We start from the raw sequence: 57,671 nt of genomic DNA, 5'->3' as shown, positions 1-57,671 counted from the left end.
GACCTCGGCGATGCGGAACCCGTCCTCGGTCTCGCGCAGCGTCGTCAGGCGCTTCTCGCCGGTCTCGGACAGCGGCGGCTGGTACATCAGCAGGCAGGTGGAAGCCGCCGAGCCCCGGCCCACGCGCCCCCGCAGCTGGTGCAGCTGCGCGAGCCCGAACCATTCCGCGCGCTCGATCACCATGATCGAGGCGTTGGGCACGTTCACCCCGACCTCGATCACCGTCGTCGCCACCAGGACCGAGGTCTCGCCCGCGACGAACTTCGCCATCGCCGCGTCCTTCTCGGCGGGCGGCATCTGTCCGTGCACGAGCCCCACCACGCCCTCGCCGAGCGCCGCGCGCAGGTGCTGGAACCGCTCGGCGGCCGCGGTCAGGTCGACCGTCTCGCTCTCCTCGACGAGCGGGCAGACCCAATAGGCTTGCCGGCCCTCGGCAACCGCGCGGCGCAAATGCTCGACCACCTCGTCCATGCGCTCGGTCGAGGTCAGCGCCGTCTTCACCGGCTTGCGCCCCGGCGGTTTCTCGTCGAGCACCGAGACGTCCATGTCGCCGTATTGCGCCAGCGCGAGGCTGCGCGGGATCGGCGTCGCGGTCATCACCAGAACGTCGACCGCCGCACCCTTCTGCCCGAGCCGCAGCCGCTCGCGCACGCCGAAGCGGTGCTGCTCGTCCACCACGGCGAGGCGCAGGTCGCGAAAGGCGACGTCATCCTGAAAGACCGCGTGCGTGCCGACCAGCACCTGGATGTCCCCGCGCTCGAGCGCCGAAAGCTTGGCGCGCCGCTCCGTCCCCTTGTCGCGCCCCGTCAGCAGCTCCAGCACGACCCCCGCGCTCTCGGCCAGCGGGCGCAGGCTTTCGAGATGCTGCCGCGCGAGAATCTCGGTCGGCGCCATCATCACGCCCTGCCCGCCCGCCTCGACCGCAACGAGCAAGGCGGCGAAGGCGACCAGCGTCTTGCCAGAGCCCACGTCACCCTGAAGCAGCCGGTTCATCCGCTCGGGCGCGGCCATGTCGGAGGCGATCTCGTCCATCGCGCGGCCCTGCGCGCCGGTCGGTCGATAGGGCAGCTCCACCAGCACCCGCTTGCGCAGGTGCCCGTCCCCGACGCTCGGCGTGCCGCGCCGACGCCGCCGCGCCATCCGCGCGAGCGCCAGCGTCAGCTGATGCGCAAAGAGCTCGTCATAGGCGAGCCGGCGCCGCGCGGGCGCATCCGGCGTCAGCTCCGCCGCGCCGCCGGGGGCATGGGCGGCGGCGACGGCCGCGTGCCATGACGGCCAGCCCTCCTTCGCCATCAGTCCCGGATCGATCCATTCCGGCAGGTCCGGCGCACGCGCGATCGCGTCGGCGGCGGCCCGCACCATCTGCTTGCGCGTCACGCCCGAGGTCAGCGGATAGACCGGCTCGAACTCGGGCAGCGTGCCGGCCTCCGCGGGCGGCAGGACGTGATCGGGATGCACCATCTGCGCGACCCCGTCGAAAAGTTCGACCCGGCCCGAGAGCACCCGTCGCTCTCCCGGCGGCAGGATCCGCGTGAGGTAATCGCCGCGCGCATGGAAGAACACGATCTGGAACGAGGTCTGCGAATCCTCGGCCTCGATCCGGTAGGCGCCGCCCTTGGTGCGCGGAGGCCGGTGCTGCCCGATCTCGGCCTCGACCGTCAGCACGCCCGGCAGGTCCGCGCCCCGGATCGACGGACGTATCCGCCGGTCGATCCCCGAATGCGGCAGCGTGAAGAGCAGATCGCGCGGCGCCGCGATCCCCATCGTCTCCATCGCCTGCGCGGTCTTGGGCCCGATCCCGTCGAGCCCGGTCGGCGCCGCGAAGAGCGGAAACAGGATTTTCGGCCGGCCCGTCATCCCTCGCCGACGAGGGCGAGCCAGGCATCCTCGTCCATGATCTCGAGCCCAAGCTCGCGCGCCTTCTTTTCCTTGGACCCCGCGCCCGGCCCGGCGACGACGATGTCGGTCTTGGCCGAGACCGAACCCGACACCTTGGCGCCGAGCGCCTCGGCCCGCGCCTTGGCCTCGGCCCGCGTCATCCGCTCGAGGCTGCCGGTAAAGACAACGGTCTTGCCTGCGACGGGCGATCCGTCGGTCTGCGGCCTTGCGGCCTCCTCGACCTCGAGATGCGCGAGCAGCCGCTCGATCGACGCGCGCTCGGCGTCCTGGTTCACCGTCGCGACCAGCGATTGCGCCAGGACCTGCCCGATCCCGTCGATTCCGTTCAGTTCGTCCCAGGCCGCACCCTCCATCGGGGCGGCCTCGCGCATCGCGGCATCGAAGGCCGCCCAGGTGCCGTAATGGCGCGCCAGAAGGTTGGCGTTGACCTCGCCCACATGCCGGATGCCGAGCGCGAAGATCAGCCGGCCGAGCGGGATGCGCCGCCGCTCGTCGATGGCGGCAAAGAGGTTCTGCGCCGATTTCTCGCCCCAGCCCTCGCGGTTCTTGAGCTGGCGGCCACCCTGCCCGTACCGCTCTCGCAGCTCGAAGATGTCGACGGGCTCCCTGATCCAGCCGTCGCGGTAGAACTGCTCCACCTGCTTCGATCCCAGCCCCTCGATGTCGAAGGCCGCGCGGGAGACGAAGTGCTTGAGCTTCTCGACCGCCTGCGCGGGGCAGCTCATGCCCCCCGAGCAGCGTCGCACCGAATCGCCCTCCTCGCGAATCGCGTCCGAGCCGCATTCCGGGCAAACCTCGGGAAACGCGTAAGGCTCCGATCCCTCGGGCCGCTTCGAGAGATCCACGTCGGCGATCTTCGGGATCACGTCCCCCGCGCGGTAGACCTGCACCCAATCGCCTTCGCGGATGTCTCGGCCGCCGCGGATCGGCTCGCCCCTGGAATCGCGCCCCGCGATGTAATCCTCGTTGTGCAGCGTCGCGTTCGAGACGACGACGCCGCCGACCGTCACCGGGGTCAGCCGCGCCACCGGCGAGAGCGCGCCGGTGCGCCCGACCTGGATCTCGATCGCCTCGAGCCGGGTCCAGGCGAGTTCGGCCGGAAACTTGTGCGCGATCGCCCAGCGCGGCGTCGTGGAGCGGAAGCCGAGCCGCCGCTGCAGCGCGAGATCGTCCACCTTATAAACGATGCCATCAATATCATAATCTAGCGTGGAACGCTGCTCCTCTAACTCTTTATAATACGAAATTAAATCGTCCGGGCCACAGCACTTTCGGAACAGCTCATTCGTAACAAACCCCAAGCTCTTAAGCCAAATCAGCAACTCACTTTGGGTTTCAACTGTCAGACCGTGAACTTCACCTAATGCGTACGCGAAAAATTTGAGCGGCCGCTTAGCGGTTATGGCCGGATTAATTTGACGCAGTGACCCGGCAGCTGCATTTCTTGGATTGGCGAAAGAGGCTTGGCGCTCTTCAACGCCACGTTCGTTCAAAGCCGCGAAATCCGTTTTTCGCATATAAACTTCCCCTCGCACCTCCAAAACGCTCAGCTTTGATGGAATGCTTTGAGGAATCTCAGCGATAGTCTTCGCATTTTCAGTGATATCTTCACCCACACGCCGATCTCCCCTAGTGGCGGCGTGCTTTAACTTACCATACTCGTATCGAACCGAAACGGACAGTCCGTCGATCTTGGGGTCAGCCACATACTCGATATTTTTGTTGGCTTGAATATTTAAATATTTTTTGATTCTTTTATCAAAATCAAAAACCTCACTCTCGCTGAAAAGATTTTCTAGAGAGAGTAAAGGAACAGTGTGGCTAATTTTCCGGAAGCCTAACGCAGGTTCAGCTCCAACACGCTCGCTGGGACTGTCCTCACGCTTGAGGCCCGGAAACCGCGCCTCGATCTCGGCGTTGCGCCGCTTCAAGCGGTCGTAGTCTGCATCGGTCAGCTTCGGATCGTCGCGGCCGTGGTAGGCGTCGTTGGCCTCCAAGAGGATCCGGGCCAGCCGCTCGAGCTCCTCGCGCGCGCCCGCCTCGTCCAGCGCCTCCACCGCGATCTCGCCCTGCGCCATCTGTCCGCTCCGTCACGTCGCCCTGCCTTGCCGGGCAAGTGATAGGCGCGCGGCGCGCGAGGGTCCAGTGGGGGTCAGGCGCCGAGGGCGATGGCGCCGGACGCGTCGGCGCTGCGGATGTCGGGATCGCGCAGCACGTAGCCCCTGCCCCAGACCGTCTCGATGTAACTGGGATCGCCCGTCGCCTCGGCGAGCTTCTTGCGCAGCTTGCAGATGAAGACGTCGATGATCTTGAGCTCGGGCTCGTCCATGCCGCCATAGAGATGGTTGAGGAACATCTCCTTGGTGAGCGTCGTGCCCTTGCGCAGGCTCAGCAGCTCCAGCATCTGGTATTCCTTGCCCGTGAGGTGCACGGTCTGCCCGTTCACGTCCACGGTCTTGGCGTCGAGATTGACGTTGATCTTGCCGGTCCGGATGACCGATTGCGCATGCCCCTTCGAGCGGCGGATGATCGCATGGATGCGCGCCACCAGCTCGTCGGCGTGGAAGGGCTTCGTCAGATAGTCGTCGGCGCCGAAGCCGAAGCTCTTGAGCTTGCTCTCGGTGTCGTCGGCGCCCGACAGGATCAGGATCGGCGTCGAGATGCGCGCCGTGCGCAGCTTGCGCAGGACCTCGTGACCGGTGATGTCGGGCAGCGTGATGTCGAGCAGGATCAGGTCGTAGTCGTAGAGCTTCGCAAGATCGACGCCCTCCTCCCCCATGTCGGTCGCGTAGACGTTGAGGTTGGACCGCGTCAGCATCATCTCGATGCTCTTCGACGTGGTCGGGTCATCTTCGATCAGAAGGACACGCATCGCCCGTCTCCGTACTACAACTGTGATGACTCATAACTGAAGCCTAATGTTTAACTTAGAATTACTGGTGCTCGCTTGGTTCAGGTTAACGTCAGCACTCACTCAAAGTAAACTTATAATGAACACACTCACGTCATAGTTGTCTGTACTTCCGCACCGCCGTCGCCTTCAGCGCGCCCTCGCCGTGATGCGCCATCGCGCGGATCCAGCCGCGCAGCTCCTCTTCGCTGAGCCGGTAGCGCTCGCGCGCCTGCTCCTCGGTCAGAAGGCCGTAGAGCACCGCCCGCACCACCGCGGCCTTGCGCGAGGCGACCCAGCGCAGCGTCTCCTTCGGCGGCAGGTCGGCGCGGGTCATGACCGACCCGTCGGGAAGCGTGACTGCGCGCGGACCATCAACTTTCTTGAGATACATGCTGCGACATCCGTGACTGACGGCAGCACCTTGCACCGGCGCACTTAATGCGGCATGAAACGCGCCCTTGAGAAAACTTTGCATTTTCCTATATTCCGGCCGCAATCCAAGGAGAGTGTCATGCCCCTCGACCAAGGTCAGCTGAATTCGCTGGGCCTGCCCAAGCCCCCGTCGCAGACCCGCGTGGTGGTCGCCATGTCGGGTGGCGTCGACAGCTCCGTCGTCGCGGCGAAGCTGGCCGAAGAGGGCTACGACGTCGTAGGCGTGACCCTTCAGCTCTACGACCACGGCGCGGCGCTCGCCAAGAAGGGCGCCTGCTGCGCGGGCCTCGACATCCACGACGCCCGCCGCGTGGCCGAACGCATGGGCTTTCCCCATTACGTGCTCGACTACGAGAACATCTTCCAGGACGCGGTCATCGACGAGTTCGCCGACAGCTACCTCGCGGGCGCAACGCCCGTGCCCTGCATCCGCTGCAACGAACGGGTGAAATTCAAGGACCTGCTCGAGACGGCCAAGGACCTCGACGCCGATTGCATGGCGACGGGGCACTACATCCAGCGCAAGCCGGGCGCGACCAAGGCCGAGCTGCACCGCGCCGCCGACGCCGTGCGCGACCAGTCCTACTTCCTCTTCTCCACCACGCAGGAGCAGCTCGACTACCTGCGCTTCCCGCTCGGCCATCTCGTCTCCAAGGACGAGACGCGCGCGCTTGCCGCCCGCTACGGCCTGCCGGTCGCGGACAAGCCCGACAGCCAGGACATCTGCTTCGTGCCGAACGGCGACTACGCCTCGGTGATCGAGAAGCTGCGCCCCGGCGCCGCCGATCCGGGCGAGATCGTGCATGTCGACGGCCGCGTCCTCGGCAGCCACGAGGGCGTCATCCACTACACGATCGGCCAGCGCCGCGGCCTCGGCATCGGCGGCCTCTCGGAGCCGCTCTACGTGGTGAAGCTCGACGTCGAGAACGCCCGCGTCGTGGTCGGCCCGAAGGAGATGCTCGCGACGCGGAAGATCCCGGTCCGCGAGATCAACTGGCTGGGCGACGCGCCCCTCACCTCGCGCGAGGAATGGCACGTGGCCGTGAAGGTCCGCTCGACCCGCCCGCCCCGCGAAGCGATCATCCGCCCGATCTCCGAGACCGAGGCCGAGGTGGAGCTCGTCACCCCCGAGGAAGGCGTCTCCCCGGGCCAGGCCTGCGTCTTCTACGACGAGGAGAGCACCCGCGTCTTCGGCGGCGGCTGGATCTGGCGCGGCTACTGAACACCCGTCTCCGTCGCGGGGGCCCTCTCGCATGACCTGATCGTGGGGCGCCCTGCGCATCGCAGACACCATCGGCGATACCTTGCCTAAGACCTGACCCGTGCGGCGAAATTCTCTTCGCCGGCGGGCAGCCCGCCGCTTGCCGGAGCGCCCCGGACACCCCATGTGAGCGCCGGGCGTCACTCGAACCGCGCGGTCGCGGCTCCGCCCGAGGAGGTCTCGCGGGGCGCCTTCCGCTCCGGCTGTCCTGTCATGCAATCCCTTGTCGCTGCGGCCATATCGCCGCCCATGCGGTCCGTTCCGTTCACCCGGTGGCGGCGCATCGCCTTTGCCATATCGCTCTTCCTTCTCGCGGCGACCGTCGCCCTGGTCGCGGTCCGGGGCTTTTCCCTCGGTCTCGATTTCACCGGCGGGCTGGCGCTCGAGGCGCGGAGCGCGGTGCCCTTCGACACCGCCTCGCTCCGCGCCGCCCTCGCCGCGTCCGGCCACGCCGATGCGGTGATCCAGCTGACCGATGCCGGACGGTCGGTCCTCGTCCGCATCCAGGACGCGGATGGCGCGAGCGCCGAGGCCGTGCGCGCCGCGCTCGGCCCCGCCGCCCGCATCGTGAGCGAGGACAGCGTCGGGCCCAAGGTCTCGGGCGAGCTCCTCCGCTCCGGGCTCCTCTCCTGCCTGCTCGCGGTCAGCGCCATCGCCATCTATGTCTGGTGGCGGTTCGAGGTCCGCTTCGGGCTCAGCGCCTGCCTGACGACGTTCCACGACGTGGCCATGATGCTCGGCTTCTTCGCCCTGACCGGCCTGACCTTCGATCTGACCAGCGTAGCGGCGCTGCTGCTCGTGGCTGGGTACTCGATCAACGACACGGTGATCGTCTTCGACCGCATCCGCGAGGAGCGCGGCCACTACGGCGCGATGCCCCTTCCCGAGGTGATCGACCTCGCCATCACCGACACGCTCCGGCGCACGCTGATGACCTCCGGCACGACGCTCGCGACCACGATCTCGCTGATGCTCTTCGGAGGGCCGGTGCTCTTCGGCTTCGCGGCCGCGACGACCTTCGGCATCGCGCTCGGCACGCTGTCGAGTATCTTCATCGCCGCGCCGCTGCTTCTCGTGCTGCCTGGCCCGGTCGACACCGCCGCCAAGGCGGCGCCGGACGAGGCGTTCCGGCCGTGACCGACATGCCCTATCCGGTTTCGGCCGAGCCCGGGGAGCCGCGCTTTTCAGACCTGCTCCGCTCTCTTGGCGAGGGCACTACGACCGAGCGCATGTCGGTCGGCGCGCTCATCGCGGGCCTCGGCCGGCGCGGTCACGGCGCGCTGCTGATCGTCCTCGGCGCCCCGAACGTCCTGCCGCTCCCGGTGCCGGGCCTGTCGCTCCTCGCCGGGCTGCCGCTCCTCTTCCTGACGCTGCAGATCGCCGCCGGACGCCCGACGCCATGGGTGCCGGACTGGCTCGCGCGGCGCACCATCGGCGCGGCGGAGTTCCGCCGCGCGGCCCTCGCCATCGCCACTCGCCTCGCTCGTCTCGAACGCATCGTCAGACCGCGCTGGCCGGCCCTCACGACCGGCTGGCCGCGCCGCGCGCTCGGCCTCTTCAGCCTGCTCCTCGCGGTGACGCTGTTCCTGCCGCTGCCCCTCGGCAACGCGCTGCCGGGCCTCTCCCTCGCCCTCATCGGCCTTGCGCTGATCGAACGCGATGCGGTCGTCGCCGCCTGCGGCATCGCGATCGGCCTTGTCGGGCTGGCGGTGATGTCGGCGGCGAGCGCTGCGATCGTCAGCGCAACCGTCCTTCTCGTGGCGGAACTGCTGTCGTGACGGCCCTCTCCGGGTGCGGCCCTGCGCGGATGCATGCGCAGGCCCGCAGGGGCGCTCTGGACGATGCGCCGGTTATCGTGCCCTTTGCGCCCGCGGCCGCTTGCATGTAGCGGTACCGCCATCACACGGCCTGAAGCACAAGGTGCCGCTACATGAGTTCAGATTTCGCGACCTGTCGTCTTGACCGGGACGGCCCCCGCCGCCGGTCGCGCGTCGCCCCCAGATACCGCAAGGACGGGTACGAGGAGGCCTTCGACGACCGGACGCTCTGGTTCGACGCGATCTGGCAGGACGGCACCGTCACGCTCGTCTGCCCGCGCCTCAACAACCTCGCCGCAATGGTCAGCAAGGGGGCCTTCGCGCTCGACGGCATCGCCACGCCGACGAAGATCCGCACCTTCTACCGCCACAGCCTCGTCCTCCTCAGAAGCCCGCACCCGCCGGCCCGCGTGTCCTTCGCGTCCGAGGCATTCCGCCTGGAAACGCCGGTCCACGAAGCCATGCCGGGGCGCTTTCGCAACCGCAACGTGATCGTCACGATGTCGAAGGACAACGAGCTCGCCTGGATCGAAGATTTCGCCCGCTTCCACGCCGAGACCCAGGGCGCCGAGGGGATCGTCTTCATCGACAACGGCTCGGCGCTCTACGGGACCCGAGACATCGAGCGCGTCCTCGACCGGACCGGCCTCGATCCGCTCGTGCTTTGCACCGGGCTGCCATTCGGACCGCGCGGCCGCAGCCCCTATGGCAACACCGAGCTCTTCCTGCAGACCTGCGCGCTCAACGCCGTGCGCCTGCGGTATCTCCGGGACGCCCGCGCGGTCCTCTGCTGCGACATCGACGAGCTTGTGCTCGGCCGCACGCCGGTGTCGATCTTCGACGCCACATGGCACAGTACGTTCGGACTAGTCCGCTTCGGCGGAGAATGGCGCTACGCCCCGCACGCGCCCCGCAACGGCATCGTCCGCCACGACGACCACCGCTTCCTCGCTCCCGGCAAGAGCGCGTGCCCCCCGAAATGGTGCGTGCGGCCGAGCGGCCCATTGGGCGATCTGCAATGGCGGCCGCACATCCTCGAAGGCTTCGCCTTCAATTGGGCGTTCCGCTCCCGGAAGTTCGCGTTCCATCACTGCCGCCAGATCACCACGGGCTGGAAGCGGGAGACCGCGGCGCCCGAGATCGCACGCCTCGTTCCGACGAGACCCGCCCGGCAGATCGCGGACCAGACGGCGCGGAAAGCAGTTGCTCGCCCGGTCCCGCGTCGGGTCCATCAGTCCGGCCCGAGGCAGAAGGTCCGAGATTTCGGCGAAAGATCGTCGCGGCGCTTCTTCGGGCTGCGTCCGGCGCTCAAGACGGCCAGCCTCGCGCTCGCCCTCTTCATCGGTCTCGCCACGGAAGAGGCCATCGACAACGATCCGGTCAGCCAGGAAATCGCCTATCTGATGCAGGGCTTCCAGAACTGACGGAGATGCGCGGCGATTGCTCTGGGGACCGCTCCGGAGCGGCCGCGCCCCGAAGAGCGCCCTGCCGCCGCATTCTTCTGCGGCGGCGAAAGCGGTGCGCCCCGGCCCTCAGCCGTTCGCGGCGAGCGCGGTCCGGTGCGAGGTCAGCTCCTCGGCGACGAGGAACGCCAGCTCGAGCGATTGCGAGGCGTTGAGCCGCGGATCGCAGGCGGTGTGGTAGCGGTCCGAGAGGTTCTCGTCCGACACCGCCTGCACGCCGCCGGTGCATTCGGTCACGTCGAGGCCGGTCATCTCGAAATGCACGCCCCCCGGCACCGTGCCCTCGGCCCGGTGCACCGCGAAGAAGTCGCGCACCTCGCGCAGCACCGCGTCGAACGGCCGGGTCTTGTAACCCGAGGCCGACTTGATCGTGTTGCCGTGCATCGGATCGCACACCCAGGTGACGTTCGCGCCCTCGGAGCGCACCGCCTCGATCAGCCGCGGCAGGTGCTCGGCGGTCTTGCCCGCGCCGAACCGCGCGATCAGCGTCAGCTTGCCCGCCTCGTTCGAGGGGTTGAGCCGCGCCATCAGCACCTTGAGATCGTCCGCCGTCAGCGACGGGCCGCATTTCAGCCCCACCGGGTTCAGCACGCCCCGCGCGAATTCCACATGCGCGCCGTCCGGCTGCCGCGTGCGGTCGCCGATCCAGATCATGTGACCCGAGCCCGCGAGCCACTTGCCCGAGGTCGAATCGAGCCGGCAGAGCGCCTCCTCGTATTCCAGCAGCAGCGCTTCATGCGACGTGTAGAAATCCACCGTCCGCAGGTTGTGGTTGGTGTCGCTCTCGAGCCCCGCCGCCTTCATGAAGTCGAGCGTGTCCGAGATCCGGTTCGCCATGTCGCGATAGGCCGCGGCCTTCTCGCTCTCGGTGAAGCCGAGCGTCCAGGCATGCACCTGATGCACGTCGGCATAGCCACCCGTCGAGAAGGCGCGCAGAAGGTTCAGCGTGGCGGCCGCCTGCGTGTAGGCCTGAAGCATGCGCTTGGGATCGGGGATCCGCGCCTCGGGCGTGAAGGCGAGCTCGTTGATGATGTCGCCGCGGTAGGACGGCAGTTCCTGCCCGTCCTTGGCCTCGGTCGGCGCAGAGCGCGGCTTGGCGAACTGGCCCGCCATCCGGCCGACCTTCACCACCGGCACCTTCGCGCCGTAGGTCAGGATCATCGCCATCTGCAGCATGACCTTGAACGTGTCGCGGATCGCGTCGGCCGAGAACTGGTCGAAGGCTTCGGCGCAGTCGCCGCCCTGCAGCAGGAACGCCTCGCCCCGCCCCGCGGCCGCGAGGTCGCGCTTGAGGCTCCGGGCCTCGCCGGCAAAGACGAGCGGCGGATACTTCGACAGCTGGGCCTCCACGGCCTTCAGCGCGCTGTCATCGGTATAATCCGGCATCTGCACCCGCGGTTTCTCGCGCCATGCCGATTTCTGCCACTCCGTCATCGTCTCTCTCCCGGTCGAGCTCTGCCCCTCGCTTGGGCCGTTGCGTCAGCGTCCCCGGTCTATAACGAAGCTGTGCTGCACTGGCCAGAACCGAAATATCCCTCCCCGCTTGACGCGGCCCGCGATGTCTGGACTCTGACCCGTCAACCGGAACGCGTTCGGTTTGTGTGTCAATGAGGTGTTGCATGGGCCATGAAGAGCCTGCCGTCGAGATCGCCGGAGCGGTCAAGACGCGCCGCTTCGTGTTCGTGCTGCTGCCGAACTTCACCCTCATCAGCTTCGCTTCCTCGGTCGAATGCCTGCGGATCGCCAACCGCATGGCGGGCCGCCAGCTCTATACGTGGAGCCTCGTCGGCGAAGGCGGCGGCACGGTCACGGCCTCGGCGGGCGTGGTCTTCCAGCTCGACGGCGACCTGCCCGATCTCACCCGCGACGACACCGTGATCGTCTGCGGCGGCCTGCGCGTGCGCGACGCCATCACCAAGAAGCTGATGGGCTGGCTCCGGCGCGAGAGCCGCCACGCGCTGACCCTCGGCGCGGTCTGCACCGGCACGCAGGTTCTGGCCGAGGCGGGGCTTCTCGACGACCGCCGCGCCGCGATCCACTGGGAGCATCACGACAGCTTCGCAGAGGAATTCGACGAGGTGATCCTGTCGAAATCGGTCTTCGCGATCGACGGCAACCGCATCAGCGCCGCCGGCGGCACCGCCTCGATCGACCTCATGCTCAAGCTCCTGGCCGAGCATCACGGGGCGGACCTCGCTAATGCCGTCGCGGACCAGCTCATCTATTCCTCGATCCGCACCGACCAGGACCAGCAGCGCCTCTCGGTGCCGACCCGGATCGGCGTGCGACACCCCAAGCTCGCCGAGGTGATCCACAAGATGGAGGCCCATATCGAGGAGCCGATCAGCCCCGCGACGCTCGCGACTCAAGTCGGAATGTCCACCCGCCAGCTCGAGCGGCTGTTCCGGCGTTATCTCAACCGCAGCCCCAAGCGCTACTACATGGAACTCAGGCTCCAGAAGGCGCGCAACCTGTTGATGCAGACCGACATGAGCGTGATCAACGTGGCGCTCGCCTGCGGCTTCGCGAGCCCGTCGCACTTCTCCAAGTGCTACCGCGCGCATTACGAGACGACCCCCTACCGCGAGCGGGGCAGTCACGGCCCGCGCGGCCAGGCCTGAGCGGCGCCTTACCTTGCGTCGAGGGCCCGGTCTGCGCCGCAGGCGGCCCTCACTTCCTCTTTACTTCGGCAATATCCCGCTTCTAGGCTCCGCGCAGGACAATGGTCCACACAGGGAGACTTAAGTATGAAAAAGCTCATGATGGCCACCGCGACCGCGGCACTGGCCGCAGGCGGCGCGATGGCGCAGAGCGATGAAGAGGTGAAGATCGGGATCATCCTCGGCTTCACCGGTCCGATCGAAAGCATCACGCCCGCCATGGGGGCATCGGCGGAACTGGCGCTCAGCGAGATCAACGAGAGCGGCAACTTCCTCGACGGTCAGACGCTGACCCCGGTCCAGGCCGACAGCACCTGCGTCGACAGCGCCGCGGCCACCGCCGCCGCAGAGCGCCTCGTCACCACCGACGGCATCGTCGCGATCGTGGGCGCGGATTGCTCGGGCGTCACCGGTGCGATCCTGTCGAACGTCGCCGTCCCGAACGGCGTGCCGATGATCTCGCCCTCCGCCACCTCGCCCGGTCTGTCGAACGCCGAGGACGACGGCCTCTTCTTCCGCACCGCGCCGTCCGACGCCCGCCAGGGCGAAGTGCTCGCGGGCATCCTCGAGAGCGAGGGCATCAGCTCGGTCGCGGTGACCTACACCAACAACGATTACGGCAAGGGCCTCGCGGACAGCTTCGTCGCCTCCTTCGAGGAAGCCGGCGGCGAGGTGACGCTGACCTCCCCGCACGAGGACAACAAGGCCGACTACTCCGCCGAGATCGGCGCTCTCGCCTCGGCGGGCGGCGATGCGCTCGTCGTGCTCGGCTACGCCGATTCCGGCGGCAAGGGCATGATCCAGGCCGCCGCCGACACCGGCGCGTTCTCGACCTTCATGCTCGGCGACGGCATGTACGGCCAGGAGATGCTGGACGACCTCTCCGACGTGCTCGAAGGCTCCTTCGGCGCCGTGCCGTGGTCCCAGGGCGAAGGCGCCGAGGCGTTCTCGACCCTCGTGAACGACACCGCCGATTTCGACCCCGACAGCTCCTACACCCGCGAGAGCTACGACGCGGCCGCGCTCCTTGCGCTCGCGATGCAGGCGGGCGGCGAGGCGACCTCCGAGGCCGCCGCGGCGAACATCATGACCGTCGCCAACGAGCCGGGCGAGAAGATCCTTCCGGGCGAGCTCGGCAAGGGTCTCCAGATCCTCGCCGACGGCGGCGAGATCGATTATGTCGGCGCGACCGGCGTCGAGCTGATCGGCCCCGGCGAGGCGGCGGGCAGCTACCGCTACTACACGATCACCGACGGAACCTTCGAGACCGTAGAGTTCCGTTGAGTTAAGTCTTGAAAGTTTCGGAACGGCCGTGCAAAAGCGCGGCCGTTTCGTACAAAACGGCGGCAATTTCGTACGTTTCGTGCAGAACAAGAAGAACGGACCGCAGTGGCCAAAGAAGCCGCGCGGCATGATCCAGGGATGACAACGTGATCCGCGTCGACAACCTCCACCGCCATTTCGGCGGCTTCCGGGCCGTGGACGGCGCCAGTCTCGAGATCGCCACCGGCTCCATCACCGGGCTCGTGGGACCGAACGGCGCAGGAAAGTCCACGCTCTTCAACTGCATAGCGGGCGCTCTTCCGCCCACATCCGGGACCGTCACGATGGACGGCGAGGACATCACCGGCCTCGCGCCGCACGAGCTCTTCCACAAGGGCCTGCTGCGCACCTTCCAGATCGCCCACGAATTCTCCTCCATGACCTGCCGCGAGAACCTCATGATGGTCCCCGGCGCCCAGTCCGGCGAGACCCTCTGGAACGCCTGGTTCCGCCGCTCCGCGATCCGCGACCAGGAGGCGGAACTCCTGAAGAAGGCCAACGAAGTCCTTGACTTCCTGACGATTTCTCATCTCAAAGACGAACGCGCGGGCAACCTCTCGGGCGGCCAGAAGAAGCTCCTCGAGCTCGGCCGCACGATGATGGTCGACGCCAAGATCGTCTTCCTCGACGAGGTCGGCGCCGGCGTGAACCGCACCCTTCTCAACACGATCGGCGACGCCATCCGCCGCCTCAACGAAGAGCGCGGCTACACCTTCTGCGTCATCGAGCACGACATGGATTTCATCGGCAAACTCTGCGATCCGGTCATCGTGATGGCCGAAGGCAAGGTGCTCTCGACCGGCACGATCGACGAGATCAAGGCCGACGAGCGCGTGATCGAGGCCTATCTCGGCACCGGTCTCAAGAACAAGGAGACCGCGTGATGGTCCGCACGTCGCGCCTCTCCGAGTATTTTTGCCAAGAAGAAGCAAGGGGTTGGGCATGAGCGATCCGCTGCACGACGACCGCGGCAACCGCGACCGCTCGATCACCAACCCCGCCGGCCAAGGCTCGCCCCTGCCGGGCTACCACGGCACGGCAAAGCCCGCCCCCGGCGGCCCCTTCCTCATCGGCGATGCCATGACCGGCGGCTACGGACGCGGCGCTGACATCCTCCATTCCTGCACCATCGCGGTCGAGCGCGGCGAGATCGCGGTCATCGTCGGCCCGAACGGCGCCGGCAAGTCCACGGCCATGAAGGCGGTCTTCGGCATGCTCGACCTGCGCGAGGGCGCGGTGCGGCTCGACGGCGAGGACATCTCGCGCCTCTCGCCGCAGGACCGGGTGAAGAAGGGCATGGGCTTCGTTCCGCAGACCTCGAACATCTTCACCTCGATGAGCGTGGAGGAGAACCTCGAGATGGGCGCCTTCATCCGCGAAGACGACATTTCCGGAACGATGGCGCAGGTTTACGACCTCTTCCCGATCCTGAAGGAAAAGCGCCGGCAGCCTGCGGGCGAGCTCTCGGGCGGTCAGCGCCAGCAGGTCGCGGTGGGCCGCGCGCTGATGACCAAGCCCAAGGTGCTGATGCTCGACGAGCCCACCGCGGGTGTGTCGCCCATCGTGATGGACGAGCTTTTCGACCGGATCATCGAGGTCGCCCGCACCGGCATCCCTATCCTTATGGTCGAGCAGAATGCCCGCCAGGCGCTCGAGATCGCCGACAAGGGATACGTCCTCGTCCAGGGCCGCAACGCGCATACCGGCACCGGCAAGGAGCTCCTCGCCGATCCCGAAGTGCGCCAGAGCTTCCTCGGGGGATGAGGGCCGCCATGACACGCCAAGAAAAAGAGGGCCGCGCAGAAGCGGCGGACGCCACATGGACCTGCTGAACGCCCTGGTGGCGCTGACGAATTTTGTGCTGATCCCGGCAATCGCCTATGGCAGCCAGCTGGCGCTCGGCGCGCTCGGGGTGACGCTGGTCTACGGCATCCTGCGGTTTTCCAACTTCGCCCACGGCGACACGATGGCCTTCGGCACGATGGTGGCGATCCTCGTGACGTGGGGCCTGCAAAGCATGGGCGTCTCGCTCGGGCCGCTGCCGACCGCCCTGCTCGCGATCCCCTTCGGCATCCTCGGCTGCGCGGCGCTACTGCTCGCCACGGACCGCGTCGTCTACCGGTTCTACCGCGCCCAGAAGGCGGTGCCGGTGATCCTCGTGATCGTCTCGATGGGCGTGATGTTCGTCTATAACGGCATCACCCGCTTCATCATCGGGCCCGACACCCAGAGCTTCGCCGACGGCGAGCGCTTCCTGATGAATGCGCGCCAGTTCCGCGAGTGGACGGGCCTTGCCGAGCCGCTCGTCATCCGCTGGACCCAAGGGATCACGCTGGTGACGGCGGTGATCGTCGTGATCGCGCTCTTCTGGTTCCTCAACCGCACCCGGACAGGCAAGTCGATGCGGGCCTATTCGGACAATGAGGACCTCGCGCTCCTCTCGGGCATCGACCCCGAGAAGGTCGTGCGCGTGACCTGGCTCATCGTGGCGGCGCTCGCGACCATCGCCGGCGTGCTCTACGGGCTCGACAAGAGCTTCATGCCCTTCACCTATTTCCAGCTCCTGCTACCGATCTTCGCCGCCGCCATCGTCGGCGGCCTCGGCTCGCCGGTCGGCGCCATCGCGGGCGGCTTCGTCATCGCATTCTCCGAGGTCGGGATCACCTATGCCTGGAAGAAGGTGCTGACCTACCTGCTGCCGGAGAGCCTCGCGCCCGACGGCCTCGTCCAGCTGCTCGCCACCGACTACAAGTTCGCGGTGAGCTTCATGATCCTCGTCGTGGTGCTGCTCTTCCGGCCCACGGGTCTCTTCAGGGGGAAATCGGTATGAGCAATTACCTGCGCCCCGTCGCGATGCTCGCGCTCGTCGCGGTTCTGATCGTCGGCACCGGCTTCGTGCAGAGCTGGAACTCTGCGCTCCTGATCCTCAACATGGGCCTCGTCTCGGCGGTGATGTCGCTCGGGGTCAACCTGCAATGGGGATTTGCCGGCCTATTCAACGTCGGCGTGATGGGCTTCGTCGCGCTCGGCGGGCTGTCGGTCGTGCTGGTGTCGATGCCCCCTGTTCCCGAAGCCTGGTCGGCGGGGGGCGCGCGCATCGTCGCGGGGCTCATCCTCGGCGTCGGAGCCATCGCTGCGGCGATCGTGGCGTGGAAGACGCTCTCGAAGAAGGTGCGCGGCTGGGCGGTCGCGGGCATCCTCGTCGTCGGATTCATCCTCTACCGCATGGTGCTGTCGCCGGCGGTGGACGCGGTGGAGAGCGTGAACGCCGCCTCCACCGGATATCTGGGCGGGCTGGGGCTTCCGGTCCTGCTGGCCTGGCCCGTCGGCGGACTGCTCGCCGCCGGCGCGGCCTGGATCATCGGCAAGACGGCGCTCGGGCTGCGCTCGGACTACCTTGCCATCGCGACGCTCGGCATCGCCGAGATCATCATCGCCATCCTCAAGAACGAGGACTGGCTGGCGCGCGGCGTGAAGAACGTGATCGGCCTGCCCCGCCCCGTTCCGAACGAGGTGGACCTGCAGCGCGATCCCGGCTTCGTCGAAAGCGCCGCGGGCTGGGGCCTCGATCCGACCACGGCTTCGACGCTCTACGTCAAGGCGGGCTACGCGCTCCTCTTCGCGGCGGTGCTCGTGGTCCTATTGATCCTCGCCCAGCTGGCGCTCAAGTCGCCGTGGGGCCGGATGATGCGCGCGATCCGCGACAACGAGACGGCGGCGCGGGCCATGGGCAAGGACGTCACGCGGCGCCACCTGCAGGTCTTCATCCTCGGCTCCGCCCTCTGCGGCATCGCCGGCGCGATGATGACGACGCTCGACGGCCAACTGACGCCGCAATCCTACCAGCCGCTGCGCTATACGTTCCTCATCTGGGTGATGGTGATCGTCGGCGGGTCCGGCAACAATTACGGCGCGGTGCTCGGCGGTTTCCTGATCTGGTTCCTCTGGGTGCAGGTCGAACCGATCGGACAGGCGCTGATGGGCTTCATCACCGCAGGCATGGGCGAGGGCTGGCTCAAGGCGCATCTCCTCGACAGCGTCCAGCACATGCGCCTCCTGACGATGGGCGTGGTGCTGCTGCTCGTGTTGCGGTTCTCGCCGCGGGGCCTCCTGCCCGAGCGTTAGGAGGCTTCAGACCTTTCGGCAGGTGACGCGGGCGCGCGAGTGCGGGTAGGCTGCAGGCCAGACCGCATTCCCGCGCCCGCACCCGAAAGACAGGTCATGTCCACAGCCGCCGCAACGTTTCAACCCTCGCCGCCGACCACGGCACTGGTCGTCGACGATCACCCCCTCTTCTGCGATGCGCTCTCTCTGACGCTCGCCTCCATCGCGGAGTTCTCGCGGATCGAGACCGCGGGCTCGCTCGAAACCGCGCTCGACCTTCTCGAGGCCGCGCCCGTCGATTTCATCGTGCTCGACCTGCACCTGCCGGACGTGAACGGGCTCGGTGGTCTGGTCCGTCTCCGCACGGCCGCGCCGAAGGCGATCATCCTCGTGGCGTCCTCCATGGCGGACAACCGGATGATCTGCCATGCGCTCAAGGCAGGCGCCAACGGGTTCGTTCCGAAGCACTCCCAACGCGGGGTCTTCCGACGCGCCTTCGAGACGGTGACCGCCGGTCACAAGTTCGTTCCCGAGAGCTATATCGACCCGGAGGGCGAAAGCGCCGCGACAGACACCCTCGCCCGGCTCGGCACGCTCACGAACCAGCAGGCCCGGATCCTGTCTCTGATCTGCGAGGGCAAGCTCAACAAGCAGATCGCCTACGAGCTCTCGATCGCGGAAACGACCGTGAAGGCCCACGTCACGGCGATCATGCGCAAGCTCGGGGTGCAGAGCCGGACGCAGGCGGTGCTGATCGCGCAGGACGCCAGCTTTGCGCGGGTCTTGCCAAGCGAGGAATGACGCGCCTAATCTTGCCTCCTGTCACTGGGAGGGGAGGCAAACACGTGGACGGAGCGCATCCAAGCGTCCTTCCGGAGCCTGTCGCCGCGACGAAGGTCCTTCGAACCGCTCAGGCCCCCGCGCATGACGCATCGCCCGTCACGGCGATCCGGACCGAGCTCGGCGACGGACCGTTCGCGCTCGTATGCCTCTTCGTCTCGCCTTCCGCCGATTTCGAGGACGTGGCGCGGGATGCAGCGGTGATGTTCGGCCCCGCGGAGGTGCTGGCCTGCACCACGGCAGGAGAGATCGGGCGCGCCGGCTACGAGGACGATCAGATCGTCGCTGTCGCCTTCCCGTCCGCGCATTTCGAAGTCAGCAGCTACGCCATCGCTCCGCTCGACGGCGTCTCGGATGAGCACGTCACGGACGCGCTGATACAGCACCGGATCGCGCTCGGTCACCGGCCCGCGGCGCAAGGCATGGATACCGAGTTCGCCTTCCTGCTCGTCGACGGGCTCTCGATGCGCGAGGAGCACCTTACCGCGATGCTGTCTCGGGGGTTGGGCGCGATGCCGCTCTTCGGCGGCTCGGCCGGCGATGGCACGCGCTTCCGCGAGACAAGGCTCGCTCGCAATGGCGAGGTCCTGACCAACGCAGCCCTCATGGCCCTCGTTCGCTCGCGCTGCACGGTGCGCGTCTTCTCCCTCGACCATCTGGCGCCGACGGAAACGCGCATGGTCGTCACCGCGGCCGATCCCGAACGCCGTCTCGTGCGCGAGATCAACGCCGAACCCGCGGCAAAGGAATTCGCGCGCCTTCTCGGCAAGGACCCCAATCAGCTCGACCCCTTCACCTTCGCCGCGCATCCCGTGGTCGTCCGGCTCGGCGACACTCACCACGTCCGGGCGATCCAGCGCGTGACCGAGGACGGCGAGCTCGTCTTCTTCTCGGCCATCAACGAGGGAATGGTCCTCACCCTCGCGGATCACGAGGACATGGCCGCGCATCTCGACCGCAACCTCGCGCTGCTGTCCCCTGACGGCGCTGCGCAGATCCTCGGCTGCGACTGCATCCTGCGACGGATCGAGGCACGTCAGGGCCAGCAGACCCGCGCGATCTCGGAGATCCTCGGTCGGCACCGTGTCATCGGGTTCTCGACCTATGGCGAGCAGTTCGGCGGGTTGCACGTGAACCAGACCCTGACCGGGGTCGCGATCTACCCGCCGGGCAGATGATCCCATGTCTCTGATCGACCCTGCGGATACACCGGAGCGTCAGAACGAGAAGCTCGCCAAGATCGCGGAATCGCTGATGCGGCGGGTTGAACACCAGACCGCCGAGAGCGGCGCCGCCTATGCCCAGTTCGAACGTGCCGCCCTGCTCGAACAGCGCGTCCGGGAGAGGACCTCCGATCTCGAGCATACGCTCGATCTTTTGCACGAATCGAATGCGCGGCTCGCCCAGGCCACCGAGGATGCGGAGGCCGCGCGCCGCAACCTCGCCGACGCGATCGGCACGCTGAGCGAGGGATTTGCCCTCTTCGATCCGTCGGACGTCATGGTGATGTGCAACGCGCGCTTTTGCCAGGATTTCCGCGATACCGCGACGGACCTCTCGCCCGGCCTGCCCTTCGAGGGTTACGTTCGCCAGATCAGCCGCTCTCGGGCCCTGGCGCTCGCGGGCCATCAATCGCCCGAGGCCTGGGTCGTGGAACGGATGCGCCGCCACCACGACCGGCACGTGATGTTCAACGTCGAGCTGACCGGACAGAGGTGGCTGCAGGTCAGTGAGCATCGGACCGGCAACAACGGCACCGTCGTGGTCCAGACGGACGTGACCGATATCGTCCAGATGGAGCGACTGGAACGCGAGCGCCTGAAGGACAGCCAGGCCCGCATGATCCGCGCGACGCTCGACCATCTCAACCAGGGCGTCGCGATCTTCGACAGCGCGGGTCGGCTCGTCGGCTGGAACGCGAAGGTCAGCACGCTTCTCGCCATCTCGGCGCGGCTCTTCCGGATCGGCTCACGCTTCGAGACGCTGCTCTCTCGCCTGTCGGCGGATTTCACCTTCACCGGATCGTCCTCGCGCGCGTCGCTCGCGCAATGGGCCACCTGTTGTGGTGCTGGCGGGCCGATCCGCTTCGAGGTGCGCCGCAGCAGCGGGCAGACGCTGGACGTCTTTGGCCAGGGCATGCCCGACGGCGGTTTCGTGATCTCCGTCACCGACGTGACGCAAGAGCGCGAGGCGGCGCAGCGCCTCGCGGAGATGAACGAGGCCCTGGAAAGCCGGGTGATGGAACGGACGCTCGAGCTCGAGGACGCGCTTGCGGCCGCCGAGCGTGCGAACGCGTCCAAGACCCGCTTCGTCGCAGCGGCCTCGCACGACCTGCTGCAGCCGCTCTCCGCCGCGAAGCTCTTCATGGACTCGCTTCACAGCCGCCTCGCCAGCCCCGGAGACCGCGACGTCCTCGCGAAGGCAGAGAGCGCGCTGTCGTCCGCGGAAAGCCTGATCGAGGCGCTTCTGGACATCTCGAAGCTCGACTCCGAGCGGCTGCATTTCGACATCCGCCCGGTGGCGCTGCGCGAGATCCTCGGTCCCCTGCGCGACGAGATGGAGGTGCTCGCCGCCCGAAAGGGCCTCGACCTGCGGATCGTCGACTCGAGCCTGATCGTCGAGACCGACCCTGCCTATCTGCGGCGGGTGATCCAGAACCTCATCTCCAACGCCGTGCGCTACACCGGCGAGGGCCGCGTACTGGTGGGCGTGAGGCGCAAAGGTCTCGGCGCGCGGATCGAGGTGCACGATACCGGGCCCGGCATCGCCGAAGAGGACCAGAGCGCTATCTTCGAGGAGTTCCGCAGGCTCGACGCGCGGGCGAGCCGGAACGACGGCCTCGGCCTCGGGCTCGCCATCGTGGAACGCGCATGCGCCCGCCTCGGGCATCCGATCGGGCTGATCTCGGCGCCCGGTCGAGGATCCTGCTTCATGGTCACCGTGCCGGTTGCCGGCGTCGGCACCGCCCCTGACGGACGACGTTCGAGCGGCCTCGCGGGTCCGGTGCGGCTCGGTCAGGCGGGCATCGTCGTGCTGCTCGTCGAGAACGACCCCTCGCTCCGCCGGGCGCTGACGCTGCTGATGGAGAGCTGGGGCGCCAGCGTGATCGAAGCGGAGGATGCCGAAGGCGCCTTCGCGCTCCTCGACGATCTGGCGCTCGTCCCCGATGCCGCCGTCCTCGACCAGCAGATCGGGACGGGAGCGACCGGGCTCGAGCTTGCCTGCACCCTTCGAGATAGATGGGGCCCCGTGCCCGCGGCGATCGTGACGGCGGACCGCTCGGACAATGTTCGGCGGCGTTGCGGGGATCTGGGTCTGCCGCGGCTGCTGAAACCCATCGACCGGAGCGCGCTTGGCGCGTTTCTGCGCGAGGTCGCCGGAGGCTGAACGTCGTTCAGCGCGCGATCACGATGTCTGCCCTAAGCCCCCCGAGCGTCTCGCTCGTGCCCAGCCTCAGCACTCCGCCATGGGCCCGCGCAATGTCGGCCGCAATGGCAAGACCGAGCCCTACGCCGGTCCCCCGGTCCTGATTGCGCGACGGGTCGAGCCGCACGAAGGGGCGCATCGCATCCTCGCGCCTGTCGGGAGAGATGCCCGGCCCGTCGTCTTCGATCCGGATCCGCAGGGATTTCTCGGTAAGCCGCACCCCGACCTCGCAGCGCGTGCCGTAGCGGACCGCATTGCTCACGAGGTTCTCGACGGCGCGCCGGATCGCCACCGGACGCAACGCGACACGTCCCTCCCCGTCGATCCCCGAGAGGCGCACGTCGCGGCCGGACCGCACGGCGTCGGCCACCACCGACCGCACGAGGCTCGCGGGATCGGTCGGTTCCGCCTCGCCGCTCTCGGCATTGTCGCGCGCGAAGTCGAGGAAGGCGTCGACCAGCGCCTGCATGTCGTCCACGTCCCGCAGGAGCGGTTCCGCCTCGTCCTCGTCGATCATCGAAAGCCCCAGTCGCAGCCGGGTGAGCGGCGTGCGCAGATCGTGGCTCACCCCCGACAGCATCAGCGTGCGCTGCTCGATCTGCCGTTCGATCCGCGCACGCATGTCGAGAAAGGCGTTGCCCGCCGCGCGCACCTCGACGGCGCCGGCAGGCGCATAGGGCATGTGCCGCCCCCGTCCGAACGCCTCGGCGGCGCGCGCGAGCCGCGTGATCGGGCGCAGCTGGTTGCGCAGGTAGAGGTAGGCGATCGCGGTCATCAGACCGCCGAACACCACCATGTTCACCAGAAGCTGATGCGGGTTCGAGGCCGACACCCGGTCGCGATCGAACATGAAGGCATAGACCAGATCGCCCCGGCGCACATAGAGCTGCGCCTCCTGGTCATTGGGCAGCACGATCCGCTCGAGCCCAGCGACGTCGTTGCGCAATTCGCGCATCACCACCCGTCCGGAAAAATCGTACCAGCGCCGCGTGTCGGCGGGCGGCATGTCGGCTTCCGTCATCTCCTCGACCCGGAGATCGAGCATCGCGGGAAGCCATGGCTCCTCGACCGACAGGATCGCGTTCACCTGGCGCGCCAGCTGATCCGTCAGCTGCACGGTGACGCCCTCGAAATGGCGCTGGATGAACACGACTGAGACCACCAGCTGCACCGTCACCACCGGCAGGATCAGGATCAGCAGGGCGCGGGCATTGAGGCCGCGCGGAACATAGTCTTTGAGCCACCGAAACGACATGGGTTAGTCCTAGGCCGGAGCGGGCGCCGGGAAAAGCCGGATCGTGCCGCGCTGCCCGACATGCCCAGACGACAGGTGCCTCGTATGCAGGATCCCGATCCAAATTTCCGCCCCGTTCCGGGCAGGCCCGAACCTCTCGGACCGGGCCTCCGCCGCGTGCTCGCGCCGAATCCCTCGCCGATGACCTTTCGCGGGACGAACACTTACCTCGTCGGCACGCGCGATGTCGCGGTGATCGATCCCGGACCGTCCGATATGACCCATCTCGCAGCGATCCTCTCGGCGGTGGGAGCAGGCAGGGTGACGGCGATCCTCGTGACCCACGCCCATCTCGACCATTCCCCCCTCGCCCGACCGCTTGGCGAGGCGACGGGTGCGCCCGTCCTGGCCTATGGCGGTCCCGAGGCCGGTCGCAGCGCGGCTATGCGGCATCTGGCCTCCTCGGGCGAGCTCGGCGGTGGCGAGGGGGTCGATCGGACTTTCCGGCCGGACGAGACCCTTGCGGACGGCGACGTCGTCACCGGCGAGGGCTGGAGCCTTCGTGCGCTGCATACGCCCGGACATTTCGGGAACCACCTGAGCTTCGCCTGGGATGACATCCTCTTCACGGGCGATCTCGTGATGGGCTGGGCGAGTTCTCTCGTTTCACCGCCCGACGGCGACCTCACCGATTTCATGGCGTCGCTCGACCGGATCTCTCGGTCCGAATGGTCGGTGCTCTACCCCGGGCACGGCGCTCCGGTCGCTGCTCCGGCCGCCAGGGTCTCCGCGCTCCTGACGCACCGGCGCGCGCGCGAGACCGCGATCCTCGCCGCGCTTGCCGACGGCCCTGCAACCCCCGCGCTCCTCGCCGCCAGACTCTACACCGAGACGCCCCGTCATCTTCTGCCCGCCGCCGAACGGAACGTCCTCGCCCATCTCGTCGATCTGTCGTCGAGAGCACTGGTCGCGCCAGCCGGAGCGCTCTCCGCCGCCTCCGAATTCGGCTTGACCTGACGGGAGCGCCATTTTCTTCATTTTCCGGCCCACCCCCTCTGGACGCTGCCGGCCACGCTGGTTATACACCGCCCCGTGTTCCGGCGTAGCTCAGCGGTAGAGCAGTTGACTGTTAATCAATTGGTCGTAGGTTCGATCCCTACCGCCGGAGCCAAATCACCAGCTACCCCCTGAAATCATTGGATTTTCGAGGCCCGGACTCGGAGCTCGACGACGAGGTGCACATCCAGGTGCACACGGCGGTGCACAACGTGTGCACAGGAGGCATGGCCCATGCCCCGGAATCGGAGCTTGCCGCCCCACCTCGAGACCCGCCGCGCCGGATACTACTGGCGCAGGCGCCTGGCCCGGTCCCTACGGGACCGGGGTGAGCCGTCGCCCGTCCTCCGGGGGAAAGAAAACGCGGCGCCGCCCCAGAAAAATTTTTTGTGCTTCTCGCTTCGCATCCATGTCCTTCGCGACGCGAAGATCCTGGCCCGCCGCCTCACCGAGCTGAGCGACCTGGTCTTCGCCGCAGACGCGGAGACGATGATGGCGATCGCGCCCGAAATTCAGGTCAGGATGCTGGAAAGCCTCGCTCGGTTCGAGATCGAGGCCTTCGAGCGGACGCGCGCCGTGGCCGCGCCCCGAAGCCCGGAGGCGGCCGTTTCGGATCTCCGGCGTGAAGAGGCCCTGCAGTCGACCCTGCGCCACGCGCTCTGGCTCGGGGACCGCGAGGTCGCGCGACGGCCGCTGAAACATGTCGCCGCCCATCTCGGGATCACGCTCGACGACGGCGACCAAGACTGGACAGCGCTGGCCTACGAGGCAACGAAGGTCCTGCTCGACGTCAGCCAGGAGCGCGCCCGCCGACAGCAGGGGATCTACCAGCAGCCGACACCGGTGTTCCGCCGCGCGGTCAGCACGGTCGAGCCGGCCGCAAACCCGGATCAGGTCCGCCAGGCGGAGATGCCGGTCGCACCGGCCACCTTCGCGGGCGCCAAGGCATTGCCGGACACTGCAGCACATGCACCGACATCATTCGCAACAGACATCGGCGCGGCCGTGCCAGAAGCGCCTCCGGCACCGGACACTCCACCTGAACCGGACCAGCAGCAGGAGGCGGCCATCCAAGATGAACCCTCAGCGGTCATGTCGTCTCTTCGCGACTCGACGGTCCTCACGCCAGCGATCGTACCGGCCGGGTTCGATCTTCCCGAGGGCTACGATGAAGCAAGCTGGCAGAAGGCCCGCGTTGCGGCGCGCCCGCCTCGTATCCTGATCGATCGGAAATTGCTGTCGGAAAAATCTCGTGCGGCGCTCGACAAGCAACGCGGGATCACCCTGGTCGAGGCGATCGAGCTCTATTTCGAGCTGCTGAGCTGGGGCTACAGGGCCCCGTTCCATAAACACCAGAAACGCCAGGGTATCCCGGAGAAGCTGAAGGCCGCGTCTGTCGCGGAGCGTCTCTGCGAGGATCACAGGGGCAAGTATCGGCTGGCGCTCGATTACTGGCCGGCGGCTCTCGGCGACGAACCGGTCGACGAAATTCCGGTCGACGAAGTCAACGACGCTCTCGAGCGCTTCTGGCGCGTCCCGGCCAATCACAGCAAGTCCGAGACAGACCGTGCCAAATACACCCTGACCGAACTGATCGAGAAGGCGGACGCGAAGCAGGCCCAGCTCGATCGGAACATCGAGACCGCAAAGACGGGCGGCGCGAGTTCGGAGGAGATCGACAAGATGCGTCTGGCCGGACATGGGGCGAGGATTTCTGTGGCCACGTATCTGAAACATGGACGCGTCATGCGCGCTGTCGGCGAAATGCTGATGGACATGCAGTTGATCGATCAGAACCCGTTCAGCATCTGTACCTGGACCAAAGATGAGGAGAAGGCCCTGAAGAGCGCGGAGGGTCAGCGTAAGCGGGAAGCGTGGGATGATCGGATCTACGACCTTTGGGGGTCCCGCATTTTCCAGGAACCGCTCGAGGATATCGGCGAGCCCCTCTTCTGGGCACCTCTCATCGCGCGGCATCAGGGCATGCGCATGGAGGAGATCCTCCAGCTGGGCCCCGACGACTTCGGTTCCGACAAGGGTATTCCGTACCTGCGCATCCGGCACACCATCGTCAACGGCGTGAAGACGCTCAGCAGCGCCCGGACCCTGCCGGTCCATCCGCAGCTGATCAAACTTGGCCTTCTGAAACTGGTCGCGCAGCGCAGGAAACAGGGGCACATCCGCCTGTTCCCGTTCCTCAATCGCGGTAAGCAGAAAGACACCTTTTCGGCGAACTTCTCAAAGACCTTCGGGTATTATCGTCGGACCAACGAGTGTTACTGGCCGGGTCTCGATTTCCACGCGTTGCGGACCACGTTCCACCACGACCTCCTGGGGGACGACAAGTCCGACGCCATCCGCTGCCGTCTCATGGGGCACACCTATGTCGACGAGGGCGACCGCTCCTACGGGCAAAATCTCGGGATCGAGAAACTCGCCAAGCGTATGGAATCCGTTGTCGTCGATATCAGCATGATCCGGCGTCCCTTCCCGGAGGATCGCGAAGAGAATTCGAAACCGCGGCTGCAAGTCGTCGGATAATGTACCTTTGTCCGCCGTCAGCACCGTCGGGATGGCTCAATCAGGGGAATGGCGACCTGCGGGATCCATGCATTCGCCCCAGCCCCATTCCAAAAAGCCGATATTTGGGCAATATTGGCATGATGTGATCCATGTCGGCGCGCAAATATCCAGTGTTGCTCCCGCGGGACCGCATCAGGCAAGGTTGCGCGACAGCGTACAGATTGAATCATGACCCCGAAATCATTCTTGGATACTTCGTCCTTTGCGTCGTCGCCCCCGTCGACCGCGCGCGCCCTCTCCCGCCGCATAGCACGGCTCGACGCATCGGCGGACGTAAAGGCGTTGCTGGCCGATCTGGCCCGGATCACGGTAACGGTCGGCAACCGTTTGCTTGCTATCGGCCGGATGATACTCGACCTCGGACTCGCTCTGACGCGGGCGTTCCCGCATACGATCTTTGCGGTGGTGGTCGCCGTGGTCATGGCCATGCTCATCGCCTCCATCCCGTTCATCGGTCCGCTCCTCGGCACCATCGCCGGGCCGCTGCTTCTGGCCTTGGGCCTTGGCGTCGGTGCGGTGCATGACATGGCCGCCGGAGACCTGGGCGTGCAGGTGCGCGGTTTCGTCGATGCCCTCGAACGCCGGATCGCCGAGGCGACCGCATGAGCGGCGCCATGAAGGAGTTCGCGGGCATCGACGAGGTCGTCGCGGACGATCTCCGCTTCCGGCTGAAACTCGACATCGGAGAGGATGCCTACCGATCGATCCGGTCCGCGCGCGTGCTCCAGGAGCTCTGGGACGTGGGCGGTGTCGCCGCGACCGGGGCCGGCGTTGCGGCGTCGAACACCGTGGCCTCAAGTTTTTTCGCCGGCTCGAAAATCCTCGCCCTGATCGGCGTCGGCGCCGCGACCCCCATCGGCTGGGTGATCGCGGCCGGCGTGGGCTCGGCAGGCGCCTATTGGGGCGTGATGCGCCTTGCCGGCCGATACGGAGCATCCAGGGTCAGGAAGATACCGGAATTCATCAATACGCCCATCGACTTTCTCGGCGCGACTCTCGTCGACATGATGGGAACGCTTTCGGTCAAGGTCGCCGCCGTCGATGGCAGGATTGACGCCCAGGAGCGCGAGCTGATCGTCACCAACTTCGTGGAGGAATGGGGAATAGCCGCGGATTACGCGCACGCGGCGATCGACACGATCGCCAGGAACCACGACAAGGTCAGCCTGAAGGAGGCAGCCACCGCGCTCGGGACGCAATTGCGAAACAACCCGGACTGCAATGCCGCCACAATCCGTACCGAAATACTTTCTCACCTCGGTGAACTCGTGGCCGTCGATGGTCACATCGACGAACGGGAGGAGATGGCCCTGGAACGCATAGACATCATCCTGCGCAAGGAGACGTCTCCCTCCCTGCGGCGCAGTATCCGATCGGCCCGGTCGTCCCTCTCGGGAGCGGCGAAGGCCGCGGGCCAAGGCGTCGGACACAGCCTGGGAGCGGCGCGGACCCGCTTCTCGCGCTCAATGGGCGCACGCACGTTGTCGTCCTCCAACGAGCCGTCCGACGACGACCATACATGACTCTTCCCCCCGGGGCACCGGACCTCTTGGCATTCGGGATCGGCCTGCACCAGAGCCGCATTACGCTGGAGGCTCATGACGACTCGACGCACGAAAACTCTTCGGCGAGTGCCTTCGCGACACTACTGAAACCGGCCCGGAAGGTCCGGTAATGATTGACCAAGTATCGGTGCAGTCCGCTTCGACTCGACAGCCGTCTTCAGGCGAACCGATTTCTGGCGGAACAGATCAAAACGAAGGTCACGGCCTGGGAGAAATCTGTCCGCGACTCCGACGGGTACGCCTCACCACGGGTTCAAACTCAAAACGCGAGATATCGCGTTGAGGCGCTCGTGGGCGGTCGGGCGGCGAGGACACAGCAAGAGCCAGTTCCTTCGGTGAAAGTAGATGTCGTCGAGCGGATGATAGCCAAGCGCTTCCGCGAGCCGATCCGCTTCATCAATCATGGCGGTGCGATCAGGGCCGTGTCGTGGCCCACGAAAGAGCGGTTCGAGAACGATCTTGCCATCGCTGCGATGAAACGCGATGCCACTCGCTTCGAATGGTAATTCCTGCGGAAAGCGGTGAGCGCACCAGGCCCAAATTGTCTGCAGATCCTTCTCGATCTGGCCGCGGTCGAAAAGCAAACGTGTCATTTGAACGTCCTGTAGTCTTGACCGGCTTTCCGTCGGCCCGGAAGACGGCCCGACGGTATATCTCGGCTTGGCGCGATCAGGCGCGGAGAAGGAGCTTTTCCGCGTCACGGCGGGCACGGCACAGGGATCGGACATGTGCGAATTCCTGGATCCCGCGCGCGTGCCGCTCGAGCATCTGCCCGCGCTCTGTCAGAACGCGGACACTCTTGATTGTCCCGATTTGACCGATATCCGGATCGATCCACCCGTCGAAAATCCGGCTCCAGCCAGTTGTCTCGCGATCGAGCTCACGTGCGAGAACGGACATGAGCAAGTCCGCATCAACGTCGTCCGACGCCGTCAGGCCGGCGTGGTGCGACAGGCCCTCGAGCGTTCTGCGCATAGAACTCGCTTCATGCGCGTCTACGGACACGTCGTTGCATGGAAAGTCCCTGGCAAGGTTACGTGCGGAAGCGAGGGCACGCGCGAAGAGCTCTTCGAGCGGCATCTCGTTGTATGTCTGCATGTCTTTCTCCGGCAGGCGACGAAGCAGGAGCGCCTCGTCTTCAAGCTGCCGGCCCGTCTCGGGCCGGCCGGCGGTCATGCTGCGCATGGGGAGATCCAGGGTGGAATGATGTCGCATGCAGGATTATCTGCCGCGATCTCTACGAGCAGGTCATCCAGAAAGTCGGCCGCGCGGCATATGCCATGAACTCGCGGATCGTCAGGCTCGATGGCTGCGAAACACGCCGCATCCATGGAAACGGGATCACCGCCGAGGTCGAGCGTGAGAAGACGATGCAGCCAGACGAGTTCCCGCTTCATTCGCCGGGACAGCGTTCCTGCCGTCTTGATATCGGAAAAAACGCGGGCGCATCTGCGAAGCGCGGCCGGGCCGCCGAGGATTTCAGCGGCGGTCATGAAATCCGGACCCTTGTCCTGAACGATGCGCTTGGCTGCCACGAGGCCGACGTTGCAGCCGCGGGTTTCGGATTTGATCGGAGTAATGAGCACTTTGTATCTCCACTTTCGCCGCCGGTCTTGGCGGTCAAGACCCCGGATCATCTCCTTTCTCCTGGGGGTGTTATGGCCGGCTCTCGGGTAGCAGCGGGAGGGTCTCGCCGGCCGGTTTTGACACTTGGTGAGGCACTTCCGTTTCCGGGACGCGCTCTCGTCAGAAAGAGCGTGTCGCGGAAGCGGAGGTGCCGCTATTTTCTTTCCCATTCACTACAGGGATGCACGCCACCGCCCCGTTGGCGTGCGGTCAAGCAATGATCGTGGCGGGCTATGCCGTGCGCTTTGTCCCGGACATGACGCTGGTGGCCGACTTGGCCAAGGCGCACACGAGCGGGAAACCGGATGAGAAGCTGACGCACTTCGCCATGCCGAAGCTCCTCATCGTCGACGCGGTCGTCGTCACTGCAATCCTCGAAAGTCTGACCCATCAAGTCCATCCTTGAGATGAGAGGCGAGGGTTTCAGGCTCCGCCAGCGCCGCGATACGAGAACCTGACATCAAGCCCACGAGACACCCAAAAACTGGTCTTCGGCTCATGCGGCTTGCCGCGCGTCAGCTACTCGGAGTAGTACACGTGCCAATGCGCAGGCTACATGCCCAACCGCGGGCTTACGCTCCGGAAAGCCGACCCTTTATTCTTCGGAGTTGACACGTGCGCGCAATTTGAAGTTGGGGGCCGCGATTGATCGGGGCCGATCCCTTCTTCCAATTCTTCCGCGCTTGCTGCCAGGTAGACACCATGGCGAAACTACAAATGCGTCGCGCGGTTCCGGGTCTTGCGCTTGCCGATTGATTTTTCCGACTGCGCCGCAAGGGTCTTTCGCGCCCCTTGCCAGATCGCCTCCCCCGCCGCCCCTTTGCACTCGGCACGATAAGCCTTGCCGGCTCTTCGCGTGCCATGCCCGAGATGGGTCGCAATGACATCGGCGGCGTGTGCCGGGTCGTGACGACGCATGTAGTCCGCGGCAAGGGTCCTCAGATCGTGTGAGGGGACGCCAATCGCGGCCTTGGTCAGTTCGGTCGGAAGATTCCGGTAGGGCTGACTTTGATCAAGCGACAACCAGTTGTTGTCGACAAGCTCCTGGTAGCGGATATGAACGAGGCGATCGGGTCGCCCGTCGAGGATCCACTCGTCGAGGATTTCGCAGATCTCGGGCCAGATCGCGCCCGTTTCCGCCTCGGCCCGGGTCTTCTCCTGCTCCCATTCGGCGCGCCAGGTTCCGTCGACCTCACGGACGATCTGATGGCCGAAGCTCCAGGATACGAGATCGCCCTTGCGCGGCGGCTTGTTCATGATGACCGCGCAGACGACCGCCTTCTGCATGCAGCGGCGGCGCGCTGCGCTATGTGCCGGCAGGGCATGAGCGCGTTCCCTGAGTTCGCGGATCCTGTCGGCGACATGAGCATAGCCTCCGCGTTCCATGAGTCGCGACAGCCGTTCGTACTTGTTCTTCTCCGCCAGTTCGGCCTGGTCCTTGAGGTCGCGCGAGATGACCCGCATGGCGGTCAGGCTCTCGTTTGCAACTCCACCTTTCGCGCCCAAGGCAATCAGGCCCTCGAGGTAGTTCGCGGCCGTGACCGGCTTCACGCGCCGTTCCGGGTCGGGGTGAAACACAAACGCTTCAGACAGTTCGCACGCAGCGACGAAGCCATGCGCCTCGGACGCGAGACCTTCCGCGACGATCGTGGCGCATCGATCGATGCTGGCGATGTAGCGCTGCCTGGTGCTGGCCTTGATACGTACGTCGTCGAGCTCCGGCTTCATCCGCCGCCACGTCTCGGGCCAGGCCGCACCGATGGCCGTCTCAACAGTCGGCGCGACCTTCACGGCCGGCTTCGGTCGCCGGGCATACCATTCCGCGCTGACGACCTTGGCCAAGGCAGTCGACACATGCGGCGCGTATTGCGCGAGCGCGCGCAGCAGACACCGAAATGTCGATTCCGAAGCGGCCGCGTCCCGGTATGCCTCGGTGGGCGGCATGGCGAGACTGCCCTTGCCTGCCCGGACCACCGACCAGAAACGACCCATCACCTGCGCCGCGCCCGGTTCGATTTGCAGCGCGTCTTCCAGCATGGCACGGCGGATCGCGGCCGGCACATCTTTCAGTATCTCGTCTGGCCTGCTCTTCATGTCATGTTCTCCGTTGCATGCGCGCAAAAATATCCGGGTGCCGCTCAAGCAGAGCGGCGCGCACGGCCACGGCCGCCGCTTCACCGCTGTCCTTCCCGTAATGCCGTTTCGCGACTTGTTCCGTGTTCGCGAGAACCGAAGCGACGGTTCCGAACGCACCGGGTTTGACAGCGAGCAACAGCGTGGCAAGCGCGTGCCGACACTGGTGCGGCGTCAGCCCGAGCCCGAGCTGGCGGTCGCCGAGATCCCACAACTCCAGGATCGATGCGACGGACATGCAACCACCGGGCAGGTTCAGCGAAGATTTCCGCAATCGGGGTGCGGCTGTGCCCGGAAACAGATAGGGCGACTCGTGGAGGCCGCGGAGCTTCATCAGCTTGGGCCGGTCGACTTTGTCCCACTGCCAGAGCACCTTGGCGTCGTCTCCGAGCACGTTGACGACCAGAGTTTCCCCGTTCTTAACCTCGCCTCCGGAAAACCGGAGCTCGGCGTGCTCCCGGTCCGCGATCCATGTGAGGTTGCGCGGGCAGCTCGGTGTCGCCCGGCGACGGGTCATGAACAGGTTGGCCGGCCGCAGCGCCCGGCTGACCTGGATCGTGTAGGCAGCGGCGCAAGCCGACAGCCGGAGCGCACGATCCTTTGCAAAGTCGGTCGATGCCGTCGCGAGTTCCTTGGCCGAGATGTCGCCGAGCCGGGCGGGGGCGTTTACGAAGGCCGCTGCGAGATGCGGGGACTTTCGGAGGCGGTTGCAGATCGCCTCCGCGTCTGCGGTCATTTCGATCGGCGACAATACGTAGTCCGCATGGAACATCCGCACGAGGCGGATCCGTGCGAGGATCTCCGGGTCGCGCAGGCCGTGCCGCGCGATCGTCGTCAGGTTCGTGAACCGAGACCACAGCGTCGAGCTTTCGTCCGCATCCTTCAGCGTGGGAGACGCCGCGCTCCGCGCAATCTGCGCGGCGCAGGCCGCTTCCAGCGCGTCGGTGGTGAACGCGTCGCGCAATGTCCCGAGGCCCGCAAACCCGGTCTCCGGCGCATGGCTCTCGCGCAGGAGCCAAGTCGTGGCCTGCCGGTAGCCAGCCAGCGCGGTCTCGATGTTCTTGGGCAGCTTTTTCTTCTTGTCACCGACGCGCGCGGCAATCTCCGCATCGATCTCGACGGCCGAACGGCCAAACCGCATCTGCTCCCTGGCCCATTCTTTCATGTCGGATGGCTGGCGCAGGGTCTGGCGGAACACCTCCTCGGCATCCGCACGGAACTCCGCGGGCAACGAGTCCCACGGTAATCGGCGCGCCCGGTCGGAGACGGCCGGCACCTCGAAGTCTTCGCGCGGCAGCAGGTCGGCAAGCTCTGGCCATAAGTTGTGCCCGCGACGAAGTTCCTCGACCCGCCGCGCGAACTTTCTCAGGGATTTTCGCCCATCCGGGGTCGCGTCGTGCCAGAGCCGGTCGAACTCCGCCTGGTCCAGGTCCGGCAGAGCCAGTCGGGCGCGGGCCCGCACGAGCAGGAACGGCCTGTGCGTGCCTGTGGTGAAGTGAGCCCCTCCCTCGACGAAACCCTCATTCGCGGCGATGAAGTCGATCGCGCGGTCATGACTCGCGCGGGCACCAGCGTCCGAGGGCTGTTGCCCGCACGCGGCGAGAAACCGGCCCAGAGCAGCGCGGACGCGCGAATTCCCACGATTGCGGGCCGCCTCGAGGTTCTTCGACCGCGAAACCGCGCCATAGGGCGACGCCGCAACGACCTTTTCGAAGTAACTGAGGTCCGCCGGGATGAGATCCAGCTCCTCATCGGTCAGGTCGAGCCGCGTGGCGACCTTCTCGATCTCGAGAATGGTGTCGCGGCTTTCGCCGGCTTCCTTTGCCCATTGCAGAAAATCCGGGAAAATTGGGCCTGCGGCGGTGGTCAATGTTCTGTCATGCTTCATCTTCTCGATCTCCAGGTTCGGGGCCCGCGGGCCGCCTTCACTCGGAAAGGCGGCTCGCGGGGCGCGGGCGACGGACCCTCATCGGTCCTTCAAGGAGATCGCGCCCGGCGGGTCGGATCGCACAATCTGTCGCGATTTTCCCGCGTTTCGCAGTATCGTCCCCGAACATGACGCCGATTTATGTTCGGGGACGCCTGTGCGATGGACAGGATCCTCCTGTTCGTGTCGGGAGAACGCCTGTCGCATTTGTGCGGCGGATGGCCGCGTCATTTCCACCAGCCCTCGGGCAGATCGACCCCGCGCAACTTCAGCCAGTCCGTCACATCATGCGGATTGCACCGGACGGCCCCAAACACGGTACGCGTCGGCAATCCCTGATCGATCCACCGTTCGACGGTGCGGACGCTGACGCGGAGCGCTCCGGCTATGACCTTCTTGCCAAGCAAATTGTCTTGGTAGCGCCGGATCAGCGCACGCTTCGGCATCGGTCCCTCCTCGCAAGCCCAGACATCCGGCCAAGCCATGCGATAGACGCGACCGATGCGGGTCGCTTCGATCTCTCCCGCCCGGATCTTGCGCCGGACCGTGTCCGGTCGCAGGCCGAAATGGTTGGCAACTTCTTCAACTGAAAGCATGTTTTCCTCCTCAGGTTGTTCCTGAAAAGGAATTAGTCCCCGCGTTCGTGGTTCTGAAACACACGGAGACAGCCTCAATGGTGTCATGCCCGAATTAGAAGGATCAATTGGGCAGCGACACCATTGCTGTCGCGCCAATCCTCACGCAGCTGTGATCAGGCGCGTTTCTGCGCGACAACGCGGGCGCCCAATTCCTCCGAAAGGAGCCAGCAGATGAAACACGAAAAGACCCTGGAGCCGATAGGGACTGTCCCAAACTGGCACACCCCCGCAGACGCGCGCGCCAAGCTCTCCGGAATTATCGGCGGGTTCGTTGAAGCGGCCACGTCGGCTCCGGAAACGTCCGAGAAAGATTGCGCTGTGCTCGCTCTCAAGGTGACGGCCGGTCTCGGCAAGACGGCGACCACGCTTCGCGCGATCGCACGCGATGGGGAGGTGCTGCTCGCGCGCGGTCACGTGCTCTTCTACGTTCCGACGCTCGATCTCGCGGAGAGGGCGCACAGCGAGTTCCTTCGACTGGCGCCGGATATTCCGAGCCGCGTGATCCGCGGCCGTGAAGCCCTTCGGCCGGAGGACAGATCGCGGCAGATGTGCGAGAACTCGGATCTGGCCAAGAAAATTGCCGGTTTCGTCCCCTCCGTGACGCAAGCGCTATGTCGCGGAGCGGATGCCGACGGAAATTTCGTCCAGTCGTCCTGCGCATCGGAGTGTCCGTATCTCGCGCAAAAAGACGTCGCCGGACCGCATGTCGTCTTCCTTTCGCACGCATATCTGACGGTACACCCCCCGATCGACGACGATTACCCGGTCGTGCTGCGGGTCGTGGATGAAAAGGTCTGGCCGACCCTGACACGAATATCCCAAATTTCCGTCGAGGATTTTATGCGCGCTCCGCCGGCACGTGTCGACGAGGAGCTTCTCAATGCCCTGTCCAGGGCCAAGGGCCTCGTGGTCGACGGCCTCCAACGAGATCTGCCGCTCTACGAACGTGTGCGGCGAGATGGCCTCACAACCGACAGCATCAGCCGTCTCGCCGACATGGAGCGCAAGTCGCGGAAACATCTGGAGCTCAGCCCGTCACAGGATATGGCGGCGAAGAAATTCCGGGTGACCACTTTCGATAGCAGGGCTTTCCTGGCCTCCCGGCGCCGGCAGCGCATCTTTTCGCTGTTGTCAGAAAAGGACATCGGTCGCTGCAACATTCTGCGGCTGGCGGAGACCACCGTCGATGGCGCATCAAGGCAGTCGATCGAGATATTCACCACCGAGGATGTCCCCCGCGACGCGCCAATGCTGCTGCTCGATGCCGACGTAGACCGGGAGATCACAGAACGGGTTGTACCGGGTGCGGAGTTGATCGCCATCGAGTCTCCCCCGGATGCGGACATAGTCCAAATCAAGGACCTTACACTCTCCAACACGTGGATGCTCGACGAAGAAAAAGGCGCCGGGCGGCGCGCTGCCGTGCTGGACGTCCTCAAACGTGAAGTCGGCCGGGCCGCCGGAGCAGGCGTGCTCGTTGTCGCCACGAAAGCGGTTCTCGGGGCGCTCCATAAAGACGCCTCCGGTATCACTCCGAAGGATGACGCCGGGCTGAAACAACCGCTCGTCGGTGCAGTGCCTCGATGGTTCGGGCCGCGAACGCAAGGTGTCAACGATTTCGAGGATTTCGCGACGATCGTCGTGATAGGCCGCCTTCAGCCCGATGTTTCCGACATGGAAGGGTCGGCACGTGCGATTTTCGGGCAGGATCCGCTCCCCATCATCTCACATGAGAAGGGCCCGCTTCCGGCACAGAACTCCTTCCACCTGATGAACGACGGCTCAGAATCTCCGACGAAATGTCACACACACCCGGATACCAGGGCCCACTCCGTCATCGCCCAGACACGCGAATGCGGAACCCTGCAAGCGATCGCCCGGCTGCGCCTCGTTGCCCCGAAGCGCCGCAAACGCGTCGTGATCCTCAGCAACCTGCCCCTGCCAGGCTTTCCGATCTCCCGGCTTGTCGCCTTCGAGCAGCTCGCTCGCGGCCTCGAGCTTGAGCCGGATCCCGCAGGCTACGTTCGGATGGAAGCGGCCCTGCGGGCGTTGGGGGGGCGGTCTGTGCGCGGCACGCGCCTTTCGGCCGGCGGACTGGCCGCTGACCTTCCCCGCGATTTCAGAACAGACGAGATAGCGAAGAGATTTCGCCGTGGCCGACCTACCGAGCACCTCGTCGCACTCTGCGATCGTGTTTCCAAACGGAATGGGTGGCCGCTGACTCTGCTTGCGCTCCGAAAGCAAGGCGGCGGCCATGCAATCCCGGCAGTCGTGCTATCGACACCAAAAGATGCGCTGAACCAGGCACACCGGCTATGGCCGGACATGCACGCGACCTGCCGCGCCTGATATCCGCCTGAGTTTTTCTTTTTCGTAGCGCCAAAAGGACCAACATCCTTTTCAGCCCACAGCGGCACCTTTGGCAAACCCCGTTTCGCAAAGACTTTGCGAAACTCAACAAGGAACGAGAATGACCGAGAAGAAAACTGGCCGCCCTCCGAAGTATACCGAGGCGCAGGTTCTCGAAGGCATCGGGATCGTCGAGGAAAACGGTGATACCCCGACCGGCGAGGCTGTGAAGAAAGCGATGTGCGTCCACCTCGACGTGCCGCCTGGGATCAACGTCCAGAGCCTCGACAAGGAGGTCCAGCGGCTTCTCGATGAGCGGGCACGTCAGCAATCCGCGCGTCTGATCGTTGCCTTGCCTGAAACAAGCCGAAACGCAGTCCGAGAGATCAGCCGAACCGTGGAGTCTGCGGTCTTGCTGCATCTGGGCCGCGAGCATGATGAACTCCGTCGTATCAACGAACAGAAGGTCGCGCAGAAGGACATGGATCTGGCGAACCAGCGTGCGCAAATCCGCGACCTACTGATGAAACTCGATCAACAGGCAGAAGAGGTGGCCGCGCTCGAAGAAGCGGCGCGAGCGATGCAAGACCAACTTCATGAGACGCAGGAACGGAATTCGGCCCTGTTGACACGCATAACAGAGCTCGAACAGCGTCAGGACTTCAGGGAGGAAATGTTCGCGTTCATGAAGGATACGCTTGCTCAGCATGCTCCTCATCTGCCCGTGAATGAGTAGGCGAAGCCAATTCTTCTACTATCGGACACCATCGGCAAATCAAGCGGGCCGGCCTGTCAGAAAAACCATCCGCCAGACTGGTCAATGGCAATCAGACAAGGTCTTCAAGGAATTCCGAGACGCGACCTGCACCGGAAACCCACAAACGCTCTCTGGCCCGAGTGGTGGCGACATATAGAAGATGGCGTTCCGTCGCCATGATTTCCTCGATCATCGCCTCGTCTCTTGCTTCGAGGAGGCGATCCTCCTTGGGGATTACATCTTCGTCACATGCCATCACTGCCACGGCGCGATATTCGGAGCCCTTCGCATCGTGCATGACGCGAACTTCCGGTCCTTCGTCGCGGCCAGTAAGCGACCGGAAGGTGTCCCGGACGGCCTTGGCACGTGGAAGCTCGTCCTCGCTGCGAACCAAGAGTGCAACCTCCCGCTCTGTTAAACCCTCATCAGCCAAGTCGGCAAGCCAACCGGCGATGGCCTTGATCTCTGCATCAGCATCCGGGAATTCGGCGACGTCCGGTTCCGGGCCGTCGAAAAGCGAGACGACACCGGTGCGCCGATCCTCGTTGCCGTCCGCCTCAGTCAAGCTTGGGGGCAGCAGGCGGTCAGACTGGATTCGGATCTGTTGCGACGTCCGATAGTTGACCTTTAGGCTGCGCGATCGTCCCCGCACGTCCACTCCGGCAGCCTTCCACGGGAATGGCGCACGAAAGATCCGCTGGCCGATGTCACCGGCGAAGAACAGACCGTTCGGCAGGTCTCCGGCAATGGCCGACAGGAAATGCAGTTCCGGCACAGAAATATCTTGTGCCTCGTCCACCACCGCATGGGTAAACGGCCGCCGCGCGCCTGCACGATAATGTGCCGCGAGAGCGTGGAGCATCTGGGCGCGGGTTCGCGTGCCCTGTGTCTCCAGCGCGGCGCGGGCATCGGCGAAGACGTCCCACAACGCATCCCGGCGCGACGCCGCCATGCGCGTGAGCCGGCCCAGGCGCGGCAGGTCTCGGTATGCATCGCGATCGGTCACAGCCCAGGCATCCATAACGAGACGCCATTCGTCCTGCAGGAAGCCAGGGTCCACACCCACATCCGCCGCAGCGGCGGCATCGGCCAATGCCTCGGCGACATCATCGGGGGTCGCTTCCTCGACCGGGCCAAAGGCTTCGACGTAAAGATCGTGTGCCAGCTCCCCTAACGCGCGGGTCGTGACACGGTCTCGAACTGCCGTGTCCGGCAGCAGCATGGGCAGCTTGACCGCAAGCCCATCGGCGAGTCGCCGGTTGAATGTGGTGAGCAAGATGCGCGCCCCGGCATCTTCGCGGGCCAGCCGAGCCGCCCTGTGCAAGGCGACGACCGTCTTGCCGGTCCCGGCCGAGCCGATCACTCGGGCTGGGCCGTTGAAGTCCCGGTCCACGAATTCTTTCTGCGCCGGGTGCAGCCAGACAGCCCATCTCTCCCACGGCGCCTCAAGCGCGGCGGCCAGATCGGCCTCCGTGGTCGTGAGCCGGAAGCGCCGCACGGCATCAGGATGCTCGTAGGGATCTTCAGCGTGGGGCGCAGGCGCGGGCCGTTCGCCCGTGGCCGCCTGCAACAATGCCTCGCCGGCCTCGGCGGGAAGGTGGCCGGCGATGTCCAGCACTGTATCTTCAGTCGCATCGCGCACCGTTTCCAGCCAATCCTCTGGTACGCCCCAAGACAGCAGCGTGTCATCGTCCTCGTCGGCGAAGAGACGAGGTTTCTTCACGGCCTCCTCGACGTAGCGCTGGATGATAACGTCTTCGACGGTCTCGCGCATTTCGACGATCTGCGCCGCCCCCGTTCTCGGATGCACGTCGATCCGGCGCCGCTCGGCCCAGCGGTAGGCGTCATCATGGTGGCCGACCCAGGCGAGCAACGTTGCGCCGTCTTTCTTGTGCAGGACAAGCCTGACGTCGCGGTTCACTCGCGCGGTCCAGAAATGCGGGTCCTTGGCCCGGTCGACCCGATGCATCTGCAGGCCCGGGTTGCCAGGATTCATCTGCGCGTCGAAGGCCGCGGTCTTCGCGGCCTTCTGTTCCTGACCGGAAAGCTTGGTAAGCGCGTCGGAAAAGGTGTCAGCAATACGGAAGGTCATGGGTTGGACGCGAGATCCTCCTTCAAGGATTTCCCTGTGGTCGTGTTTTTCCAGTATTGGGGAGCACTGAGATTGCCGTCGTTGATGACATCGCCGGCAGCCGATGCGCTCGAGAATTCGTGGTCCTGCTGGAACACCCAAAGACTTGGATTCCGAGGATCGGGCGCCAGAATACCCTTGCGGACCAATTCGTCCGTCAGCCAGGTCTTCCGTTTCACATTGGGCGAACCGTCCTTCATGGCGGTCGAACCCGCTTTCACGACGAATTTCGGTCGACTGCCGCCTGTCGACGGATAGCCATGGGCTACGGCCAGCTGCCGCTCCAAGACGTATTCCACACTCATACCCCGATCACCTTCATCACTTCGTCCCCGAGGTGGTTGATCACCTTCACCGCGATCCGCCCGGACCTCGGTCGGGCAAACGCACGCGACTCGGTTCGCTTCAGGCTCTCCCAGGCCTCTTCGTCGATCTCGGCCTTCAGCGTCGTCTTGAGCTGCTTGTAGGGAATCTCGGCCCCCGGGAAATAGGCGTGGCGGACGAAGAAGCTCTGCTCGTCGTAATCGGTGTCGATGAACCAGCAGGCGATCTCGTCGGGGTCCGAGGACGACACTTCGCCCGTGGCGGGGCGGAAAATGTCAACGCCCAGGAGGCGCACGCGCAGCCGGTCGCCTTCTTCGACGATCTTGATGTCGGGCTCGCCGAATACCACAAAGAGGTTGCCGCCGCCGGCCTTTAGGTCGCCCGCCATGTGGAGGTCGGCGTTCATGCGGGCCTGCAGGACGGAGATCTTGCCCAACTTCTGGAACTCGGCGGTGTGGGCGTCGAAATTGAAGGCGCAGGCGATCACCAGGTCGAAGCCGGCATCGGCTGCCTCGCGCGCTGCGGCCACGAGGTCGGCGCGCTGGAGCGTGCCGTATTCGGGGCCGATCAGGATGCCGGCGCGGCGCTCGGTCTCGCCCTCCATGTAGCGGCCCTCGGCGGCGAGCCATTCGCCGGGCCAGGCGGAGAGCGAGGTGAAGTCGATGCGGTCCTCACGACCCGCCTGCTGGACCCCGGCCTTGGCGAGGTTCTCGAGGATCGCGGTGCGGTAGTTCTCGGCCTCCTGCTCCCCTGCCCCGCGGCGGCCACTGGCGGCGTCATGCTCGTCGATCAGCTCGCCCTGTTCGTTGACCGCCTGGGTACGGTGGGGCGAGAGGCTTTCGACAGTGAAAGGGCCGGCGACGCGGACGCGCTTTTTGTCCTCGTAGGGCTTGTCGTAGAGGTATTCGTGATCGGCCTTGGCGGCGATGCTGGCGTCGATTTCCTTCTGGCGGGCGATGCGCGCCTCCCAGAAGCGCGCATGCGCCTCGGCAGCCGCCCGAGGCCAAGGCAGCATCGGCACGCCTTCATCACTGATTACCTCGTCAAGCGAGTCTTCGGTGAAGCCATGATGCGAGCGCTTTCGGCCCAGATGCCCATAACTCGGGTCCTCGATGGCGTCGTTCAAAGCTTCGAGCCACTCGTCGAACTGCGGGTCCTGCTTGTCCCTGGCCCGGCGTGCGGTATTCCAGAGTTTCAGAACCTCCCCTTCCATCGGTGTTTCTGCCTTGCGGGGAACCTCCCATTCCATGAAGTCACCGCCGTCGATCTCTTCGCCAGAGGGAAGGGTCACCTCCGGCCGCTTCTTGAAATCAACGAAGCTGCCCTTGCGGCCACCGGTTTCGACCGGATGGCGACATGGGAAAGTGTCCATATTGTAGTTGATGTCGTGGAGAGCTTCCTCGACGGCAGGCTGCATCTGGTCCCAGATCGTGTCGATCTCGGTGTTGTTGGCGATGCTTTTCAGCGTGATATGGGGCACGCGCTGGTAGACGAAGCCGTGGCGGATGTCGTTCCAGGTGTCGGCGGTCGAGGGGGCGGAGCGGGTGACCTCGGCCTCCTTCTTCTGCCCGGCCTCGGAATCTTTGAGCAGATACCAGGGGTATTTCGCGCCCATGATCCTCGCGCGGGCGAGCGCGAGGGCGACGCGGGACGTGTCGATGGTGATCCAGCGCCGCCCCCATTGCTCGGCTACGTAAGCCGTGGTGCCGGAGCCGCAGGTGGGATCGAGCACGAGGTCGCCGGGATCGGTCGTCATGAGGAGGCAGCGTTCAACGACTTTGGTAGCGGTTTGAACGACGTACGTTTTGGATGGTTCGCCGCCAAGGTTGAACCAGTTGTTGGAGATTGCTTGAACTGGATAGTCGCGGAAATATACTTTGTAACGGACCGAGTTGCCGCTTTCGATCAGACGCCCGGCAAGCTTGGCACGAGTCATCCCGATCTCATTGGATTTCCAGCCTTGGCGCGGATGAGTAAGGCGGTTTCCGAAGAAGTCTATTGGGAACATGCAAGAGGAGTTGACGCCCGCAGCATGAAAAGGCTGTGTTGAAAAAACCGTCTCGGCAGTCCCATCCTTGACGCTGTCGCCTTTGAACATCGCAGGATTGGCCAAATTAGGATCCGAATTGCTATAAGATCCATCTGTTTGCCAGTCTCGAAGTTGAAACGCCTTGCGGATCTTCGTAGCGTCACGGTTCTTAGCAAACCAAATGATGAAATCAGAGTTGTTAGATATATGCGAGGATGCGAGTGTCATTCCTTTTCGGAAGGTTATTTGGCTTATGAAGTTTTCCTCGCCAAAAACTTCATCCATTAGCGCTCTTGCTCGGTGGACGTTCTCATCCCCGATCTGGATGAAGCAGGAGCCGCTCTCGGTCAGCAGCTCCCGCGCCACGACCAGGCGGTCCCTCAGGTATTGCAGGTAGGATTGGATGCCGTCGCGCCAGGTGTCGCGAAAGGCCTTCACCTGCTCGGGCTCGCGGGTCAAATGTTGGAGGTTGCCGTCCTTCACATCCCGCGAGGTGGTGGACCACTGGAAGTTGGAGTTGAACTTGATGCCATAGGGCGGGTCGATATAGATCGCCTGCACCTGCCCCTTCAGCCCCTCGCGCTCGGCCAGGCTCGCCATGACCTGCAACCCGTCGCCCAGGATCATCCGGTTCGACCATTTGCGGTGGTGGCGGTAGAACTCGATCTCCGCCTCGCGGTCGTCATCCGTGATGCCGAAATGGTCGAAGAGGTCCGCGCCGCCGCCCTCGCCGTTGCGTTTGCCCCCTGCCCGCAGATCCTCGATGATCGCCTTGGGGTGGACCTGTTCCTGCAGATAGATCGGCGGCGCGTCGACGGTGATCTCGGTCTGGTCGATGTCCTTGCCGCGCCAGATCAGCTGCGGGTCGAGATCCGGGTTGCGCTGTTCGTAGGCGACCTTGATGGGCCTGGCATCGTCCGGGTCCATCATGGGCGCGAGTTCCGGCGTCGGGATGTTCACGCGCTGGTCGTCGTGGGTGATGGGGTCGATCTGGGTCTTCTTGTCGGTCATTGTGCTCGCCTCGTTACGATCTCGGCGATCGCTTGTTCGTATGATTTCCGGGTGTGCTCCATCCAGTCGATCAGGTCCGGCCAGCCCGCGGGGTCGCTGTAGCTCATCCCGGCGCGTTTCCAAAGGAAGTGGCCGTTCGAGCCTTCGAACGTTGCACCCAGTGTGGCGGCCAGCCTGTCGGCGGCGGGCTGTAGCTTCTCGATCACGCTCTGCCCGTCCGATCCGCGCGCACCCCGCATAAACGCGCCGCAGTCCTCGCTGCCGACCCAGAGGGACAGGTAGGCTTCTTCGCCCAGTCCCTCGATGGGCACCCAGGCCGAGGACAGGCGCAGCGGACGCAGCCCCCATTCGGCGGCGCCGGGCACGCGGTCCAGGTAGGCCTGCCAGAAGGCGCGCCGCTTTTCGCCGACCTCGGACGGGGCGCTGGACTGGCGCGCTCTGCGCGTGAGGCTGCGTTCCCAATCGTTGGGTTTCTCGACAACCTCGAAAACAGGGGCAAGAGGGCTGTCACCGATCCTGACGACGCGCGCTTTGACGGCGAAGAAGGAAAAGCCGTCCGCCGTGTGTTCGTTGAGCCAGCGGATAGCGGACAGGTGAGGCTCGCGAAAAGCCGGTGCGATCCAGATAACGGTCTGCGCCTCAAGGCCCGCGAGGTAGGTCATGATCTGGCCCAGGTGGGTGTGGTCGGTAGTCTCCAACTGGTTTTCGATCAGAACGACATTGTCTTCCTCGTCGCGTGCCAGGATGTCGGCCGAGAAGGTCTCGACCGCGACCTCGGTGCCGGTCAGCTCGAGTTGGACGCCGATGGCTTCAGACAAGTGTTCGATGTTTTCGGCCAGCCAGGGAGTGAACTGGAGAGCCTCATGCGTCCAGGCTTCGCGCAGGGGAAGATCCTCAAGCCGGCCAAACTTGATGGCCGTCATGCAGGTTCTCCGACGGTCTGTCTGATAAGGCGGTCGAGATCCTCGGCATAGCTATATGGGTCAAGGAGCTCAGCATAGGCCCAGCGGCCATAGCGGCCGAGAGTGTTTACGCCTGGCACCCACTGATGCCGCGTGGTTTCTGCCTTCAGCCGGTCCTTGGCATCGCGGAAGCCCTTGGCTTCGATGATCAGGGTGGTGGGTTCGGGCGTGTTCAGCGCGACCAGGAAATCGGGGCGATAGTGTTTGGGTTCACCCTCGACGAGGTAGGGAATTTCAAAGCCGAGGTTATGGTTCTTGGCGTAGGCCCGGGTCATCGGGTGGTCCTCGATCACCTTGGCGAGCTTCGCCTCCCAGTCACTGTCGGTGACGATCCAGTTGATGTGCGACCGATCAGGACGTGGCCAGAACCGCGTGGCCTTGGAGGTATTGAAGGACACGTCCATGGTCGATCCTACGGGGCTGTAGGGCTCCAGCACGGCGCGGATGACGGTGTCACCGTCGCGGCCGACAGTGAGGGCGTGAAGGATCGTATCGCAGGCCTCGTCGGCGATCTGCTTATAGGTGAGCTGCGCCTTTTGTGTGCCGCCCGTGAGGATCAGGCGATCACTGTCGAGCCACTGGCGCACAATCCGCTTGGCGCGGGGAAAAAGATGGGTCTTTGGCGCCTCGCCCGCGTCGCGGAGCTTGTGCATGACGAGGTGAGAGGCGATCTTGGTCGCGATCTCCGAAGGTCGCATTTGGCCGAGGTGCTCGAGGGTGATGTGTGCTGGCTCGCCAACGATACCCTGCATGGTGACCTTAGTTGCTCCGGCCTTGGCCGGGGTCAGTTCATAGGGTTCGACCTTAGAGAAATCAACTGCGAGCGTGTCGTTGGGCAGGTCCGTTCGGTAGCCCTCGACACGCGGAAAGACGATTTCGAGGTGGTCGCGCTCTGGCGAGATGGCGCGGACCTGGACGACTTCACGTGGCGGCGTAGGAGGCGCAACACGGGGGCCATCTGAGAAGTTTAGCCCGTCGATGCCCATGATGTCGGCATATTCGGTAGTGAAGAGCCCTTCTTCGTTAACATCGTAGGACAGCCGTCGTAGGGCGCGACCGACGACCTGTTCGCAGATGAGACGCGTGCCGAAAGCCCGCAGGCCGAGAATGTGGGTGACGTTGTTGGCATCCCAGCCTTCGGTCAACATGGAGACGGAGACAACGCAACGCACCTGTTCACCGAGTTTCCCTTTCTTGCCGACCGTGTTCATCACCTCGCGGAGGATTTCGGATTCGTCGATCTGGTCTCCCTCATTGCGCGCGGCCTTCTCGCGGCGGAAGGCCTCGATCTCGGCGGCATGGGCCTCACGGAAGCCTTTGTCGACCTCGCCGCCGGATTCGATGGCGGCACTGTCGATCAGGATAGTTCGCGGCCGGTCGAGGCGCTCGCCGTCGTCGGCGTAGTTACGAAAGAGCGAACAGCGACCCTGAACGGTGTCGATGACGCCGTTCTCGTCCTCGCGCTCGAACCCGGCGATGTAATCGCGCACGAGTTCGGAATTGGTGGTGTTGTTGCAGACCACGATGAAAACCGGAGGTATGCCGACCTTCGCTATTTCCCATTCGCGATACGTTTTCTCGTAATGGCCGTAGAGCGCATCGATGGCGGTCTGTAGTTCCAGCGGCAGCTTTTGAGGGTCAGGCTTCTTTTCGCCGCGCGCCTTCTTCGGCATCTTTTTCCCGATGGCCTTCCAAAGGTTGCGATAGAGCGGTTCTGGCTGGCCTGCGACGTTATCCGCGACGGGGACACGAGGCAGCTTCACGATCCCGCATTCAATTGCGTCCATGAGAGAGAAGTCGCTGGCCACCCAAGGAAAAAGTGTGCCCTCCACCCAACCTGAACCGGACAGGAAAAAGGGTGTCGCGGACAGATCATAGACGGTCCGTATACCCAGATGGCGCTTGGCCGCCTCGAGGCCGGAGATCCAGAGCCTCGCCGCTTCGCTATTTTCTTCGGCCTCTTTCTTCGCATCTCCGGTCAACTTCTCCTGATCCGCGTCAGGACGTTCTCGATAGCAGTGATGCGCCTCGTCATTGATCACTGTAATCGGGCCCGAGGACATCAATTCAGGCATCACGCGGGCGAGCAACTGACCTTCGGTTTCAAGCGTCTGCGGACCGTCGCCATGGCCGGAAAGTGCGGCCCGTGTGCCTTTGGCAAGGGTCACCTTCTCCCGGAGCTTGAACGCATGATAATTCGTGATGACGATCTTCGCAGTCTGCATGTCTGTCATCAGATCGGACGGAACAAGATTCAGCCGGCCGTAGTAATTGTCCGGCTCCGAAGGCTTGAGAACACGCAGGCGATCACGGATAGTTATGCCAGGCGCGACAATCAGGAAACCCTTCCCGAAGCTCTTGGATGACGGCGAGCGCGCGGCATTGAGGACTTGCCAGGCCATCAGCATGGCCATGACCGTGGTCTTGCCTGCCCCGGTTGCGAGCTTGAGCGCGATGCGGAACAAGTCCGGATTGGCCGCCGCATTCGACGCCTTCAGCCATTCGAGGAACCGCCTACCACGCTTGCCGTCCTTCGGCGCCACCTCGGATAGCCAGATCGCGACCTCTACCGCTTCAAGCTGACAGAAAAAGGGCCGGATTGGAACGGTCTCGTCCGCCTGAATCGCCCGCCAATGCTGCAGGAGCCTTTGGGTGACGGGAGAGACCCTCCATTGCGCGGGGTTGGGCAGGTTGCGCCACGTGTCGACGGCCTCCCGCAACTCATTGATGTAGGGTGTCGGGTTGTAATCAACGTCCTCCGTCGACAGGTCATCGAAAGTCAGGCTCGCCTGTTTGCTGACCTTTGCCTTCGCCCCCGGCATTGCCGAAATCAGATCTGACTTTCTGCGCCGCTCGATAATGCGGTCGGTCGGACGACCATCCTTGTCCAATTCCCAATTCCGTTCCGGAACGCGGTAGGGCGAATTCAGGATTGGGGCGTCGAAAAATCTCTGAGACATCAAAGGACTCCTGTTCTGAATCGCACACTACCAGCGTAGCCAGACGGGGGAAGGGAAACGTCCGCCGTCCTGCAAAGCCACATCGAACCGCAAGTCTCTAAGCGCGCGGGCCTGCGCATCGGGGGTGACATCATGAGCGAACCGTGAAGTCCGGCGCGAGGCTTCGCGCCAAGCTCCGAACCCTTGGTCCAGAAACAGGGAAGTCTCCGATCCATCTTCGAAGCGGAAACGGAAGAAACGCGCATGGGCGCAGTCGGACTTTGTTCCGAGTATTACCGAAGCGCCAGGGAGGAGCGCCGACAGAACCTCCCCACGGAGCATATCCGTTTCCCAATTGTGCCAGAGTAGGAACCCTGGTCGTTCGGGCGACCCAAGCGCCTCTGTCACGATGTCCAGCCGCGTATCCGCGTTCTTCAATGGAAGCGTGCGCCATGCCTCGAAGAGGAGGCGCGCAGTGAACGGACTGCGCAAGTATCGATCATTGTAAGTAACCTGCACGAGACGGGCCGAGCCGGTGAAAACCTGAGGGCGCAGACCCTTCGCGATGCCCCAGAACCGCTGGCCGAACTGCCCGACCGGACCATCCAGTTCGGTGGTCACGTCCTTTTGGGCGGAGTTGCCCTCGCCATAAGCCGTGACCTTGTCCAACGAAAGCGCCGCGCTGACCGCCAACGGCACACGAGGGCCACGCACAGCCAGCGTCCGCGAGACGTCCCCCCAGTGACGGTTCACATGGCCGGCATCCTGATCTGGTGCAGCAATGGCAATCTCCTGCCCATCGAGACGGGTCTCAGCGAGGATTGGCGCATCGCCTGCCGCGGGCAGATCGTCTGCCAGGTGCAAGGTTGCGCGTGCACGGGTGACGAGGCGAACCAGGTCCAGCTTCTGCGACATCTCCAGGCGGTGGACATCAGACGACCGCATCACGATTGTGACCGGGACACCGGTACGGCCGGCATCTTCGGCAATGCGCGTTCCGGGCCATTCGGCCACGTCCCAGCCGGAAGGCGGGTCGGTAAGGAAGAGCGCCAGGCGCTCAATAGCGCCGTGTGCCAATTGCCGACCAATCCAATCGGCGAGCGGGCGCGTGACTGCCTGCGTTGATGGGCCGAAAAGCTGCAATGCCTCCGGAAGTTCAAGGCGCGGTAAGATCTCCTTCTTCAGCATCTCCAGCGCGCCGGGTCGATCCATTGCCGTGCCAAATTGCAGATCGCGCCGCAACACGCATTCCGGGCATCCCGTGGCGCAATTGGCCGGGCAGCTAAGGCGCGACGCGGCTTCGCGCAGGAGGCTTGGCAGGTCACGATCCGCAGCGGAGGCAAATCCAGATCCCCCCGAAGCCTTGTCATAAAGGAATACTGCGCTCCGCCGGGCCTCGTCGGGCCGCAGGCTGGGCGCGACGGCGAGGCCCATGGTTTCGGCATCCACGCCGAGCCGTGCGCCAAGCGCCTCCCGCAGCGCGGCGCCGATGGCTGAGGCCTTACCTTTGCCTGCTTCAGTGCTTGGCAGCGAATCGAGCTGAAGCTCGAACACGTCGGTCACCATCTCGGTTCCGAGTTTCACATGCCGCCGGATCTTGCGAGAGGCGTCGTCGTTCGCCGGGCAAAGCCCGTCGTGGCGTGGGTTGTCGCGCAGCTTTTGAAGGGGCCGGTGTCGGACCATCCCGGCGGGCAGCGGCGAGTCGTGTTCTCCGATCTCTGCCTCTGCGCGACCGCAGGCGATGCAGACCGCGTAGCCGTCACCGTGATCGCCCGAAGCGGTGACCAGGACCCGCCCTTCACGCGCAGTGCGTTGGCGGCCGACCTCGGGATCGGGAAGCGACACCCAGTTCTCCGGCTCGGCCGACACACGGGGCGGGTCGGGCGGCACATAGGCCAGTTTCTCATAAGCGCTGTGTGGACGGCGGGTCCCGAGGAAGCCCGCAGGGCGCAAAATCTCTGTTCGGACGAGTGGTTTACCGCAGCGCGGGCAATCGGCTGCCTCGTGCCGCGTGGTGCCGAACAGATTACACGACCGGCAGGTGAACAGTGTCCGGAGATCCTCGACCGAGCCGGGATCGTTACGGTTGCCCCAGGTCGGCAGCACGCCATCGGACCGATGTACCAGCCCGTCAATCACCACTTCACATCCTGGCGAATACTCCCGGATTGCCATGTCCAGCGGGCGCGAAGGCCCGGGCTCGCCCCGCCCTTTCCCGGCATGGTCAAAGGAAACCACATCCACCGGGAAGCCATAGGAAGGCGTGAACCCGCGTCGGGCAAGTTCGGTCATCATGAACTCCTCCCGCAAGCGCTTCGCGCGCTTGCGGTAGAGCCAATGCGCCGGGTCAGTATCAGCATAGACCGACTGCGCCTCGACGAGTTGTTCGTATTCGTCGCGCCAGCGATTTCGCATGGCGCCAAAGTCGCCCTCGGCGCGCGACACCAGCCCAGTATGGCCTGCAAGACAGGTCCCCCTGACCAGCCTGGCCAGCGCCTGGGAGACACCGTCCTGAGCGCCCCAATCGCCCTTGAGTGCAAAGAGGAAATCATCGGCCACACTGTCGGGCAGGAAGGGCGCGTCCATCGCCTCCGTCGCGCCCATGAACGAGGCCATGTTAGTCCGAATGCTCATCCCGCCACCCTCGCGCAGGAAGAGCCCCAACAGCGCCGCATTCACATGGCGCTGCACAAGGATCGCGGAGTCGAGCCGGACCTGCGGCGCCGCGACCTGCGCGCCGAGCAATCTCTCCGGCTCGCGGAAGATCATATTGTCGAGCGGCAAGTCCTTGCAGAAGGTGAACGCCATGGCCCATGGCTCACCCCGTCGACCGGCACGACCGATACGTTGCCGGTAGTTGGCAGGAGAAGGCGGGACGTTGGTGTTTACCACAAGACCAACGTCAGGAATGTCCACGCCCATTTCCATGGTTGTGGAACAGTTCAGCACGTTGATCCTACCCTCACGGAAAGCGTCCTCATAGGTCTTCAGGCTCTGCCGGTCGATCTGTGCGGAATGCTCCTGGGCGCGCAAGAAAGGCGTGAACTCGGCAGTCCGGTCGTGCAAATCCGTCCAGTGCCCCTCGAGGCGGAGCCCGGCGACGATCGGGTCGTGCGCAAGCCAGGCCCGCAGCGTATCCCGTTGGGCCGCCGATGTGCCAACCGGCACGGCCAAGGGTAGCGTCGGCATAGCGACGGCGCGGGTGACTTCGCTTGCGGCAATGGCGTTCAGCGACAGCCCTCCCGGCGCGAAGGGCAGGAGCCGCCGGGTGACCGAGCACTCGAATGCCGTTTCGACCGGTGCGATGGCGGCCCTTTTGAACTCGACACGCCAGACGCCGGAGGCGGCATTGACGATGACTCCCGCCTTGCGCAGCCGGTCCCAGATCGCCGCAAGTGTAGCGGCGGCGCGCTCTACGTCCGTGGCGCTGTCCATGCTGCCACCGATCAGACGATAGACGAGACGGACGAGGTTGGAGCGATCGGATTGCGCTGTTGGAAAGAAACGGGGGTTACCAACACCAGGCACGTCGTCCTTGGAGAGACCAGGTTCCACGACCGCGGACAGAGCGCTGTGCGGCGAGATCCAGTGCCGCACGTCCGCAGGGTCTTCCGGCAGTCGGATCGCCAGGTTGGTTCTGAACACAAGGTCCACAGCCGCATGCAGAAGATCGGCCCAGACGGTTTGATTTTGGCCCGCCTCGCGCAGAGGATCGGGAACCGACAAGCGCGCCTGCGCGACAAGCTCGGGGAACAGAAGCCGGGCCAGGCCCATCGTCTCGACGTTGTTCTGAAGACGGGGACGGCGGAAAAGCTCGCGGTAGAGAAACAGCTCGGCCAAGGCCGTGGGATGGGTTCCCAATGCATCGTCGCCCTTCTCCGGCCGATTGTGCCAGACTGGCCGCGCGAAGTTGCGGAACTCTTCATTCTGTGCGACGCGCTGCACCATATCCGACCACGGCACGGGCCTCGGGGCGCCTTCGGCAGCGTGCAATGCGGCCTCTTGTTCCGCCAAGCTCGCTGCGAGCAAAGGATTGGATGCGGCCGCCGGGCGGAGAGCTTCAATAGTGGCCCGGATCTGGGCGGCTTTTTCCGGATCGCCCTCCCGGTTCTGGACCGAGTGGTACATGATTGCCCGTGTCAGCGTGCGCTCCGCATCCTGCTGGAGCTTCGCAGAGAAACGCGCGGTGCCCTGGCGGGAGTCTGTGAAAGACAGAAGCCGCCGCCCCCCGAACGGAACCGGATGGTCATGGCTACTGGGCTTAGCTGCCTCGATGAGCAGCGGCATCGCGTTGCCCATCAGGAACGGCGCACCGAAACGTTGGGGACGCACGGTAACGCCCTTGTGCCCGGCACGCTCGCAACACCTGCGATCTTGTTCCGCGAGGATGGTGAGCGACAGAACGCGGTCTCCCTCCTTTGGATGTTCGAACAGGTGCGCGTCGGAAAAGCGAAGAAATTCCCCCTCAGTCCCGTTTCCGGGTCCGACGATCACGTTTTCGGATAGAAGCGATGCGGCAGGTTCACCGTCATCGTCGTCCTCGGGTTCCACATCCAAGATGTAGTCGTCATCGATCCCCGCTCCGTGAGCTGGTCGCAATATACGATGTGGGCCCTCATTGACGACCTCTGCGCGCAGCCATGGGGTGCCGCATTCATCGCAAGCTGCGATCTCCAACACCGGTGCTCCGCAGTCGCACCTATCCCTTTCGGCGAAGTGGATCCTACCGAAGGGCCAGTCTCGGTCCTCCTGAAGCAGGGCCTCGTCGCGCTTGGAACACTCGGGATCGACACAGGCCCAGAGCCCGCCTTGCGCCCGATGGAACACATGCAGCCGCCATGGGGCAAGCGCGACGCCTGTGTCCGGATCAATCGCCTGCGCCGCCGCTTCAAGAAGGCGCAGCGCGCCTTCCGTATCGCTTTCGCGCCCCATCAACGCTGCCGCCGCACGAAGGCCGATACCGCGATCACGCATCGCGGTGCGCACCTTTCGCAATCGAGGGTTCGGAGCCAGCTTGCGCCACAGTACATCGGGCGCAGACGGCATCGTATCCGGCTCCAGCGTTTCGTCCGGGCCTTCTGGCGGCAGATGAGGCGCTCGTTCCTGACCTTCTATCACCTCGACCTGAGCGGGGCTCAGGCCCGCCAGATCGGCCAGGAACTGTCGCAAGGTCTCCCGGTTCTCGTCGCCTTCGCCGATCGTTGCGGACGTCGCAGCAAGGCGGACATCTTCCGGAGCCACCCCGAATGCATCGCGCACGCGGCGCAGCAGAAGAGCCATCTCCGCCGCCTGTGCACCGACGTAACTGTGCGCCTCGTCAAGCACGATCCACCGCAGCGTGCCCTGCGACTTGTCAAGGATCGGCCGATCCTGTGCACGCATCAGCATGTATTCCAGCATGGTAACATTGGTCACCATGAGCGAGGGTGTCGCCTGGCGCATCGCCCGACGTTCCATCACCTGAGCGCCGCGTCTCTTGGGTCCCGGCAGAGTATCCGGCATGTGGCGGTTGTAGAGCGCATAAGACAGCCGGTTTGCCAGCGGGTCCATCCACGCACCCAGGCGCTCTTTCTGACTGTCGATCAGAGCGTTCAGCGGATAGAGCACGATGCCCCGCACGCCCGTTTCGCCGGGTTTGTGGCTGCGTAGAAGGTCGTTCAGCATCGGGATCATGAAGCACTCGGTCTTGCCTGACCCGGTCCCGCTGGTGACCATGAAACTGCGCCCAGCCTCGGCCGCCTCCCAAGCGCGGAGCTGGTGCAGGTATGGCGCGACATCGTCGCCGCGCCGTGGCCAGCGTCGGTCATTCGGTGTGCCGTCCAGCAGGGTCCCGCGGTCCAATGCCGCGACAAGATCTTCGTCGAGCATCCCTCCGGCCAAGTCGTCGAGGCATACGTCTGCCCGTTCCCAAACGCGCGCCGCCTCGAAGACCGGGTCAGCCACGAAAGCGTCAGGTCCGCCGGCCTGCCCGTGCAACCGCGCAGACAAATTGGCGCGTAAGCTGCGCGACTGCACGCGTCCCTTACCGATGACAGCGTCAGCCGCGCGGTCGTTCACGCGCGCCAGAATCGCGTTGTATCCAGAACTCGGCAATGCGCTCTGGTCTTTCATGGTTCGCCCTCTCAGGTTCTCTGCTGCGCCAGCCAGGCGATTGCTGCCGGTTGCGCAGTCTCGTAGGCGGCCTGGTCTGCCTGTACCGCAAGCAGCAGCTCTACACGTTCTCTGGTGGTCGGCGGCGGTCGCAGGCCGAAGGCAATCTCGGCCACGACAAGCGGTGCCTCGATCAAGCCGCGCAAGTCGGGGTGAAAGACATCGAAGCCGGAGGGACGTCTTCGCGCGGCCAAGGTGTGCAATGAATGCGGATTCTCGGCTTGGCGGCTAATGATGGCTCGCGCGGTTTCCAGCAGCGTGCCCTCAGGATTCTGTAGCCCGCGCGACAGGCCGCCAAGGCGCTGTGCAAGGGCGGCGATTGCCATCGGATCCAATTGCTGAAGCGCGAGGGCGACATGTCCCTCCAGTGCCGGACGCAACCGCAGGATGTCCGCCGCACGCGCGGTCACAGCGTCGCGGGCATGCTCGTCTGCCCTATCGGCAAGAGCAGGCAGCGCTGCCAAAGTCGCGTGCACAGCCGCCGCCTCATCCGCGAAGCCTTTCGCCCAATCCACAGGACCGATGAAAGACCATCCCGGGCCACCGTGCAAATCCAGAGATAGTGCGTCCTCAAGGTCGGACGGCGCGACACGAAACAGCAGTCGTACGGCAGCCGAGGGCACTTTTGCCAGTGCGTGCACCTCGTCCAGTGCGGATGGCGAGACGCCGTTTGCAAGAAGCATCTCGGACAAGGCAGCCAGGCGAGCGAGGTCATTTTCGATGTTGGTTTCTGAAAAGCGGCGGGCGTAGTGCGCAATACGGTCAGCCCGTCTGGGCGCATCCTGTCCTGTAGTCCCGGCAGGCTCAGGACGTACGTAGGGGCGTGGGGGGCGCATAGGCGCGCTGCCTCTCCGCGGCAACAGGAACCAGCGCCCTCTTCCCAGGTGCGAAAGGCCCCGGGCTCCAGTCTCCACCACGCGGGCCGGGTCGTTCAGATCTACGGCAGTGATCGCGAGCGCGGGTTCGTGCACCGGCGTCTGGTCATTGAGCACCAACACGTCCTCGCCCAGAAGCCGTGTTTCCCCCAGCGCGTGACGCACTATGAGTCGCGGCGATTGGTCTGCGCCCGTGATCACCCTAAGCCGGAGCTCGGCATCGGCACCGCCTGTCACGAGCATCTCTTCCAAGAGTGACCGAAAAGCCGACAGTGGCTGCTCGACCGTTACCCGCCTGCCGACGATCGGCGCACCTCCAGCCGAGGCACTGTGCAGACGGATCCGCAACTCTGTCCGCCTATCTTCCGCCGGGACGATCCGCCAGTCCTTCAGGGTCTGCATCGAGATGTCTTGGTTTGACGCCAGTGTCTCGCCCGCGACTGTCTGGAACTCGCCCCGAGGGCGCGGCAGATTCAGGACCCAGGACATGGGCGGCGCCCCATTGGGACCGGCCAACGTCAGTGGCAATCGCGCCTGGCTGCCTATGGGAGCGTCAAGCCGCACCTCGACAACGCCATCGGCGTCGGGTTGCTGCGGTTTTCCGGATGCTACCCGCAACAACCATCCTTGCGGCACGCCATCAAAACGGATCCGCCTGCATGGATCGTCCCCATACGTCACCTCCCCGGCCGAGAACTTGGGAGGGACCAAGTTCACCGTGACCCGGGCACCAACCCCGGCGCCCTCGCGGACGGCGAAGGAAACGCGGCCCATCATTGTATCCGAGGGGGATCCGCCATGCCATATCGTGCTCCCCGCTATCTGATGGCGCAGTTCCGCTCCGAGCAATTGTCGGAAACCACGTCCGGGATGCCGATGAAGGATCGCCGGCACTCCGCGATGCACCGGCGTGCCGCGCGTATCGAGCAAGCGATATTCCAATGGGCCGCTTGCGTGGATCTCTTCGCGGGTATCTTCTTCAGCTCCTGTTTCGATCTGGGCATTGCCGCCGGCGACAAGGACACGCCCGTTCCCAGACAGTCGCCAGATCGTCCCTCCAGGCACCGATCCGTCAGGTTCGGCAACAAGAGAGCCGGTGCAATCGGGAACCTTGCCTCCTTCGGCCAGCATCCAGACATGCGGGTCATGTGTCCGGAGGGCCCCGTTTCCAGCATAAGACAGCGCCTCGGCCCCGGCTTCACCCATTTCCGCCAGCCTCCAGAACGTCGGCCCGGCATCGATCTCGATCGCCTCGCCACCGGCGAGCCTCACCCGGCCGAGGAATGCTCCATCGGCCATGGCCATCAGTTCGGCCCCAGTATTCAGCGGGAAATGAAAGCGCGCCGTTCGGCGCCCGCTGATCCGGCGGCTGTCCCAGGGCCTGTCGGGCGTCTCTCGATCCAGAGCGAAGAGCAGGTCCGGCACGGCTGATGCAAGCGCGCCGACCGGAGCCAGACGCAACCGTCGTCGATCCGGTTCGACGCCCTGAACCAGTTGCGGCGCAATTTCTGCAGCCTCCTCGACTTCGATCCATGCTGACCAATTACCGTCTTCGCAGCGTCGCAGCACCCGGGTCATCGGGTCTGTAACCAATCCATGACGAGCGGAGACGAGGACTGCGTCCGATAACAGGCTTCGTGCGGCGTCACCATCGAGCCGCAAAGAAAGGGCGTCCCTCCAGCCCGGCTTGCCCCGGTCAAGAAACGGCTCGACCTCCTGCGCCGACATGCCTTCCGGCGCGAGCTCCCTCAATTCGAGAACCTCGAAAGCGAAATCCACGAAGAGCGCGTGATATTCGCCCGTGCGGTAGCCGACGGGAAGGCGGCGCGTCCGCTGGGCCGCGAAAGTCAGTGCAACATCCCGCGGGCACCCCAGTCCGATGCGGGAAAGATCGGCCACCAATCCGACCAGCGCGGCGCGATAGCCGCCCCGCTGGTCGCTCAGGAGCCTGACCGGGATCCCGCCCTCCGCGGCGATGGCGCGCAGATACTGCACGCCGCTGTCCAGCCGGCGAACGGAGCGTCCCATGCGCGCCATGCCCACGCCCGTGATTTCACGCAGCTGCTGCTGGGTGAGGGCAATGCCCAGCGGCTCCGTCAGGAATTCCCACGACAGTCCGCCGCCGTCATACTCTTTCCGATATCTTTCGGCCGCCCAAAGAACAAAAGGTGCAGCCGCAGTTTTGAAACGGCCAAGCTTTAGATTGTGTCCGACAGTGTCTCTAAGCTCGTGATAGAGTTTCTCGCCGACGCAATAGGCATACAAGGGCCTTCCATCCGGCTCCACTCCAATACCCTGGACTGAATCGTCAACTAATGCCATTTCAAGAACCCTACCCCGGAGCAACCATGCGACCCGCCTCGAGGCAATGCAAGATGCATGTTTCTGATTTTCCGTGGCGTCATATTTGATAGGGAAATTTGAATTTGTACCAAGAAGGGCACAACGTCGATCCATTAAATATCTACGTATTGACTCTCGACCTATCGGAGCAAGGATCCCGCCAGTTACGAAATTGCGGCCACGTTTAACGTTTGAAGAACATCAATTGTGCCAGCAAAAGCCCAAATCTGCATGCTCAACCAATTGATGTCGCCATCGGAATCGCTTTCCAAATAGTTGCAGGTAAGCTATTTCTCGAACACCCGCGCGGTCAATGAGCCGGCAAGTCTACGGTTGTGTAGCCCGCAGGCTTTGTTGCGCAAAGTCGGATGTAGGATTCATCTCGTGAATTCAGAGTGGTAGCTGGGGCGCCATGAGCAGACCTCTCCCGCCGAACTACAATACCAAGAACTGGCCGGCCTATAACGAAGCGCTGAAGCAGCGTGGCTCCCTGACGATCTGGTTCGATCCGGACATGGTCTGGGTGCCGTCGGCGACCGGCAAGCGAGGCCGGCAGCGGCGATATAGCGACGCCGCGATCCAGACGTGCCTGATGATGAAGGTTCCCTTTGGCATGGCGCTTTGGCAGACGACCGGTTTCGTTGAAAGCCTCCTGCGCCTGGTCGGCCTCGACTGGGCGGTGCCGGATTTCAGCACGCTGAGCCGGCGCCAGAAGGCCTTGGCGGTGACCGTTCCCTACCGCGGCTCCGAGGGGCCGCTGAACCTGCTGATCGACAGCACCGGCATCAAGGCGGAAGGCGAAGGCGAATGGCACGCCCGCAAGCATGGTGGCGCTAAACGCCGCCTGCGGCGCAAGATTCACATCGGCGTCGATGAACAGACGCTGGAAATTCGGGCCAACGAGGTCACATGGAGTAGGGA

At 64.8% G+C, this 57,671-nt stretch carries 40 protein-coding genes and 1 tRNA gene (1 of these 41 running past the window's edge); 22 read left to right on the top strand and 19 right to left on the bottom strand.

Annotated features, from left to right (window positions below; genetic code table 11):
- The 4 genes from recG to sciP form a co-directional block, all read right to left on the bottom strand.
- A protein-coding gene (gene recG / locus OCH239_RS05355; protein ID WP_037259666.1) for an ATP-dependent DNA helicase RecG crosses the window boundary here: on the bottom strand, nucleotides 1–1,857 show its 5' portion. The gene continues 234 nt to the left of window position 1, outside the view; 1,857 of the gene's 2,091 nt are visible here — the first part of the coding sequence; its start codon is at nucleotides 1,855–1,857; the stop codon falls past the left edge of the window.
- Complete coding sequence (gene ligA, locus OCH239_RS05350) at nucleotides 1,854–3,977, bottom strand: NAD-dependent DNA ligase LigA (protein WP_037259664.1); 2,124 nt, start codon at nucleotides 3,975–3,977, stop codon at nucleotides 1,854–1,856. The genes recG and ligA overlap by 4 nt, the downstream gene beginning before the upstream one ends.
- A 74-nt stretch (nucleotides 3,978–4,051) precedes the next feature.
- Nucleotides 4,052–4,771, bottom strand: a complete 720-nt coding sequence (gene ctrA, locus OCH239_RS05345; RefSeq protein WP_037259662.1) for a response regulator transcription factor CtrA — start codon at nucleotides 4,769–4,771, stop codon at nucleotides 4,052–4,054.
- 133 nt (nucleotides 4,772–4,904) lie between these two features.
- Nucleotides 4,905–5,183, bottom strand: coding sequence for a CtrA inhibitor SciP (sciP, locus tag OCH239_RS05340; RefSeq protein ID WP_037259660.1), 279 nt, complete (start codon nucleotides 5,181–5,183; stop codon nucleotides 4,905–4,907).
- A gap of 120 nt (nucleotides 5,184–5,303) precedes the next feature.
- Here sciP and mnmA point away from each other — a divergent pair, with 120 nt between their 5' ends.
- The 4 genes from mnmA (at nucleotide 5,304) to OCH239_RS05320 (ending at nucleotide 9,726) form a co-directional block, all read left to right on the top strand.
- A complete protein-coding gene (gene mnmA, locus OCH239_RS05335) occupies nucleotides 5,304–6,446 on the top strand; it encodes a tRNA 2-thiouridine(34) synthase MnmA (RefSeq protein WP_037259659.1) in 1,143 nt (380 codons plus the stop codon).
- A 165-nt stretch (nucleotides 6,447–6,611) separates the two neighbouring features.
- Nucleotides 6,612–7,622, top strand: coding sequence for a protein translocase subunit SecF (gene secF / locus OCH239_RS05330; protein WP_051489319.1), 1,011 nt, complete (start codon nucleotides 6,612–6,614; stop codon nucleotides 7,620–7,622).
- 5 nt (nucleotides 7,623–7,627) lie between these two features.
- Nucleotides 7,628–8,263 carry an exopolysaccharide biosynthesis protein gene (locus OCH239_RS05325; RefSeq protein WP_244430312.1) on the top strand — a complete coding sequence of 212 codons (636 nt, stop codon included), beginning with the start codon at nucleotides 7,628–7,630 and terminating at the stop codon, nucleotides 8,261–8,263.
- Nucleotides 8,264–8,415: 152 nt separating this feature from the next.
- On the top strand, nucleotides 8,416–9,726 hold the full coding sequence (locus OCH239_RS05320; protein WP_037259658.1) for a hypothetical protein: 1,311 nt from the start codon (nucleotides 8,416–8,418) through the stop codon (nucleotides 9,724–9,726).
- A gap of 108 nt (nucleotides 9,727–9,834) precedes the next feature.
- Here the strand turns inward: OCH239_RS05320 and OCH239_RS05315 are convergent, their stop codons facing one another.
- On the bottom strand, nucleotides 9,835–11,199 hold the full coding sequence (locus OCH239_RS05315; RefSeq protein ID WP_037259657.1) for a class II 3-deoxy-7-phosphoheptulonate synthase: 1,365 nt from the start codon (nucleotides 11,197–11,199) through the stop codon (nucleotides 9,835–9,837).
- Between the two features lie 185 nt (nucleotides 11,200–11,384).
- Between OCH239_RS05315 and OCH239_RS05310 the strand changes: the two genes are divergently transcribed.
- The 9 genes from OCH239_RS05310 to OCH239_RS05270 all read left to right on the top strand — a co-directional run bounded on the left by OCH239_RS05310 (nucleotide 11,385) and on the right by OCH239_RS05270 (nucleotide 22,079).
- A complete protein-coding gene (locus OCH239_RS05310) occupies nucleotides 11,385–12,386 on the top strand; it encodes a GlxA family transcriptional regulator (RefSeq protein WP_051489317.1) in 1,002 nt (333 codons plus the stop codon).
- Nucleotides 12,387–12,512: 126 nt separating this feature from the next.
- Nucleotides 12,513–13,709, top strand: coding sequence for an ABC transporter substrate-binding protein (locus OCH239_RS05305; RefSeq protein WP_037259653.1), 1,197 nt, complete (start codon nucleotides 12,513–12,515; stop codon nucleotides 13,707–13,709).
- Between the two features lie 146 nt (nucleotides 13,710–13,855).
- A complete protein-coding gene (locus OCH239_RS05300) occupies nucleotides 13,856–14,632 on the top strand; it encodes an ABC transporter ATP-binding protein (RefSeq protein ID WP_037259652.1) in 777 nt (258 codons plus the stop codon).
- Nucleotides 14,633–14,690: 58 nt separating this feature from the next.
- Nucleotides 14,691–15,512, top strand: coding sequence for an ABC transporter ATP-binding protein (locus OCH239_RS05295; RefSeq protein ID WP_084782189.1), 822 nt, complete (start codon nucleotides 14,691–14,693; stop codon nucleotides 15,510–15,512).
- A 55-nt stretch (nucleotides 15,513–15,567) separates the two neighbouring features.
- The gene (locus OCH239_RS05290; RefSeq protein WP_037259650.1) at nucleotides 15,568–16,578 is read left to right on the top strand and encodes a branched-chain amino acid ABC transporter permease; all 1,011 of its coding nucleotides are present in this window, start codon (nucleotides 15,568–15,570) and stop codon (nucleotides 16,576–16,578) included.
- Nucleotides 16,575–17,873 carry a branched-chain amino acid ABC transporter permease gene (locus OCH239_RS05285; protein ID WP_211241967.1) on the top strand — a complete coding sequence of 433 codons (1,299 nt, stop codon included), beginning with the start codon at nucleotides 16,575–16,577 and terminating at the stop codon, nucleotides 17,871–17,873. Before OCH239_RS05290 ends, OCH239_RS05285 begins: the two co-directional genes overlap by 4 nt.
- A 96-nt stretch (nucleotides 17,874–17,969) precedes the next feature.
- Nucleotides 17,970–18,653: a response regulator gene (locus OCH239_RS05280; protein ID WP_037259648.1), complete on the top strand. Its 684-nt coding sequence runs from the start codon at nucleotides 17,970–17,972 to the stop codon at nucleotides 18,651–18,653.
- A 44-nt stretch (nucleotides 18,654–18,697) separates the two neighbouring features.
- Nucleotides 18,698–19,870, top strand: a complete 1,173-nt coding sequence (locus tag OCH239_RS05275) for an FIST N-terminal domain-containing protein (RefSeq protein ID WP_051489316.1) — start codon at nucleotides 18,698–18,700, stop codon at nucleotides 19,868–19,870.
- A 4-nt stretch (nucleotides 19,871–19,874) separates the two neighbouring features.
- The gene (locus OCH239_RS05270; RefSeq protein WP_037259646.1) at nucleotides 19,875–22,079 is read left to right on the top strand and encodes a hybrid sensor histidine kinase/response regulator; all 2,205 of its coding nucleotides are present in this window, start codon (nucleotides 19,875–19,877) and stop codon (nucleotides 22,077–22,079) included.
- 7 nt (nucleotides 22,080–22,086) lie between these two features.
- On the opposite strand, the gene OCH239_RS05265 is transcribed toward OCH239_RS05270, so the two are convergent.
- Nucleotides 22,087–23,373, bottom strand: a complete 1,287-nt coding sequence (locus OCH239_RS05265) for an ATP-binding protein (RefSeq protein WP_037259641.1) — start codon at nucleotides 23,371–23,373, stop codon at nucleotides 22,087–22,089.
- Between the two features lie 84 nt (nucleotides 23,374–23,457).
- Here OCH239_RS05265 and OCH239_RS05260 point away from each other — a divergent pair, with 84 nt between their 5' ends.
- The 5 genes from OCH239_RS05260 (at nucleotide 23,458) to OCH239_RS05240 (ending at nucleotide 28,514) form a co-directional block, all read left to right on the top strand.
- The gene (locus OCH239_RS05260; protein WP_037259640.1) at nucleotides 23,458–24,369 is read left to right on the top strand and encodes an MBL fold metallo-hydrolase; all 912 of its coding nucleotides are present in this window, start codon (nucleotides 23,458–23,460) and stop codon (nucleotides 24,367–24,369) included.
- Nucleotides 24,370–24,448: 79 nt separating this feature from the next.
- Nucleotides 24,449–24,523, top strand: a tRNA-Asn gene (locus tag OCH239_RS05255).
- Nucleotides 24,524–24,984: 461 nt separating this feature from the next.
- A complete protein-coding gene (locus OCH239_RS05250; RefSeq protein WP_211241966.1) occupies nucleotides 24,985–26,949 on the top strand; it encodes a site-specific integrase in 1,965 nt (654 codons plus the stop codon).
- A gap of 210 nt (nucleotides 26,950–27,159) precedes the next feature.
- Complete coding sequence (locus OCH239_RS05245; RefSeq protein WP_157577807.1) at nucleotides 27,160–27,597, top strand: hypothetical protein; 438 nt, start codon at nucleotides 27,160–27,162, stop codon at nucleotides 27,595–27,597.
- A gap of 8 nt (nucleotides 27,598–27,605) precedes the next feature.
- On the top strand, nucleotides 27,606–28,514 hold the full coding sequence (locus OCH239_RS05240) for a TerB family tellurite resistance protein (protein WP_211241965.1): 909 nt from the start codon (nucleotides 27,606–27,608) through the stop codon (nucleotides 28,512–28,514).
- A 284-nt stretch (nucleotides 28,515–28,798) separates the two neighbouring features.
- Here OCH239_RS05240 and OCH239_RS22550 read toward each other — a convergent pair whose 3' ends face one another.
- The 3 genes from OCH239_RS22550 to OCH239_RS21625 all read right to left on the bottom strand — a co-directional run bounded on the left by OCH239_RS22550 (nucleotide 28,799) and on the right by OCH239_RS21625 (nucleotide 30,193).
- Nucleotides 28,799–29,149 (bottom strand): hypothetical protein, encoded by a 351-nt coding sequence (locus OCH239_RS22550; RefSeq protein WP_157577806.1) that lies wholly within the window; start codon nucleotides 29,147–29,149, stop codon nucleotides 28,799–28,801.
- Nucleotides 29,150–29,225: 76 nt separating this feature from the next.
- The gene (locus OCH239_RS05235) at nucleotides 29,226–29,741 is read right to left on the bottom strand and encodes a hypothetical protein (RefSeq protein WP_037259638.1); all 516 of its coding nucleotides are present in this window, start codon (nucleotides 29,739–29,741) and stop codon (nucleotides 29,226–29,228) included.
- The gene (locus OCH239_RS21625; RefSeq protein WP_051489313.1) at nucleotides 29,729–30,193 is read right to left on the bottom strand and encodes a hypothetical protein; all 465 of its coding nucleotides are present in this window, start codon (nucleotides 30,191–30,193) and stop codon (nucleotides 29,729–29,731) included. Before OCH239_RS21625 ends, OCH239_RS05235 begins: the two co-directional genes overlap by 13 nt.
- Nucleotides 30,194–30,363: 170 nt before the next feature.
- On the opposite strand from OCH239_RS21625, the gene OCH239_RS05225 reads away from it, so the two are divergent.
- Complete coding sequence (locus tag OCH239_RS05225) at nucleotides 30,364–30,588, top strand: ATP-binding protein (RefSeq protein WP_037259637.1); 225 nt, start codon at nucleotides 30,364–30,366, stop codon at nucleotides 30,586–30,588.
- A gap of 305 nt (nucleotides 30,589–30,893) precedes the next feature.
- Here the strand turns inward: OCH239_RS05225 and OCH239_RS05220 are convergent, their stop codons facing one another.
- The 3 genes from OCH239_RS05220 to OCH239_RS05210 form a co-directional block, all read right to left on the bottom strand.
- A complete protein-coding gene (locus tag OCH239_RS05220; protein WP_037259636.1) occupies nucleotides 30,894–32,276 on the bottom strand; it encodes a hypothetical protein in 1,383 nt (460 codons plus the stop codon).
- Nucleotide 32,277: 1 nt separating this feature from the next.
- A complete protein-coding gene (locus OCH239_RS05215; protein ID WP_051489312.1) occupies nucleotides 32,278–34,203 on the bottom strand; it encodes a hypothetical protein in 1,926 nt (641 codons plus the stop codon).
- A 266-nt stretch (nucleotides 34,204–34,469) separates the two neighbouring features.
- Nucleotides 34,470–34,838: a helix-turn-helix domain-containing protein gene (locus OCH239_RS05210; RefSeq protein ID WP_037259635.1), complete on the bottom strand. Its 369-nt coding sequence runs from the start codon at nucleotides 34,836–34,838 to the stop codon at nucleotides 34,470–34,472.
- 213 nt (nucleotides 34,839–35,051) lie between these two features.
- Here OCH239_RS05210 and OCH239_RS05205 point away from each other — a divergent pair, with 213 nt between their 5' ends.
- Together OCH239_RS05205 and OCH239_RS05200 are read left to right on the top strand one after the other, a co-directional pair.
- Nucleotides 35,052–37,229 carry a P-loop NTPase family protein gene (locus tag OCH239_RS05205; RefSeq protein ID WP_037259627.1) on the top strand — a complete coding sequence of 726 codons (2,178 nt, stop codon included), beginning with the start codon at nucleotides 35,052–35,054 and terminating at the stop codon, nucleotides 37,227–37,229.
- Nucleotides 37,230–37,350: 121 nt separating this feature from the next.
- Entirely contained in the window at nucleotides 37,351–37,965 is a 615-nt protein-coding gene (locus OCH239_RS05200) for a hypothetical protein (protein ID WP_037259625.1), read from the top strand.
- A gap of 91 nt (nucleotides 37,966–38,056) precedes the next feature.
- Here the strand turns inward: OCH239_RS05200 and OCH239_RS05195 are convergent, their stop codons facing one another.
- From OCH239_RS05195 to OCH239_RS05165, 7 genes are read right to left on the bottom strand one after another with little or no spacing between them, the layout of a single operon-like run.
- On the bottom strand, nucleotides 38,057–40,078 hold the full coding sequence (locus tag OCH239_RS05195) for a UvrD-helicase domain-containing protein (protein ID WP_037259623.1): 2,022 nt from the start codon (nucleotides 40,076–40,078) through the stop codon (nucleotides 38,057–38,059).
- Nucleotides 40,075–40,422 (bottom strand): DUF4357 domain-containing protein, encoded by a 348-nt coding sequence (locus OCH239_RS05190; protein ID WP_037259621.1) that lies wholly within the window; start codon nucleotides 40,420–40,422, stop codon nucleotides 40,075–40,077. Before OCH239_RS05190 ends, OCH239_RS05195 begins: the two co-directional genes overlap by 4 nt.
- A complete protein-coding gene (locus OCH239_RS23490; protein ID WP_037259620.1) occupies nucleotides 40,419–43,481 on the bottom strand; it encodes a site-specific DNA-methyltransferase in 3,063 nt (1,020 codons plus the stop codon). The genes OCH239_RS05190 and OCH239_RS23490 overlap by 4 nt, the downstream gene beginning before the upstream one ends.
- A complete protein-coding gene (locus OCH239_RS21620) occupies nucleotides 43,478–44,404 on the bottom strand; it encodes a PDDEXK family nuclease (protein WP_051489311.1) in 927 nt (308 codons plus the stop codon). Before OCH239_RS21620 ends, OCH239_RS23490 begins: the two co-directional genes overlap by 4 nt.
- On the bottom strand, nucleotides 44,401–47,403 hold the full coding sequence (locus tag OCH239_RS05175) for a BPTD_3080 family restriction endonuclease (protein WP_037259618.1): 3,003 nt from the start codon (nucleotides 47,401–47,403) through the stop codon (nucleotides 44,401–44,403). The genes OCH239_RS21620 and OCH239_RS05175 overlap by 4 nt, the downstream gene beginning before the upstream one ends.
- A 27-nt stretch (nucleotides 47,404–47,430) precedes the next feature.
- Entirely contained in the window at nucleotides 47,431–53,493 is a 6,063-nt protein-coding gene (locus OCH239_RS05170) for a DEAD/DEAH box helicase (RefSeq protein WP_037259615.1), read from the bottom strand.
- Between the two features lie 11 nt (nucleotides 53,494–53,504).
- Nucleotides 53,505–56,729, bottom strand: a complete 3,225-nt coding sequence (locus OCH239_RS05165; RefSeq protein ID WP_280110273.1) for an STY4851/ECs_5259 family protein — start codon at nucleotides 56,727–56,729, stop codon at nucleotides 53,505–53,507.
- A 433-nt stretch (nucleotides 56,730–57,162) separates the two neighbouring features.
- Between OCH239_RS05165 and OCH239_RS05160 the strand changes: the two genes are divergently transcribed.
- Nucleotides 57,163–57,671: IS5 family transposase (locus OCH239_RS05160; RefSeq protein WP_037259944.1), on the top strand; the 509-nt coding region annotated here is incomplete at its 3' end.

This window comes from Roseivivax halodurans JCM 10272 (assembly GCF_000521785.1).
GTDB lineage: Bacteria > Pseudomonadota > Alphaproteobacteria > Rhodobacterales > Rhodobacteraceae > Roseivivax > Roseivivax halodurans.
This window is presented reverse-complemented; position numbering and strand designations above follow the sequence as displayed.

Excerpts from the sequence above, each read along its gene's own strand:
- ligA (WP_037259664.1), bottom strand. The coding sequence starts at position 3,977 with ATGGCGCAGGGCGAGATCGCGGTGGAGGCGCTGGACGAGGCGGGCGCG.
- ctrA (WP_037259662.1), bottom strand. The coding sequence starts at position 4,771 with ATGCGTGTCCTTCTGATCGAAGATGACCCGACCACGTCGAAGAGCATC.
- sciP (WP_037259660.1), bottom strand. The coding sequence starts at position 5,183 with ATGTATCTCAAGAAAGTTGATGGTCCGCGCGCAGTCACGCTTCCCGAC.
- mnmA (WP_037259659.1), top strand. The coding sequence starts at position 5,304 with ATGCCCCTCGACCAAGGTCAGCTGAATTCGCTGGGCCTGCCCAAGCCC.
- OCH239_RS05325 (WP_244430312.1), top strand. The coding sequence starts at position 7,628 with ATGCCCTATCCGGTTTCGGCCGAGCCCGGGGAGCCGCGCTTTTCAGAC.
- OCH239_RS05320 (WP_037259658.1), top strand. The coding sequence starts at position 8,416 with ATGAGTTCAGATTTCGCGACCTGTCGTCTTGACCGGGACGGCCCCCGC.
- OCH239_RS05315 (WP_037259657.1), bottom strand. The coding sequence starts at position 11,199 with ATGACGGAGTGGCAGAAATCGGCATGGCGCGAGAAACCGCGGGTGCAG.
- OCH239_RS05310 (WP_051489317.1), top strand. The coding sequence starts at position 11,385 with ATGGGCCATGAAGAGCCTGCCGTCGAGATCGCCGGAGCGGTCAAGACG.
- OCH239_RS05305 (WP_037259653.1), top strand. The coding sequence starts at position 12,513 with ATGAAAAAGCTCATGATGGCCACCGCGACCGCGGCACTGGCCGCAGGC.
- OCH239_RS05295 (WP_084782189.1), top strand. The coding sequence starts at position 14,691 with ATGAGCGATCCGCTGCACGACGACCGCGGCAACCGCGACCGCTCGATC.
- OCH239_RS05290 (WP_037259650.1), top strand. The coding sequence starts at position 15,568 with ATGGACCTGCTGAACGCCCTGGTGGCGCTGACGAATTTTGTGCTGATC.
- OCH239_RS05285 (WP_211241967.1), top strand. The coding sequence starts at position 16,575 with ATGAGCAATTACCTGCGCCCCGTCGCGATGCTCGCGCTCGTCGCGGTT.
- OCH239_RS05280 (WP_037259648.1), top strand. The coding sequence starts at position 17,970 with ATGTCCACAGCCGCCGCAACGTTTCAACCCTCGCCGCCGACCACGGCA.
- OCH239_RS05270 (WP_037259646.1), top strand. The coding sequence starts at position 19,875 with ATGTCTCTGATCGACCCTGCGGATACACCGGAGCGTCAGAACGAGAAG.
- OCH239_RS05265 (WP_037259641.1), bottom strand. The coding sequence starts at position 23,373 with ATGTCGTTTCGGTGGCTCAAAGACTATGTTCCGCGCGGCCTCAATGCC.
- OCH239_RS05260 (WP_037259640.1), top strand. The coding sequence starts at position 23,458 with ATGCAGGATCCCGATCCAAATTTCCGCCCCGTTCCGGGCAGGCCCGAA.
- OCH239_RS05245 (WP_157577807.1), top strand. The coding sequence starts at position 27,160 with ATGACCCCGAAATCATTCTTGGATACTTCGTCCTTTGCGTCGTCGCCC.
- OCH239_RS05240 (WP_211241965.1), top strand. The coding sequence starts at position 27,606 with ATGAAGGAGTTCGCGGGCATCGACGAGGTCGTCGCGGACGATCTCCGC.
- OCH239_RS22550 (WP_157577806.1), bottom strand. The coding sequence starts at position 29,149 with ATGACACGTTTGCTTTTCGACCGCGGCCAGATCGAGAAGGATCTGCAG.
- OCH239_RS05235 (WP_037259638.1), bottom strand. The coding sequence starts at position 29,741 with ATGCGCAGCATGACCGCCGGCCGGCCCGAGACGGGCCGGCAGCTTGAA.
- OCH239_RS21625 (WP_051489313.1), bottom strand. The coding sequence starts at position 30,193 with ATGATCCGGGGTCTTGACCGCCAAGACCGGCGGCGAAAGTGGAGATAC.
- OCH239_RS05225 (WP_037259637.1), top strand. The coding sequence starts at position 30,364 with ATGCACGCCACCGCCCCGTTGGCGTGCGGTCAAGCAATGATCGTGGCG.
- OCH239_RS05220 (WP_037259636.1), bottom strand. The coding sequence starts at position 32,276 with ATGAAGAGCAGGCCAGACGAGATACTGAAAGATGTGCCGGCCGCGATC.
- OCH239_RS05215 (WP_051489312.1), bottom strand. The coding sequence starts at position 34,203 with ATGAAGCATGACAGAACATTGACCACCGCCGCAGGCCCAATTTTCCCG.
- OCH239_RS05210 (WP_037259635.1), bottom strand. The coding sequence starts at position 34,838 with ATGCTTTCAGTTGAAGAAGTTGCCAACCATTTCGGCCTGCGACCGGAC.
- OCH239_RS05205 (WP_037259627.1), top strand. The coding sequence starts at position 35,052 with ATGAAACACGAAAAGACCCTGGAGCCGATAGGGACTGTCCCAAACTGG.
- OCH239_RS05200 (WP_037259625.1), top strand. The coding sequence starts at position 37,351 with ATGACCGAGAAGAAAACTGGCCGCCCTCCGAAGTATACCGAGGCGCAG.
- OCH239_RS05195 (WP_037259623.1), bottom strand. The coding sequence starts at position 40,078 with ATGACCTTCCGTATTGCTGACACCTTTTCCGACGCGCTTACCAAGCTT.
- OCH239_RS05190 (WP_037259621.1), bottom strand. The coding sequence starts at position 40,422 with ATGAGTGTGGAATACGTCTTGGAGCGGCAGCTGGCCGTAGCCCATGGC.
- OCH239_RS23490 (WP_037259620.1), bottom strand. The coding sequence starts at position 43,481 with ATGACCGACAAGAAGACCCAGATCGACCCCATCACCCACGACGACCAG.
- OCH239_RS21620 (WP_051489311.1), bottom strand. The coding sequence starts at position 44,404 with ATGACGGCCATCAAGTTTGGCCGGCTTGAGGATCTTCCCCTGCGCGAA.
- OCH239_RS05175 (WP_037259618.1), bottom strand. The coding sequence starts at position 47,403 with ATGTCTCAGAGATTTTTCGACGCCCCAATCCTGAATTCGCCCTACCGC.
- OCH239_RS05170 (WP_037259615.1), bottom strand. The coding sequence starts at position 53,493 with ATGAAAGACCAGAGCGCATTGCCGAGTTCTGGATACAACGCGATTCTG.
- OCH239_RS05165 (WP_280110273.1), bottom strand. The coding sequence starts at position 56,729 with ATGGCATTAGTTGACGATTCAGTCCAGGGTATTGGAGTGGAGCCGGAT.